The organism is Streptococcus sp. 27098_8_186, assembly GCF_041432055.1.
Lineage (GTDB): Bacteria > Bacillota > Bacilli > Lactobacillales > Streptococcaceae > Streptococcus > Streptococcus dentalis.
The window spans coordinates 1-57,119 of record NZ_JAPVYV010000006.1; the positions used below are offsets into that span (position 1 = coordinate 1).

General features: G+C 43.6%; 56 protein-coding genes, 15 tRNA genes and 1 pseudogene (1 of these 72 running past the window's edge). 69 read left to right on the forward strand and 3 right to left on the reverse strand.

Annotated features, from left to right (window positions below; all coding sequences use genetic code 11):
• Positions 1 to 35 precede the first annotated feature (35 nt).
• The 32 genes from O3602_RS06375 (at position 36) to purH (ending at position 20,208) form a co-directional block, all read left to right on the forward strand.
• Positions 36 to 117 (forward strand) — tRNA-Leu (locus tag O3602_RS06375).
• Positions 118 to 134: 17 nt separating this feature from the next.
• Positions 135 to 207: transfer RNA gene (locus tag O3602_RS06380), tRNA-Thr, on the forward strand.
• Between the two features lie 23 nt (positions 208 to 230).
• A tRNA-Gly gene (locus O3602_RS06385) sits at positions 231 to 302 on the forward strand.
• Positions 303 to 309: 7 nt separating this feature from the next.
• A tRNA-Leu gene (locus O3602_RS06390) sits at positions 310 to 395 on the forward strand.
• A gap of 19 nt (positions 396 to 414) precedes the next feature.
• Positions 415 to 488 (forward strand) — tRNA-Arg (locus tag O3602_RS06395).
• Between the two features lie 36 nt (positions 489 to 524).
• Positions 525 to 598, forward strand: a tRNA-Arg gene (locus O3602_RS06400).
• A 19-nt stretch (positions 599 to 617) separates the two neighbouring features.
• Positions 618 to 691: transfer RNA gene (locus O3602_RS06405), tRNA-Pro, on the forward strand.
• Positions 692 to 697: 6 nt separating this feature from the next.
• Positions 698 to 771 (forward strand) — tRNA-Met (locus O3602_RS06410).
• 16 nt (positions 772 to 787) lie between these two features.
• Positions 788 to 861 (forward strand) — tRNA-Ile (locus O3602_RS06415).
• A gap of 10 nt (positions 862 to 871) precedes the next feature.
• Positions 872 to 961: transfer RNA gene (locus O3602_RS06420), tRNA-Ser, on the forward strand.
• A 9-nt stretch (positions 962 to 970) separates the two neighbouring features.
• Positions 971 to 1,044 (forward strand) — tRNA-Met (locus O3602_RS06425).
• Positions 1,045 to 1,047: 3 nt separating this feature from the next.
• A tRNA-Phe gene (locus O3602_RS06430) sits at positions 1,048 to 1,120 on the forward strand.
• A gap of 16 nt (positions 1,121 to 1,136) precedes the next feature.
• Positions 1,137 to 1,207 (forward strand) — tRNA-Gly (locus tag O3602_RS06435).
• A gap of 33 nt (positions 1,208 to 1,240) precedes the next feature.
• Positions 1,241 to 1,314, forward strand: a tRNA-Ile gene (locus O3602_RS06440).
• A 4-nt stretch (positions 1,315 to 1,318) separates the two neighbouring features.
• A tRNA-Ser gene (locus tag O3602_RS06445) sits at positions 1,319 to 1,406 on the forward strand.
• Positions 1,407 to 1,468: 62 nt separating this feature from the next.
• The gene (mreC, locus tag O3602_RS06450; protein ID WP_371611384.1) at positions 1,469 to 2,287 is read left to right on the forward strand and encodes a rod shape-determining protein MreC; all 819 of its coding nucleotides are present in this window, start codon (positions 1,469 to 1,471) and stop codon (positions 2,285 to 2,287) included.
• 1 nt (position 2,288) lies between these two features.
• Positions 2,289 to 2,789 carry a rod shape-determining protein MreD gene (mreD, locus tag O3602_RS06455; protein ID WP_371605746.1) on the forward strand — a complete coding sequence of 167 codons (501 nt, stop codon included), beginning with the start codon at positions 2,289 to 2,291 and terminating at the stop codon, positions 2,787 to 2,789.
• A gap of 93 nt (positions 2,790 to 2,882) precedes the next feature.
• The gene (gene pcsB / locus O3602_RS06460) at positions 2,883 to 4,124 is read left to right on the forward strand and encodes a peptidoglycan hydrolase PcsB (protein ID WP_151379341.1); all 1,242 of its coding nucleotides are present in this window, start codon (positions 2,883 to 2,885) and stop codon (positions 4,122 to 4,124) included.
• Positions 4,125 to 4,382: 258 nt separating this feature from the next.
• Positions 4,383 to 5,357, forward strand: coding sequence for a ribose-phosphate diphosphokinase (locus O3602_RS06465; RefSeq protein ID WP_369087950.1), 975 nt, complete (start codon positions 4,383 to 4,385; stop codon positions 5,355 to 5,357).
• A 48-nt stretch (positions 5,358 to 5,405) separates the two neighbouring features.
• Complete coding sequence (locus tag O3602_RS06470; RefSeq protein WP_371611385.1) at positions 5,406 to 5,546, forward strand: hypothetical protein; 141 nt, start codon at positions 5,406 to 5,408, stop codon at positions 5,544 to 5,546.
• 255 nt (positions 5,547 to 5,801) lie between these two features.
• Entirely contained in the window at positions 5,802 to 6,449 is a 648-nt protein-coding gene (locus O3602_RS06475) for an LPKTxAVK-anchored surface protein (protein WP_320911045.1), read from the forward strand.
• 89 nt (positions 6,450 to 6,538) lie between these two features.
• On the forward strand, positions 6,539 to 7,390 hold the full coding sequence (gene srtB / locus O3602_RS06480) for a class B sortase, LPKTxAVK-specific (RefSeq protein ID WP_155127698.1): 852 nt from the start codon (positions 6,539 to 6,541) through the stop codon (positions 7,388 to 7,390).
• A gap of 155 nt (positions 7,391 to 7,545) precedes the next feature.
• The gene (locus O3602_RS06485; protein ID WP_320911044.1) at positions 7,546 to 8,727 is read left to right on the forward strand and encodes a pyridoxal phosphate-dependent aminotransferase; all 1,182 of its coding nucleotides are present in this window, start codon (positions 7,546 to 7,548) and stop codon (positions 8,725 to 8,727) included.
• Positions 8,711 to 9,490, forward strand: coding sequence for a DNA repair protein RecO (gene recO, locus O3602_RS06490; protein WP_371611386.1), 780 nt, complete (start codon positions 8,711 to 8,713; stop codon positions 9,488 to 9,490). Before O3602_RS06485 ends, recO begins: the two co-directional genes overlap by 17 nt.
• Entirely contained in the window at positions 9,487 to 10,482 is a 996-nt protein-coding gene (gene plsX, locus O3602_RS06495) for a phosphate acyltransferase PlsX (protein WP_003009280.1), read from the forward strand. Before recO ends, plsX begins: the two co-directional genes overlap by 4 nt.
• 3 nt (positions 10,483 to 10,485) lie before the next feature.
• The gene (locus O3602_RS06500; protein WP_003013975.1) at positions 10,486 to 10,734 is read left to right on the forward strand and encodes a phosphopantetheine-binding protein; all 249 of its coding nucleotides are present in this window, start codon (positions 10,486 to 10,488) and stop codon (positions 10,732 to 10,734) included.
• 150 nt (positions 10,735 to 10,884) lie between these two features.
• Positions 10,885 to 11,592: a phosphoribosylaminoimidazolesuccinocarboxamide synthase gene (gene purC / locus O3602_RS06505; protein ID WP_003013934.1), complete on the forward strand. Its 708-nt coding sequence runs from the start codon at positions 10,885 to 10,887 to the stop codon at positions 11,590 to 11,592.
• A 208-nt stretch (positions 11,593 to 11,800) separates the two neighbouring features.
• Positions 11,801 to 15,526 (forward strand): phosphoribosylformylglycinamidine synthase, encoded by a 3,726-nt coding sequence (locus O3602_RS06510; RefSeq protein ID WP_371611387.1) that lies wholly within the window; start codon positions 11,801 to 11,803, stop codon positions 15,524 to 15,526.
• Positions 15,527 to 15,538: 12 nt separating this feature from the next.
• Positions 15,539 to 16,978: an amidophosphoribosyltransferase gene (purF, locus tag O3602_RS06515; protein WP_371611388.1), complete on the forward strand. Its 1,440-nt coding sequence runs from the start codon at positions 15,539 to 15,541 to the stop codon at positions 16,976 to 16,978.
• Between the two features lie 30 nt (positions 16,979 to 17,008).
• Complete coding sequence (purM, locus tag O3602_RS06520; RefSeq protein WP_371611389.1) at positions 17,009 to 18,031, forward strand: phosphoribosylformylglycinamidine cyclo-ligase; 1,023 nt, start codon at positions 17,009 to 17,011, stop codon at positions 18,029 to 18,031.
• The gene (purN, locus tag O3602_RS06525; protein ID WP_371611390.1) at positions 18,031 to 18,585 is read left to right on the forward strand and encodes a phosphoribosylglycinamide formyltransferase; all 555 of its coding nucleotides are present in this window, start codon (positions 18,031 to 18,033) and stop codon (positions 18,583 to 18,585) included. The genes purM and purN overlap by 1 nt, the downstream gene beginning before the upstream one ends.
• Before the next feature lie 75 nt (positions 18,586 to 18,660).
• The gene (purH, locus tag O3602_RS06530; RefSeq protein WP_371611391.1) at positions 18,661 to 20,208 is read left to right on the forward strand and encodes a bifunctional phosphoribosylaminoimidazolecarboxamide formyltransferase/IMP cyclohydrolase; all 1,548 of its coding nucleotides are present in this window, start codon (positions 18,661 to 18,663) and stop codon (positions 20,206 to 20,208) included.
• A 197-nt stretch (positions 20,209 to 20,405) separates the two neighbouring features.
• Here purH and O3602_RS06535 read toward each other — a convergent pair whose 3' ends face one another.
• The gene (locus tag O3602_RS06535) at positions 20,406 to 21,425 is read right to left on the reverse strand and encodes a GBS Bsp-like repeat-containing protein (RefSeq protein ID WP_371611392.1); all 1,020 of its coding nucleotides are present in this window, start codon (positions 21,423 to 21,425) and stop codon (positions 20,406 to 20,408) included.
• A gap of 182 nt (positions 21,426 to 21,607) precedes the next feature.
• Between O3602_RS06535 and purD the strand changes: the two genes are divergently transcribed.
• From purD to purB, 7 genes are all read left to right on the forward strand, one after another.
• Positions 21,608 to 22,873, forward strand: a complete 1,266-nt coding sequence (gene purD / locus O3602_RS06540) for a phosphoribosylamine--glycine ligase (protein ID WP_371611393.1) — start codon at positions 21,608 to 21,610, stop codon at positions 22,871 to 22,873.
• A 234-nt stretch (positions 22,874 to 23,107) separates the two neighbouring features.
• Positions 23,108 to 23,596 carry a 5-(carboxyamino)imidazole ribonucleotide mutase gene (gene purE, locus O3602_RS06545; RefSeq protein ID WP_371611394.1) on the forward strand — a complete coding sequence of 163 codons (489 nt, stop codon included), beginning with the start codon at positions 23,108 to 23,110 and terminating at the stop codon, positions 23,594 to 23,596.
• Positions 23,583 to 24,674 (forward strand): 5-(carboxyamino)imidazole ribonucleotide synthase, encoded by a 1,092-nt coding sequence (purK, locus tag O3602_RS06550; RefSeq protein ID WP_371611395.1) that lies wholly within the window; start codon positions 23,583 to 23,585, stop codon positions 24,672 to 24,674. The genes purE and purK overlap by 14 nt, the downstream gene beginning before the upstream one ends.
• Before the next feature lies 1 nt (position 24,675).
• On the forward strand, positions 24,676 to 24,933 hold the full coding sequence (locus tag O3602_RS06555) for a hypothetical protein (RefSeq protein WP_371611396.1): 258 nt from the start codon (positions 24,676 to 24,678) through the stop codon (positions 24,931 to 24,933).
• A gap of 102 nt (positions 24,934 to 25,035) precedes the next feature.
• Positions 25,036 to 25,986: a ketopantoate reductase family protein gene (locus tag O3602_RS06560; protein WP_003013883.1), complete on the forward strand. Its 951-nt coding sequence runs from the start codon at positions 25,036 to 25,038 to the stop codon at positions 25,984 to 25,986.
• 8 nt (positions 25,987 to 25,994) lie between these two features.
• A complete protein-coding gene (locus O3602_RS06565) occupies positions 25,995 to 26,222 on the forward strand; it encodes a hypothetical protein (protein WP_003013964.1) in 228 nt (75 codons plus the stop codon).
• Between the two features lie 55 nt (positions 26,223 to 26,277).
• Positions 26,278 to 27,576, forward strand: coding sequence for an adenylosuccinate lyase (gene purB, locus O3602_RS06570; protein WP_003013885.1), 1,299 nt, complete (start codon positions 26,278 to 26,280; stop codon positions 27,574 to 27,576).
• A 184-nt stretch (positions 27,577 to 27,760) separates the two neighbouring features.
• On the opposite strand, the gene O3602_RS06575 is transcribed toward purB, so the two are convergent.
• Positions 27,761 to 28,477: a GntR family transcriptional regulator gene (locus tag O3602_RS06575; protein WP_003013995.1), complete on the reverse strand. Its 717-nt coding sequence runs from the start codon at positions 28,475 to 28,477 to the stop codon at positions 27,761 to 27,763.
• A 132-nt stretch (positions 28,478 to 28,609) separates the two neighbouring features.
• Between O3602_RS06575 and O3602_RS06580 the strand changes: the two genes are divergently transcribed.
• The 26 genes and pseudogenes from O3602_RS06580 (at position 28,610) to O3602_RS06705 (ending at position 52,977) form a co-directional block, all read left to right on the forward strand.
• On the forward strand, positions 28,610 to 30,397 hold the full coding sequence (locus O3602_RS06580; RefSeq protein ID WP_371611397.1) for a beta-galactosidase family protein: 1,788 nt from the start codon (positions 28,610 to 28,612) through the stop codon (positions 30,395 to 30,397).
• Positions 30,394 to 30,870 (forward strand): PTS system mannose/fructose/N-acetylgalactosamine-transporter subunit IIB, encoded by a 477-nt coding sequence (locus tag O3602_RS06585; protein ID WP_003009322.1) that lies wholly within the window; start codon positions 30,394 to 30,396, stop codon positions 30,868 to 30,870. Before O3602_RS06580 ends, O3602_RS06585 begins: the two co-directional genes overlap by 4 nt.
• A 26-nt stretch (positions 30,871 to 30,896) precedes the next feature.
• Positions 30,897 to 31,811, forward strand: coding sequence for a PTS mannose/fructose/sorbose/N-acetylgalactosamine transporter subunit IIC (locus O3602_RS06590; RefSeq protein WP_003013827.1), 915 nt, complete (start codon positions 30,897 to 30,899; stop codon positions 31,809 to 31,811).
• On the forward strand, positions 31,798 to 32,619 hold the full coding sequence (locus O3602_RS06595; RefSeq protein WP_003002374.1) for a PTS system mannose/fructose/sorbose family transporter subunit IID: 822 nt from the start codon (positions 31,798 to 31,800) through the stop codon (positions 32,617 to 32,619). Before O3602_RS06590 ends, O3602_RS06595 begins: the two co-directional genes overlap by 14 nt.
• Before the next feature lie 11 nt (positions 32,620 to 32,630).
• Complete coding sequence (locus O3602_RS06600; RefSeq protein WP_003002366.1) at positions 32,631 to 33,035, forward strand: PTS sugar transporter subunit IIA; 405 nt, start codon at positions 32,631 to 32,633, stop codon at positions 33,033 to 33,035.
• Positions 33,036 to 33,118: 83 nt separating this feature from the next.
• Positions 33,119 to 34,288, forward strand: coding sequence for an SIS domain-containing protein (locus tag O3602_RS06605; RefSeq protein WP_371611398.1), 1,170 nt, complete (start codon positions 33,119 to 33,121; stop codon positions 34,286 to 34,288).
• A gap of 81 nt (positions 34,289 to 34,369) precedes the next feature.
• Positions 34,370 to 35,410 (forward strand): aldose epimerase family protein, encoded by a 1,041-nt coding sequence (locus O3602_RS06610; RefSeq protein ID WP_371611399.1) that lies wholly within the window; start codon positions 34,370 to 34,372, stop codon positions 35,408 to 35,410.
• Between the two features lie 348 nt (positions 35,411 to 35,758).
• Positions 35,759 to 36,757, forward strand: a complete 999-nt coding sequence (ruvB, locus tag O3602_RS06615) for a Holliday junction branch migration DNA helicase RuvB (RefSeq protein ID WP_371611400.1) — start codon at positions 35,759 to 35,761, stop codon at positions 36,755 to 36,757.
• Positions 36,758 to 36,763: 6 nt separating this feature from the next.
• Positions 36,764 to 37,330, forward strand: a complete 567-nt coding sequence (locus O3602_RS06620; protein WP_003013998.1) for a nucleotidyltransferase family protein — start codon at positions 36,764 to 36,766, stop codon at positions 37,328 to 37,330.
• Between the two features lie 172 nt (positions 37,331 to 37,502).
• Positions 37,503 to 37,928 carry a low molecular weight protein-tyrosine-phosphatase gene (locus tag O3602_RS06625; RefSeq protein ID WP_003013849.1) on the forward strand — a complete coding sequence of 142 codons (426 nt, stop codon included), beginning with the start codon at positions 37,503 to 37,505 and terminating at the stop codon, positions 37,926 to 37,928.
• A gap of 28 nt (positions 37,929 to 37,956) precedes the next feature.
• Entirely contained in the window at positions 37,957 to 38,361 is a 405-nt protein-coding gene (locus O3602_RS06630) for a hypothetical protein (RefSeq protein WP_003013850.1), read from the forward strand.
• A complete protein-coding gene (locus O3602_RS06635; protein ID WP_270300011.1) occupies positions 38,351 to 40,153 on the forward strand; it encodes an acyltransferase family protein in 1,803 nt (600 codons plus the stop codon). Before O3602_RS06630 ends, O3602_RS06635 begins: the two co-directional genes overlap by 11 nt.
• A gap of 402 nt (positions 40,154 to 40,555) precedes the next feature.
• Positions 40,556 to 43,207, forward strand: a complete 2,652-nt coding sequence (adhE, locus tag O3602_RS06640; RefSeq protein WP_003002310.1) for a bifunctional acetaldehyde-CoA/alcohol dehydrogenase — start codon at positions 40,556 to 40,558, stop codon at positions 43,205 to 43,207.
• Positions 43,208 to 43,460: 253 nt separating this feature from the next.
• A complete protein-coding gene (locus O3602_RS06645) occupies positions 43,461 to 44,018 on the forward strand; it encodes a hypothetical protein (RefSeq protein WP_003013884.1) in 558 nt (185 codons plus the stop codon).
• 13 nt (positions 44,019 to 44,031) lie between these two features.
• Entirely contained in the window at positions 44,032 to 44,337 is a 306-nt protein-coding gene (locus tag O3602_RS06650; RefSeq protein WP_003002376.1) for a hypothetical protein, read from the forward strand.
• On the forward strand, positions 44,337 to 44,660 hold the full coding sequence (locus O3602_RS06655) for a hypothetical protein (protein WP_003013922.1): 324 nt from the start codon (positions 44,337 to 44,339) through the stop codon (positions 44,658 to 44,660). Before O3602_RS06650 ends, O3602_RS06655 begins: the two co-directional genes overlap by 1 nt.
• Positions 44,661 to 44,870: 210 nt before the next feature.
• Positions 44,871 to 44,987: pseudogene (locus O3602_RS06660) on the forward strand (alcohol dehydrogenase); the annotation flags it as partial.
• A 312-nt stretch (positions 44,988 to 45,299) separates the two neighbouring features.
• Positions 45,300 to 45,686 (forward strand): hypothetical protein, encoded by a 387-nt coding sequence (locus tag O3602_RS06665; RefSeq protein WP_037607317.1) that lies wholly within the window; start codon positions 45,300 to 45,302, stop codon positions 45,684 to 45,686.
• A 170-nt stretch (positions 45,687 to 45,856) separates the two neighbouring features.
• Positions 45,857 to 46,555, forward strand: a complete 699-nt coding sequence (locus O3602_RS06670; RefSeq protein ID WP_003014058.1) for an N-acetylmannosamine-6-phosphate 2-epimerase — start codon at positions 45,857 to 45,859, stop codon at positions 46,553 to 46,555.
• A gap of 132 nt (positions 46,556 to 46,687) precedes the next feature.
• Entirely contained in the window at positions 46,688 to 48,004 is a 1,317-nt protein-coding gene (locus tag O3602_RS06675) for an extracellular solute-binding protein (RefSeq protein WP_003013896.1), read from the forward strand.
• 182 nt (positions 48,005 to 48,186) lie between these two features.
• Positions 48,187 to 49,074, forward strand: a complete 888-nt coding sequence (locus tag O3602_RS06680; RefSeq protein ID WP_003014045.1) for a carbohydrate ABC transporter permease — start codon at positions 48,187 to 48,189, stop codon at positions 49,072 to 49,074.
• A gap of 15 nt (positions 49,075 to 49,089) precedes the next feature.
• A complete protein-coding gene (locus O3602_RS06685; RefSeq protein ID WP_003002334.1) occupies positions 49,090 to 49,929 on the forward strand; it encodes a carbohydrate ABC transporter permease in 840 nt (279 codons plus the stop codon).
• A 74-nt stretch (positions 49,930 to 50,003) separates the two neighbouring features.
• Positions 50,004 to 50,456, forward strand: a complete 453-nt coding sequence (locus tag O3602_RS06690; RefSeq protein ID WP_003013966.1) for a YhcH/YjgK/YiaL family protein — start codon at positions 50,004 to 50,006, stop codon at positions 50,454 to 50,456.
• 21 nt (positions 50,457 to 50,477) lie between these two features.
• Complete coding sequence (locus O3602_RS06695) at positions 50,478 to 51,125, forward strand: YesL family protein (RefSeq protein ID WP_003009419.1); 648 nt, start codon at positions 50,478 to 50,480, stop codon at positions 51,123 to 51,125.
• A 31-nt stretch (positions 51,126 to 51,156) separates the two neighbouring features.
• Positions 51,157 to 52,074, forward strand: a complete 918-nt coding sequence (locus O3602_RS06700; protein ID WP_037608222.1) for a dihydrodipicolinate synthase family protein — start codon at positions 51,157 to 51,159, stop codon at positions 52,072 to 52,074.
• Between the two features lie 15 nt (positions 52,075 to 52,089).
• Entirely contained in the window at positions 52,090 to 52,977 is an 888-nt protein-coding gene (locus O3602_RS06705; protein ID WP_151379332.1) for an ROK family protein, read from the forward strand.
• Positions 52,978 to 53,074: 97 nt separating this feature from the next.
• On the opposite strand, the gene O3602_RS06710 is transcribed toward O3602_RS06705, so the two are convergent.
• The gene (locus O3602_RS06710; RefSeq protein ID WP_371611401.1) at positions 53,075 to 53,914 is read right to left on the reverse strand and encodes a MurR/RpiR family transcriptional regulator; all 840 of its coding nucleotides are present in this window, start codon (positions 53,912 to 53,914) and stop codon (positions 53,075 to 53,077) included.
• 293 nt (positions 53,915 to 54,207) lie between these two features.
• On the opposite strand from O3602_RS06710, the gene O3602_RS06715 reads away from it, so the two are divergent.
• The 4 genes from O3602_RS06715 to O3602_RS06730 all read left to right on the forward strand — a co-directional run.
• Positions 54,208 to 54,531, forward strand: coding sequence for a hypothetical protein (locus tag O3602_RS06715; protein WP_371611402.1), 324 nt, complete (start codon positions 54,208 to 54,210; stop codon positions 54,529 to 54,531).
• Positions 54,521 to 56,482 (forward strand): V-type ATP synthase subunit I, encoded by a 1,962-nt coding sequence (locus tag O3602_RS06720; protein WP_371611403.1) that lies wholly within the window; start codon positions 54,521 to 54,523, stop codon positions 56,480 to 56,482. Before O3602_RS06715 ends, O3602_RS06720 begins: the two co-directional genes overlap by 11 nt.
• Positions 56,483 to 56,512: 30 nt before the next feature.
• Entirely contained in the window at positions 56,513 to 56,992 is a 480-nt protein-coding gene (locus O3602_RS06725; protein ID WP_003009435.1) for a V-type ATP synthase subunit K, read from the forward strand.
• 70 nt (positions 56,993 to 57,062) lie between these two features.
• Positions 57,063 to 57,119 carry the start of a hypothetical protein gene (locus O3602_RS06730; RefSeq protein WP_004219592.1) on the forward strand. Its footprint extends 534 nt past the window's final position, so 57 of the gene's 591 nt are visible here — the first part of the coding sequence; the start codon lies at positions 57,063 to 57,065; the stop codon falls past the right edge of the window.

Genomic DNA, 57,119 nt, shown 5'->3' on the forward strand with positions numbered 1-57,119 from the left:
GGTCACTGGTTCGAGCCCAGTACGGGTCATATTTTGCGGGTTTGGCGGAATTGGCAGACGCACCAGATTTAGGATCTGGCGCTTTACGGCGTGGGGGTTCAAGTCCCTTAACCCGCATAAGAGAATAATAATGAGCCGGCTTAGCTCAGTTGGTAGAGCATCTGATTTGTAATCAGAGGGTCGCGTGTTCAAGTCATGTAGCCGGCATTTTTTTATATAAAGAAAGCAATGCGAACGTAGTTCAGTGGTAGAACACCACCTTGCCAAGGTGGGGGTCGCGGGTTCGAATCCCGTCGTTCGCTTGAGGAGGCCGGGGTGGCGGAACTGGCAGACGCACAGGACTTAAAATCCTGCGATTGGTAACGATCGTACCGGTTCGATTCCGGTCCTCGGCATAGACAAAGGTTGAAAGAAGCACCCTTAGCTCAACTGGATAGAGTACCTGACTACGAATCAGGCGGTTAGAGGTTCGACTCCTCTAGGGTGCATGGTCGGAAGGCTATGAAATAATTGAATAGGAATGAGCACCCTTAGCTCAACTGGATAGAGTACCTGACTACGAATCAGGCGGTTAGAGGTTCGACTCCTCTAGGGTGCATAAAGCGGTAGCTTTAGATCGGGAAGTAGCTCAGCTTGGTAGAGTACTTGGTTTGGGACCAAGGTGTCGCAGGTTCGAATCCTGTCTTCCCGATATTATGGCGGTGTAGCTCAGCTGGCTAGAGCGTCCGGTTCATACCCGGGAGGTCGGGGGTTCGATCCCCTTCGCCGCTATATTGTTGATCTTGTTGGACCTTTAGCTCAGCTGGTTAGAGCTCTCGGCTCATAACCGAGTGGTCGTAGGTTCAAGTCCTACAAGGTCCATTGTTATCTTGGAGGATTACCCAAGTCCGGCTGAAGGGAACGGTCTTGAAAACCGTCAGGCGTGTAAAAGCGTGCGTGGGTTCGAATCCCACATCCTCCTTAATATTAACGCGGGATGGAGCAGCTCGGTAGCTCGTCGGGCTCATAACCCGAAGGTCGTAGGTTCAAATCCTGCTCCCGCAATTTGGCTCGGTAGCTCAGTTGGTAGAGCAATGGATTGAAGCTCCATGTGTCGGCGGTTCGATTCCGTCTCGCGCCATTTCTTTTAATAATAAGCGGGTGTAGTTTAGTGGTAAAACTACAGCCTTCCAAGCTGTTGTCGCGAGTTCGATTCTCGTCACCCGCTTTGAACATTTGTTCATTACCAAGTTTTTAACTTGGGCGCGTAGCTCAGGTGGTTAGAGCGCACGCCTGATAAGCGTGAGGTCGGTGGTTCGAGTCCACTCGTGCCCATTTTGGAGAATTACTCAAGAGGCTGAAGAGGACGGTTTGCTAAATCGTTAGGTCGGGTAACTGGCGCGGGGGTTCGAATCCCCCATTCTCCGTATAATTTTGAAGTTTGAGATGTCATCTCAAACTATTTTTTATATTTTTGAAGGTTTCGTCTATGTTATTGAATCGTTTCTTTAAAATTTTTAGTTTTGTGTTTGTTTTAACTGTTTCAGGAATTCTATTTCTTTTTCCATCTGTTAGAACTTCGATTGTTTTAAAATCTTCTGATCTATTATCTATAGTTGATAAGGCCGTATCGGTACCATTTGTTGTTGTGGAATCTAAGGCAAAAGATTTAAAGAATTTATCTGAATTAAATGATGAAAACCGTTCGTTAAAATCACGTCTTTATCAAAAGGATATTGACCAGTCAAAACTTAGCCGTTTGGAATCAGAAAATATAGAATTAAAGGACTTGATGTCAATCAAGAATTCTGTATCGGGTTCTAAACAAGTCGTTAGTGAGATTATTGACCGTAATTATGGTTCGTGGGATCAGGAATTTGTTATTGATAAAGGTAGTTCAGATGGAATTTCTGATTCTATGTTTGTTCTTTCATCTGGTGGCGTCATTGGTGTGGTAGAAAGTATAGAGAAAAATTCTAGTAAAGTGAAATTATTAGTCGAAGATACTATTTCTTCACAACACCTGACGTTTAAAATTGAGAGTCAAGGACAATCTATTTTTGCTTTATTATATGGTTATGATGAGAAGACAGGTGAGTTTCGGTTGTTGCAAATTGGAGATCCAGTTGAAATTAAAAAAGGATCACTCGTTTCAACAAGTGGTTTAGGAAAATATAAGAGTAGTGACTTACCTCTTGGTACTGTGACTTCTACTCAAAAGGCATCTGATCAATTGGGGCAAGAAATTCGTGTGAAACCAAAGGCTAATTTAGATGTCAATCGTTATGTACTATTGATCGGAGAGTAGTGTGAAAGTCATACGTAAGTACTATTTTTTACCTTTAATCTTATTCTTATCTTTATTTGTTGATGGGCAAATCTCTTTTCTTGTTTCTCGTTTTAGTTTAAACTCCCTTGAACCCACTTCGTTTTTATTTCTATATGGTTTTATGTTATTGAGCCTCTATTTCTCTGAGATAGCTTGTATTTGGTGGGGAATCCTTTTTGGTTTTTGTTTTGATGTGTATTTTTTACACACTATAGGAATTGCCTTCTTAATTTTCCCTTTATTACAGGTGATTTTTTATCGGTGTAATCAGATTATTTTGGTCAATCGATTGACTCGTTTTTTTACATTTTTATTAACGATTCTATTATTTCAGATTTTAACCAATCTTCTTTTGATTCTTTTTATCGGTATAAAATTTAACTGGATTACACTAATTATTTACCAAATTGTCCCAAGTTTAATTTTGAATATGCTTCTCTTAATAGTATTACAGCCGTTACTTGAAAAGATTTATTTATAAACTCGCAATAAAAATGTAACAATAGCGTAATATAAAATTTAAAAAAATTTGTTATACTAGTTAGTGTCTTATTAGAAAGGGAAAATTTATCTAATGAAGAAAAAATTATTTGCCACAATCTTATTGAGTACAGTTGCTTTATCACAAGGTGCTGTCGTAGCTGGTGTATCAGCTGACTCAACAGATGATAAGATTGCTGCTCAAGATAACAAAATCAATAGTATTAATCAACAACAACAAAGTGCACAAGCTCAGGTAGATCAAATTCAAGGACAAGTATCTGAAATTAAAAAACAACAAGAAAATCTTCAAGCTGAAAATGATCGTTTAAATGAAGAATCTGAACGATTGTCAGCTGAGATCGATGAGTTGTCAAAAAATATTGTTGCTCGTCAAGAATCACTTGCAAATCAAGCACGTAGTGCTCAAACAACTGGTACTGCAACAAGCTATATTAATGCGATTGTTAGCTCTGGATCTTTGACAGAAGCTATCTCACGTATTTCTGCTATGAATGAAATTGCAGATGCTAACAACAAAATGTTGCAAGAGCAAAAACGTGATAAAGAAGATATTGCACAAAAACAAAAAGAAAACAACGACGCTATCAATACTGTTATTGCAAACAAACAGCAATTAGAAGATGATGCGCAAGCTTTGTCAACAAAAGAAGCTGAGTTGAAAGTCGCACAATTAAACTTGGCTGCCGAAAAATCAACTGCTGAAAACGAAAAGAATGCTTTGTTGCAACAAAAAGCTGAAGCTGAAAAAGCAGCAGCAGCAGCGGCAGCAGCTGAAGCAGCTTATCGTGCAAAACAAAAAGAACAACAAGCAGCTGTAAAGGCTTCTGCTAATACAACTCTTCAAGCACAAGTTCAGGTAGCAGCTCAAACACCAGCTGCAACACCAGCGGCTGCACAAACTCAAGCAGCAGCTCAACCTGCTGTTCAAACACAAGCAGCGGCTGCACCAGTAGCAACTACTTCTCGTCCAACTTATAGTTCATCTGCATCATCTTATCCAGTTGGTGAATGTACATGGGGTGCGAAGATATTGGCTCCATGGGCAGGTGATTACTGGGGTAATGGTGGACAATGGGCGGCAAGTGCAGCAGCAGCAGGATTCCGTACAGGATCTCAACCACAAGTTGGTGCCATTGCATGTTGGAATGATGGTGGATATGGACACGTAGCAGTTGTTACAGCCGTTCAATCTACAACAAGCATCCAAGTCTCTGAGTCTAACTATAATGGTATCCGTAGTATTGGTAACTACCGTGGTTGGTTTAACCCAACAACAGCCCAAGGTACTGTTACTTATATCTATCCAAACTAAGATTATACTGAAGCAGAACATTTGTTCTGCTTCTTTTTATGTGACTTTCAGTCCGTCTCGCTCCGTTAGGTGCGAGACAAAAAAACTACCCGCTATGCGGGTGCGTATCGAAGGTTATTTGAGAGAATTTAGGTAGGGATAGATTTTGTAATTTCCATAAATTAATATTTGAATATTTGCTTAAAAAGCGATAAAATGATTACAGGAGAAATTTGTGCTGACTGTACAATATGGTTTTAGATTTTACTGGAGGAAATCATGTCATTTTCTGATTTAATGCTCTTTGCTTTGTCGTCAAATCAAGAATTGGCTCAACGTGTGTCTCGCGAAATGGGATTACCGCTTGGAAAGTCAACGGTTCGTCAATTTTCTGATGGAGAAATTCAGGTTAATATTGAAGAATCAATCCGTGGGAAAGATGTTTATATTTTGCAATCCACTAGCTCACCGGTTAATGATAATCTTATGGAAATTTTGATTATGGTAGATGCCTTGAAACGGGCTAGTGCACAATCTATTAATGTGGTGATGCCGTATTACGGCTATGCTCGTCAAGACCGGAAAGCTCGGGCTCGTGAACCAATCACTTCTAAGTTGGTAGCTAATATGCTTGAGGTTGCTGGAGTTGATCGTCTGTTGACAATTGATTTGCACGCTGCTCAAATTCAAGGTTTCTTTGATATTCCTGTTGACCACTTGATGGGTGCGCCTTTGATCGCAGACTATTTCGAACGTCGCGGGATGATTGGAAAAGACTATGTGGTTGTCAGTCCAGACCATGGTGGTGTGACTCGTGCTCGGAAATTAGCTGAATTTTTGAAGACTCCGATTGCGATTATTGATAAACGCCGGAGTGTCGATAAGATGAATACGAGTGAAGTCATGAACATCATTGGAAATGTTGAAGGCAAAACGTGTATCTTGATTGATGATATGATTGATACAGCTGGTACAATCTGTCATGCGGCGGATGCCCTTGCTGAAGCAGGAGCTGTAGAGGTTTATGCAAGCTGTACGCACCCAGTTTTATCAGGCCCAGCGATGGACAACATTCAAAAATCAGCCATTAAGAGGTTGGTGGTATTGGATACGATTTATCTACCGGAAGATCGCTTGATTGATAAGATTGAGCAAATTTCGATTGCGAAACTTCTTGCTGAAGCCATTGTTCGTATTCATGAAAATCGTCCTCTTTCCCCTCTATTTGAAATCGGAAATGCCAAAAAATGTTAACAATAAGGAGGCTGGAAAACAGCTTCTTTTGTTTAGGAGAAAATGCAAATGGAAATCAGAAAATGGTGGAAAGATCTAAAAAAAGAAAAGGAACGGAAAAAACTAGTTCAAGCAGCTAAAGAACTAGAAGCAAAGGCGGATCCTCGTTTGCCCAAGAAACGATTGCCTAAAAATGGAGTAGTAAAATAAAGTAATAGAAAAATGATGATTCAAAATAAATAAGATGACTTGCAATGACTAGTCATTAAGTTAAATAACGATGCCTCTAACAATCATCCTAGAGTTAAAAATATAACTAAACCGTGATTTTAGATACTAAATTTTAAAAAACTTAAAAAATTTTTAAAAAAAAACAGAAAAACTCTTGACAGAGGCAGAATATCCTAGTATACTTATCATAGTTACGAAGTAACGAATATTTTAAATTATAAAAGGGGTAAAACAATGAAAAAAGTTTTATTATCATCAGTAGCAGCTCTTGCAGTATTTGCAGCAGCAGCTCCAGCATTCGCCGCAGATAAGGTTGAAAAAAACACACAACCTAATGGAACAATTGCAGGTCTTACAGCTGATCCTTCAGCTACACCAGCTGCAACAGCTCCAGCATCTGCAGCTACAGAAAAACACCCAGGTGCTACTAAAGTAGATCCTAAAGTTGGTAAAGGTGAACTTATCGAGAAAAAAGGTGACGTTTCATCTGTAGAATATGATGGTGCAAAAAATGCAGATACTTCTAAAGAGTTGACTATGATTCCAGGTGCTGAATGGTTCACTCAAGGTCTTGACCTTTGGAACGGTAGCCAACATGTTACATTGAAAACTAAAGCTGGTGTTCAAACTGTTGAAGTTACAAACCCACATGATGGAACTAAATGGTTGGTAGACGTTAAGGTTGAAGCTGGTGCTGATACTCCTAGCGGATTCTACGCAACTGCAGTAAGTGGTTCATTGCGTCCTGCATCTGCAGATGCTAAAGCAGCAGCTAAAGCAGCTGAAGAAAAAGCAGCAGCAGCTAAAGCTGGTAAAGATGGTATGGCTTCATCTGCAAAAGCTGGTGAAAAATCACTTCCAAAAACTAGCGCAGTTAAATAATTTCTAATTAATTAGCTCATAAAAATATCACTGAGTCCTTGGGCTCAGTGTTATTTTTTAGAAAAAATCATTTTGAGGAGATCAATTGAATGAAAAGAGCTGTAGAAAAAAAATCAAATAAATTAGGTGTCATAATTGCTGCCCTTGTGGCAGTCGTTGTGGTCGTAGTTGGCTTCCTATTCTTCAATCCATTTGGTGGAAAGGCCTCTCATACAGCTAAGAAGGCTGGAACTTCTGGAAGTAGTTCTTCTACACAAGCTGTGAAATATGAACCTAGTCAAGAAGAAAAAGATTATTTAAAGAATCGTTTTGCTCAGTTAACTGCTGTTAACCCTGAGGCGATTGCTTATGTCTACGCACCGGGGACTGAGTTGGATGAGCCTGTTGTTCAAACTGGAGATAACGCAACTTACTTGGACAAGACTTTTGATGGTGGAAATGAACCATACATGGGTACTGTCTTTATGGATACGGATAATAAGAAAGATTTTAGTGATCGTTTGACTTGGCTGTTTGGTCATGCTCGTGGTAGTAAGGTTGGTGATCATCGTATGTTTAACGATGTCAACTACTATGACAAGCAAGAATACTTTGATCAACATCCGTATGTTGTCATTGAGACGCCTGAGCGCAAGTATTATTATGAAGCGATGTGCTTGGTGATTGTCCCTGAAACAACTGCTTTCTATCGTACTAGCTTTGAAGACGACAAAGACTTTACGACTCAGTTGAAGAAGGTCTATGAAGATGGTCAAACCAAGAACCCGAATATTAAGATCAAGGCATCTGATAAATACTTGGTCTTGTCAACTTGTCGTGAAGAGGATGAAACCATTCGTTCTAACCTCTACCTTCGTCAAATTCCTGATTCAGAAATGAAGGATTTTGTGGCGAAACATGCTGATCAATTGACATATGTGGCAACACGTGGTCAACAATAATGTCTTGAAAGACTTAGCATTGCTAAGTCTTTTTTGTATGTAAGGATTGTTGCAATGTCCTTTGATGTTGAGCAAAAGATGGGGATCTGGCTTGTTCTTTTGCGATGGGGTCCTATTTATAGTATAATGAATATAAGTGTTTTTGGAGGTGTTCTATGGATTTAACGAAACGTTTTAATAAAAATCTGAATCGGATTGAAGTTTCTTTGATTCGTCAGTTCGATCAATCAATTTCTTCCATTCCTGGTGTCTTGCGTTTGACGTTGGGGGAACCGGATTTTACAACTCCTGAACATGTAAAAGACGCAGGAAAGGCTGCCATTGATGCGAATTTTAGCCATTACACTGGGATGAGTGGTTTGCTGGCTTTGCGTGAGGCTGCGAGTCAGTTTGTGGCTGATAAGTATGGTATTCACTATCGTCCTGAGGATGAGATATTGGTGACGATCGGTGCGACTGAAGCCCTGTCTGCAACCTTGACAGCGATCTTGGAACCTGGAGATGTAGTGCTGCTCCCAGCGCCAGCTTATCCTGGTTATGAACCCATTGTGAATTTGGTTGGGGCTGAGATTGTCGAAATTGATACGACAGCAGATCGTTTTGTCTTGACTCCTGAAAAGTTGGGAAAGGCGATTCTAGAGCAGGGTGAAAAATTGAAGGCTGTTATTCTCAATTATCCAGCTAATCCAACGGGAGTTACTTATTCACGCGAACAGATGGCGGAATTGGCTGCTGTCTTAAAAAAATATGAAGTCTTTGTGATTTGTGATGAAGTCTATTCAGAGTTAACTTATACTGGAGAAGCGCATGTCTCTATGGCATCCTTCATTCCTGAACAGACCATTGTTATTAATGGCTTATCTAAGTCTCATGCCATGACAGGCTGGCGGCTTGGCTTTATCTTTGCGCCTGCTGCATTGACAGCCCAACTCATCAAGAGTCATCAGTATTTGGTAACAGCTGCTGGAACCATGAACCAGTATGCTGCGATCGAAGCTTTGACGGAAGGTCGGGATGATGCGGAGCCAATGAAGAAGGAATATGTGAAGCGTCGGGATTATATTATCGAAAAGATGTCTGCGCTTGGGTTTGAGATGATTAAGCCTGATGGTGCCTTTTATATTTTTGCTAAAATCCCAGCTGGTTATAATCAGGATTCCTTTGCTTTCTTGCAGGATTTTGCGCGTGAAAAAGCGGTTGCTTTTATTCCTGGTGCTGCTTTTGGTCAATATGGTGAAGGCTATGTGCGTTTGTCGTATGCAGCCAGCATGGAGGTTATCAAGGAAGCTATGAAACGCTTGAAGGAGTATATGGAAGAACATGCTGGAGTCAATTGAGACCCGGGGAATTGTCCTGTATAATCGGGAGTTTCGTGAGGATGACAAGCTGGTCAAAATCTTCACGGAGAAGTCAGGAAAGCGGATGTTTTTTGTCAAACATGCGGGAAAATCACGGTTGAATCCCATGTTGCAACCATTAGTAACGGCAGATATGTTGTTGAAAATCAATGATGATGGCTTGAGTTATATTGATGATTTTCAAGAAGTGCAGGTTTATAAGAAAATCAATGCAGATCTTTTTGCCCTTTCTTATGCGACCTATGTTCTGGCGCTTGCGGATGCAAGTATTCAGGATAATCAGGTGGATCCAGCCCTGTTTGCTTTTTTGGAAAAGACCTTGTCTTTGATGGAAGAGGGACTGGATTATGAGGTTTTGACCAATATTTTTGAGATTCAGATTCTATCACGATTTGGGGTTGTCTTAAATCTGCATGAATGTTGTTTCTGTCATCGGGTTGGACTTCCTTTTGATTACTCTTTTCGATATAGTGGGGTCCTTTGTCCGGATCATTATGATCAGGATGAGAGACGTGCCCACTGGCATCCGAATGTTCTCTATTTATTGGATCAGTTTCAAGCAGTACGATTCAGTGAGTTAGAGACGATTTCTCTACAAGCGGAGATGAAAACAGCTCTGCGTCAGGCAATTGATCAGTTGTATGAGGAGTATGTAGGGATCCACTTAAAAGCTAAAAAGTTTATCGATTCCTTGAGTGATTGGGGAGCGATTATGAAAGATTCATCTGGAGGTGAAACATGAAAAAAATTGCAGTAGATGCAATGGGGGGCGATAATGCACCTCAAGCCTTGGTAGAAGGCGTGAATCAAGCCATTCGTGATTTTGATGATATTGAGATTGTCTTGTATGGTGATGAGGCAAAAATCAAAGATTATTTAACCGCAACAGAACGTGTATCGATTGTGCATACGGAAGAAAAAATAGATTCAGATGATGAGCCAACGCGGGCCATTCGTCGGAAAAAACAGGCTTCTATGGTCTTAGCTGCCAAGGATGTGAAGGCTGGTGAGGTCGATGCCATGCTATCTGCGGGAAATACAGGTGCGCTATTGGCAGCTGGTTTCTTTATCGTTGGCCGGATCAAGGGGGTGGAACGTCCAGGTTTGATGTCAACGCTTCCGACTGTTGATGGTCGTGGCTATGATATGCTAGACTTGGGTGCCAATGCGGAAAATACACCAGAGCACTTGCATCAGTATGCTGTGATGGGATCCTATTATGCTGAAAATGTTCGTGGGATTCAAAAACCACGCGTGGGTCTATTGAACAATGGGACAGAAGCTAGTAAGGGAGATCCTTTGCGCAAGGAAACTTACCAATTGTTATCTGAGGATGAGTCGATTCATTTTGTTGGAAACGTGGAAGCGCGTGACTTGATGGATGGCGTTGCTGATGTTGTTGTGGCGGATGGGTTCACGGGAAATGCTGTATTGAAAACCATGGAAGGAACAGCTTTTGGGATCTTGAAGCAGCTGAAACAAGCAATTGCTACTGGAAACTGGAAGGCAAAATTAGGGGCTTTTCTGCTCAAGGACCGTTTGAAATCATTGAAGCAAACCTTAGATTTCTCAGATGTTGGAGGAGCGGTCTTGTTTGGCCTTCAAGCACCTGTTGTTAAAACGCATGGTTCGAGCGATGCAAAAGCAGTCTATAGCACGATTCGTCAGATTCGGACCATGTTAGAGACAGATGTTGTTGGAAAATCAGTGAAGGAATTGTCGAAGGAAGGGTAATGTATGAGTAAACAAAACGAAATTTTAGCTACAATTGAGAAATTTCTTAAAGACCGCAAGGGACCAGATTTTCAAGTATCTTCGGAATCTGACTTACGTAAGGATTTGCAGGCGGATTCTGTTGAATTGATGGAATTTATTATCAATCTTGAGGATGAATACCAAATTGAGATTCCAGACAAGGCTATTGATGACTTTAACACAGTAGGGGATGTTGCCGACTATATCGAGAAACGAACTACTGGTCACTAATGAAAAAGGGATCGTTCAGAGATTATTCTGGATGGTCTTTTTTTCTGTCCTTTTTATTCGGAATCTGCTTATATTGTACGGATTTTTATTGAAAATACACTTTTTATATGATAGAATGAAGGTGATAAAATACGAAAGGCGAACAAAATCATGACCAATCAACTGATTTATACTGGAAAAGCTAAGGATATCTATACTACTGAGGACGAACATGTGATTAAGTCGGTCTATAAGGACCAGGCAACCATGCTAAATGGGGCTCGTAAGGAGACTATTAAAGGAAAAGGTGTGCTAAATAATCAGATTTCGTCTCTTATTTTTGAAAAATTGAATGCTGCGGGTGTAGCAACGCACTTTATCGAACGTATTTCTGACACCGAACAACTCAACAAGAAAGTAAAAATTATTCCTTTGGAAGTTGTTCTTCGTAATGTGACTGCGGGTTCTTTCTCAAAACGGTTTGGCGTGGAAGAAGGTTTGAACTTGGAAACTCCAATCGTTGAATTTTACTACAAGAACGATGAGTTGGATGATCCATTCATCAATGATGAGCATGTAAAGTTCTTGGATATTGCCAATGATGAACAAATTGCCTATATCAAGGAAGAAACACGTCGCATCAATGAATTGTTGAAAGATTGGTTTGCACAAATTGGTCTTCGCTTGATTGACTTCAAATTGGAATTTGGTTTTGATAAGGATGGCAAGATTATCTTGGCAGATGAATTTTCTCCAGATAATTGCCGCCTTTGGGATGCTGAAGGGCACCATATGGATAAGGATGTTTTCCGTAGAGATTTGGGCAGTTTAACGGATGTATATCAGGTTGTGTTGGAGAAATTACAGGGCTTGAAGTAATTTTTTTGAAACGGGAAACCTTCGTCTTTCAAGTAAAAGGACTCAGGCTGAAAAGGTCTACTAGACCTTTTCACTCCGTCGTGATCTTGGCAGCTTGACAGATGTTTATGAAGTTGTATTGGAAAAATTGCAAGGTTTGAAGTAATCTTTTTGAAACGGAAAACCTTCGTCTTCGATAACATGTTTGAATAGAAATAAAGGAACTAAAATGGATAAACGTATTTTCGTTGAGAAAAAAGCTGATTTTCGTGTAAAATCGGACTCTTTAGTAAAAGAATTACAGCATAATCTTCAGTTGAAAACGTTGAATGATCTTCGGATTGTTCAGGTTTACGATGTCTTTAATTTGGCAGAGGATTTGTTTGCGCGTGCGGAAAAACATATCTTCTCTGAGCAAGTGACCGATACTGTTTTGGATGAAGCTACGGTTCAGGCTGATCTTGAGAAATATGCTTTCTTTGCGATCGAAAGTTTGCCTGGTCAATTTGACCAACGGGCGGCATCTTCACAAGAAGCTTTGCTGTTACTTGGTAGTTCAAATGATGTAACAGTGAACACAGCGCAATTGTACTTGGTTAACAAGGATATTGATGCGAAAGAGTTGGAAGCTGTCAAAAACTACCTTTTGAACCCAGTGGATTCTCGTTTCAAAGATATCACTGTTGGCATTGCGAAACAGGATTTCTCTGAGTCTGACAAGACCATTCCAAGCTTGGATTTCTTTGAAACTTATACGGCAGAAGATTTTGCACAGTATAAGGCTGAGCAAGGATTGGCAATGGAAGTGGATGACCTTCTCTTCATTCAAGATTACTTCAAATCTATTGGACGTGTACCAACTGAGACTGAGCTGAAGGTGTTGGATACTTACTGGTCTGACCACTGCCGTCACACAACTTTCGAAACTGAGTTGAAAACCATCGACTTCTCAGCTTCTAAATTTGAAAAACAATTGCAAGTGACTTATGACAAGTATATTGCCATGCGTGATGAGTTGGGACGTACAGAAAAACCTCAAACTTTGATGGATATGGCAACTATTTTTGGCCGTTATGAGCGTGCTAATGGTCGTTTGGATGACATGGAAGTGTCTGATGAAATCAACGCCTGCTCAGTTGAAATTGAAGTGGATGTCAATGGGGTGAAAGAGCCATGGCTTCTCATGTTCAAGAACGAGACTCACAACCACCCAACTGAAATCGAACCATTTGGTGGAGCGGCTACTTGTATCGGTGGTGCCATTCGTGACCCATTGTCAGGTCGTTCCTACGTTTACCAAGCCATGCGTATCTCAGGTGCTGGTGATATCACGGCTCCAATTGCCGAAACTCGCGCTGGTAAATTGCCACAACAAGTGATTTCTAAAACAGCGGCTCACGGTTATTCTTCATACGGTAACCAAATTGGTTTGGCAACAACTTATGTTCGTGAATACTTCCACCCAGGTTTCGTTGCTAAACGTATGGAGCTAGGTGCAGTTGTCGGTGCGGCTCCTAAGGAAAATGTGGTCCGTGAAAAACCTGAAGCAGGTGATGTGATTATCTTGCTTGGTGGTAAGACTGGACGTGATGGTGTCGGTGGTGCGACAGGTTCTTCTAAAGTTCAAACGGTTGAATCTGTTGAGACAGCTGGTGCTGAGGTTCAAAAAGGGAATGCCATCGAAGAACGGAAGATTCAACGTCTTTTCCGTAATGGGGAAGTGACCCGTCTGATCAAGAAATCAAATGACTTTGGTGCTGGTGGTGTCTGTGTGGCTATTGGTGAATTGGCAGATGGTCTTGAAATTGATCTAGACAAAGTGCCATTGAAATACCAAGGTTTGAATGGTACAGAAATTGCCATCTCTGAATCTCAAGAACGGATGGCTGTAGTGGTTCGTCCAGAAGATGTAGATGCCTTCGTTGCAGCATGTAATAAAGAAAATATTGATGCTGTTGTCGTTGCGACAGTGACGGAGAAACCAAATCTTGTCATGCACTGGAATGGTGAAACAATCGTTGATTTGGAACGTCGTTTCCTTGATACAAACGGTGTACGTGTGGTTGTAGATGCTAAGGTGGTTGACAAGGATGTCAAGCTTCCAGAAGAACGTCAAACATCTGCTGAAACCCTTGAAGCGGATACTCTTGAAGTCTTGGCTGACCTGAACCATGCCAGTCAAAAAGGTTTACAAACCATCTTTGATAGCTCAGTTGGTCGTTCAACAGTTAATCACCCACTCGGTGGTCGCTACCAAATCACACCAACGGAAGCTTCTGTACAGAAATTGCCAGTCCAACATGGCGTGACTCATACGGCTTCTGTTATGGCGCAAGGATTCAACCCTTATGTAGCAGAATGGTCCCCATATCATGGTGCTGCCTATGCAGTCATCGAAGCAACCGCTCGTTTGGTTGCTGCTGGAGCAAACTGGTCTAAGGCTCGTTTCTCTTACCAAGAATACTTCGAGCGTATGGATAAACAAGCAGAGCGTTTTGGTCAACCAGTAGCAGCTCTTCTTGGATCCATCGAAGCTCAGATTCAACTTGGTTTGCCATCTATCGGTGGGAAAGACTCGATGTCTGGTACCTTTGAAGAATTGACAGTACCACCAACCTTGGTTGCTTTTGGTGTTACAACTGCAGATAGCCGTAAGGTCCTTTCTCCAGAATTTAAAGCTGCTGGTGAAAATATATACTACATCCCAGGTCAAGCATTGGCACAAGAAATTGACTTTGATCTTATTAAATCTAACTTTGCTCAATTTGCAGCTATCCAAGCTGACCACAAAGTCACAGCTGCATCAGCTGTCAAATATGGTGGTGTGGTTGAAGCTCTTGCCCTTGCAACATTTGGTAACCATATCGGTGCCAACGTTGAATTAGCTGACCTTGACACTAGCTTGACAGCTCAATTGGGTGGATTCGTCTTCACATCGCCTGAAGAAATTGCAGGTGTTGCCAAGATTGGACAAACAGCAGCTGACTTTACACTTACTGTCAATGGTGTAACGATTGATGGATACAAACTTGACAGTTCCTTCCAAGGTAAATTGGAAGAGGTTTACCCAACGGAATTTGCACAAGCAACTGAGTTGGAAGAAGTACCTGCTGTAGCAACAGATGCTGTGATTAAAGCTAAAGAAACAGTTGAGACACCAGTGGTTTACATCCCAGTATTTCCAGGTACTAACTCAGAATATGACTCCGCTAAGGCCTTCGAAAAAGAAGGTGCCAAAGTTAACCTGGTACCATTTGTCACACTGAATGAAGAAGCAATTGTCAAGTCTGTTGACACCATGGTTGACAACATTGGAAAAGCCAACATTATCTTCTTTGCAGGTGGCTTCTCAGCAGCGGATGAACCAGATGGATCAGCTAAATTTATCGTGAACATCTTGCTCAATGAAAAAGTGCGTGCAGCTATCGATCACTTCATCGAACGAGGTGGTTTGATCATCGGTATCTGTAACGGATTCCAAGCCCTTGTCAAATCAGGTCTTCTTCCATATGGTAACTTTGAAGATGCAAGTAGCACGAGTCCAACCCTCTTCTACAATGATGCCAACCAACACGTGGCTAAGATGGTGGAAACGCGGATTGCCAACACAAACTCACCATGGCTTGCCGGCGTGAAAGTTGGTGACATTCATGCCATCCCAGTATCACACGGTGAAGGTAAATTTGTCGTGACAGCTGAGGAATTTGCAGAGCTTCGTGACAATGGTCAAATCTTTACCCAATATGTTGACTTCGAAGGTAAACCAAGCATGGATTCTAAATATAATCCTAACGGATCTGTAAATGCGATCGAAGGTATCACAAGTAAGAACGGTCAAATTATTGGGAAGATGGGTCACTCAGAACGTTTCGAAGATGGTCTCTTCCAAAATATTCCAGGAAATAAAGACCAACATCTCTTTGCATCAGCGGTTAAATACTTTACTGAAAAATAAAAGGTATACAAAATGACATACGAAGTTAAATCTCTTAATGAAGAATGTGGTATTTTTGGGATCTGGGGACACCCAGATGCTGCAAAACTGACTTATTTCGGATTACACAGTCTTCAACACCGTGGTCAAGAAGGGGCGGGGATCCTTTCCAATGATGCGGGTCAACTAAAACGGTATCGTGACACGGGTCTTCTCTCAGAAGTATTTCGAAATCCTGATAACTTGGATAAGTTAACAGGGACGGGAGCGATTGGACATGTTCGCTATGCGACAGCTGGGGAAGCTTCGGTGGATAACATCCAGCCCTTCCTCTTTCGCTTTCATGATACCCAGTTTGGGCTGGCCCACAACGGGAATTTGACCAATGCCAAGTCCCTCAAACGGGAGTTGGAAAATAACGGAGCGATCTTTAGCTCAACTTCTGATTCGGAAATCTTGGCCCACTTGATTCGTCGGAGCCACAACCCTTCTTTCATGGGTAAGGTGAAAGAAGCCTTGAATACGGTGAAAGGTGGATTTGCTTACCTTCTCATGCTGGAAGATAAGCTGATTGCGGCCTTGGATCCAAATGGTTTCCGTCCTCTTTCGATTGGGAGAATGGCCAATGGCGCTATCGTGGTTTCATCTGAAACCTGTGCCTTTGAAGTGGTTGGAGCAGAGTGGATCCGCGATGTAAATCCAGGTGAAGTTGTGATTATCGATGATAATGGCATCACTTACGATACTTATACCACAGATACCCAATTGGCTGTTTGTTCGATGGAGTATATCTACTTTGCTCGCCCAGACTCCAATATTCAAGGGGTCAATGTCCATACAGCACGTAAACGTATGGGGGCTCAATTGGCACGTGAATTCAAACATGAAGCAGATATTGTGGTCGGTGTACCTAACTCTTCACTTAGTGCGGCCATGGGATTTGCGGAAGAATCTGGCCTACCAAATGAAATGGGTTTGATTAAAAACCAATACACCCAACGGACCTTTATTCAACCAACACAAGAACTACGGGAGCAAGGGGTTCGGATGAAGCTCTCTGCCGTATCCGGTGTTGTGAAAGGCAAACGGGTTGTCATGATTGATGATTCTATCGTACGTGGGACAACATCACGTCGGATTGTGAAGTTATTGAAAGAAGCAGGGGCTACAGAAGTCCATGTGGCAATCGCAAGCCCAGCTCTGGCTTATCCATGTTTCTACGGGATCGATATTCAAACACGTAAGGAATTGATTGCTGCCAATCATACAGTAGAGGAAACACGCGATATCATTGGTGCAGATAGCTTGACGTATTTGTCAATCGATGGCTTGATTGATTCTATTGGAATTGATACAGATGCCCCTAATGGCGGTCTTTGTGTGGCTTACTTTGATGGAAAATATCCAACGCCTTTGTATGACTACGAAGAACGCTATGTGGAAAGTTTGAAAGAACATACTTCTTTCTATTAAGAGCAGTGCAAAAGAAAAGGAATGAAACAAATGACAAATAAAAATGCGTATGCACAGTCTGGTGTGGATGTTGAAGCAGGTTATGAAGTTGTTGAACGGATCAAAAAACACGTTGCTCGTACGGAACGTGCGGGTGTCATGGGAGCTCTTGGTGGTTTTGGTGGCATGTTTGACCTTTCAAAAACAGGTGTCAAAGAGCCTGTTTTGATCTCAGGTACAGATGGTGTTGGTACCAAACTCATGCTGGCTATTAAGTACGACAAACACGATACCATCGGTCAAGATTGTGTCGCTATGTGTGTTAACGATATCATCGCCGCAGGAGCAGAGCCCCTTTACTTCCTTGACTATATTGCAACTGGTAAAAATGAACCTGCTAAATTAGAGCAAGTCGTTGCTGGTGTTGCAGAAGGTTGTGTGCAGGCTGGTGCAGCCCTTATCGGTGGCGAAACAGCTGAAATGCCAGGTATGTATGGTGAAGATGACTATGATTTGGCTGGGTTTGCTGTCGGTGTTGCAGAAAAATCTCAAATTATCGACGGTTCAAAAGTAGCTGAAGGCGATGTGATTCTTGGACTTGCTTCAAGCGGTATCCACTCAAATGGTTACTCACTCGTGCGTCGTGTTTTTGCAGATTACACAGGGGAAGAAGTTCTCCCAGAATTGGAAGGCAAAAAACTTAAAGACGTTCTTTTGGAACCAACTCGTATCTACGTCAAAGCAGCTTTGCCACTCATCAAAGAAGAATTGGTGAATGGGATTGCCCACATCACAGGTGGTGGTTTCATCGAAAATGTACCACGTATGTTCTCAGATGACTTGGCTGCTGAAATTGACGAAAGCAAAGTCCCAGTTCTTCCAATTTTCAAAGCCCTTGAAAAATATGGCCAAATCAAACATGAAGAAATGTTTGAAATCTTCAACATGGGAATTGGCCTCATGCTTGCAGTGAAACCAGAAAATGTGGAACATGTCAAAGAACTTCTTGACGAACCTGTTTATGAAATCGGTCGGATTGCGAAGAAAGATGGCGCAAGTGTGGTGATTAAATAATGGCTAAAAAAATTGCTGTTTTTGCCTCTGGCAACGGCTCAAACTTTCAAGTGATTGCAGAACAATTCCCGGTAGAATTTGTTTTTTCAGATCACCGTGATGCCTATGTCTTAGAACGTGCCAAGAACCTTGGTGTGGTGAGCTATGCCTTTGAACTCAAGGAATTTGACAATAAAGCAGCTTATGAAGAAGCGATTGTTCACCTCTTGGATGAACACCAGATAGATTTGGTTTGTTTGGCAGGTTATATGAAAATCGTTGGGCCAACCTTGCTAGCAGCTTATGAAGGCCGTATTATCAATATTCACCCGGCTTATCTCCCTGAATTCCCAGGTGCTCATGGTATTGAGGATGCTTGGAATGCAGGTGTTGCTGAGAGCGGTGTGACCATTCACTGGGTGGATTCGGGTGTGGACACCGGTAAGGTCATCAAACAAGTCCGTGTCCCACGCCTTGAAGGGGATACCCTTGATACTTTCGAGACGCGCATCCATGAAACAGAGTACAAGCTCTATCCAGAAGTGTTAGAACGTTTGGGAGTAGCACGAAAATAAGGAAACCATTGATCGGAAAGAACATTTTCGACTGTAGCAGATAAAGAACTTTTTTAAAAAAGGAAAAGAAAGAAAATGACTAAACGCGCACTAATTAGTGTTTCAGACAAAACGGGCATCGTTGAATATGCCCAAGAACTCAAAAAACTCGGTTGGGACATCATCTCAACAGGTGGTACTAAAGTTGCCCTTGACAATGCTGGGGTGGATACTATCGCCATTGATGATGTGACTGGTTTCCCAGAAATGATGGATGGTCGTGTGAAGACTCTTCATCCAAATATCCACGGTGGTCTTCTTGCTCGTCGTGATCTCGATAGTCACCTAGAGGCTGCTAAGGACAACAAGATTGAATTGATCGACCTTGTGGTGGTCAACCTTTACCCATTCAAGGAAACCATCCTTAAGCCAGACGTGACTTACGCGGATGCGGTAGAAAACATCGATATTGGCGGGCCATCTATGCTTCGTTCGGCAGCTAAGAACCACGCTAGCGTCACAGTTGTGGTAGATCCTGCTGACTATACTGTGGTTCTGGACGAATTGGCAGCCAACGGCGAAACAAGTTACGAAACTCGCCAACGTTTGGCAGCTAAAGTATTCCGCCATACGGCAGCCTATGATGCTTTGATCGCAGAATACTTCACTGCTCAAGTAGGTGAAGAAAAGCCTGAAAAACTCACTTTGACGTATGACCTTAAGCAACCAATGCGTTACGGTGAAAATCCTCAACAAGACGCAGATTTCTACCAAAAAGCTCTGCCAACGGATTACTCCATCGCTTCAGCGAAACAGTTGAACGGGAAAGAATTGTCCTTTAACAATATCCGTGACGCTGATGCGGCTATCCGGATCATCCGTGATTTCAAAGACCGTCCAACTGTTGTGGCTCTTAAACACATGAACCCATGTGGGATTGGTCAAGCTGACGACATCGAAACTGCTTGGGACTACGCTTATGAGTCTGATCCAGTATCCATCTTCGGTGGGATCGTGGTTCTCAACCGTGAGGTAGATGCTGCGACAGCTAAGAAGATGCATGGTGTTTTCCTTGAAATCATCATTGCACCAAGCTACACAGACGAAGCGCTTGAAATCTTGACAACCAAGAAGAAAAACTTGCGGATCCTTGAGCTACCATTTGATGCTCAAGATGCTAGTGAAGTGGAAGCAGAATACACTGGTGTTGTTGGTGGTCTCCTCGTTCAAAACCAAGACGTTGTGAAAGAAAGCCCAGCTGACTGGCAAGTGGTGACGAAACGCCAACCAACTGAGACAGAAGCGACAGCTCTTGAGTTTGCTTGGAAAGCGATCAAGTATGTCAAATCAAATGGGATCATCGTAACTAATGACCACATGACACTTGGTGTTGGCCCAGGTCAAACCAACCGTGTGGCATCTGTCCGTATCGCTATTGATCAGGCTAAAGACCGTCTTGACGGCGCTGTTCTTGCTTCAGATGCCTTCTTCCCATTTGCAGATAACGTGGAAGAAATCGCCAAAGCAGGGATTAAAGCGATCATCCAACCAGGTGGATCAGTACGTGACCAAGAGTCAATCGAAGCTGCTGATAAATATGGTTTGACCATGATCTTTACAGGCGTCAGACATTTTAGACATTAATCAAATAAGGCTGGGCAAAAAATGTCCAGCCTTTGATGTTTGATAGGAATAACTGCAAGACGCAGTGGTTGATTGGTATCTTTTTTCGCTTTTTAAGCTCCAAAGATAACCTAATCAACTGTGCGGGGGTGGGAAGACGAACTCCTTTTAAATAGTCTGAGTTCTTTCCCACTCCCTTTCTGCTGGTTATGAAGACCTTAATCTGGGTAGATGTAGGTGACGGTTCCCCAGATGGGATTGGTCGGATCGAACCAACCACGGAAGTTGTCGATATAGCGATGGCCGTTGTAGTTAGCCTCTTGGATCTGAATTTTTTGGTCATGTTCGACATCCGTAACCAAGGCGACGTGCCCATATCCCCCATTGTCCCAACAGGCGATAGCGCCGATCTCTGGAGTGTCTCCTGTCCGGAATCCCGCAGCGCGTGCACTAGCTGCCCACATGCCACCGTTTCCCCACCAGTTGTGGGCCCAAGGGGCTAATTCTTTGACTCCCCAGGTGCACTCACCAATGGGGTAGGTGTTTCCTGGATGTGTCGCGAGTGGAGTGAGCTTTGGCTTTGCCTTTTCTACTTGAAAGGTAGTGGGGAATAGCCCTTTTAGTTGTCCTTGGCTTTTCTGATAGACATGTAGGTGAAATAGCCCATTTCCCTTGTGTTTTTGAGTCTGAAAGCGCAGTTGGAAATGTCCAGGTGCAATCTTCTTTGCGGGATACCAGACCAGATCATCCTGCCCGTTTTCTTCTGACCAGATGGGGAATACAATCTCGTCAACGTCTTCGAACAACTTTAGGTCTACCTCAAATTCTTGTGAGGAGTTGGGTGTGATCGTGATTTTGGGATGGGAGGAGGCGAGGTCTTTTTGCTGGACGCTGGTCGAGAGAGGGTAAAGGCCGGTTAGCTGTTCATTTGCCTCCACTCCATAGACATGGACATGATAAAGTCCGGCTTGATCAGAATGGTTGGTCAATGGCACTTGTAGGTCAAATCCCTTGTCACTGCGTTCTACAGGATACCAAATCAGGTCATCTTGGCCATTTTGGTCAGACCAGACGGGAACTTGGATCTTTTGATACTTATCCGGGACGTTTCCAAGATGAATCATCAGCTGCCCTTTTTCGGCATAGATAGCATTGGTCGTTTGATCTGCATGGGCAATAGAGGTTTGCATCCCCCATGTCGCACAAGTCAGTACTATAAATTTTTTGATCGTTTGCATAATACTCCTTTTCGTCAATTAGTAGGTCTCACCTATACTATTCGGAAAAAAATGAGAAATCGGAGAAAATAGCAAAAAATGTTTGGATTCTACTGAAAACAGAAGACTTTTGCTGAAATCATTAGAATAAAACGAACGATTATGATATAATTTAATAAAATAATTCGCAAAAGAGGTTCGAGATGAAACTTTTGGTTGTTGGATCTGGCGGTCGTGAGCATGCGATTGCCAAGAAATTGTTGGAGTCTACAAACGTTGAGCAGGTTTTTGTGGCTCCTGGTAATGACGGGATGCGATTAGATGGTCTGGATTTGATCAATATCGGAATTTCCGAACATTCTAAGCTGATTGACTTCGCAAAAGTCAACGATATTGCTTGGACTTTTATCGGTCCAGATGATGCCCTTGCAGCTGGAATCGTGGATGATTTCAATGCAGCTGGTCTCAAGGCTTTTGGTCCGACCAAGGCTGCAGCTGAGCTGGAGTGGTCTAAGGATTTTGCTAAGGAAATCATGGTCAAATACGACGTTCCTACAGCAGCCTATGGAACCTTTTCAGATTTCGAGGAAGCCAAGGCTTATATCGAGGAGAAAGGCGCTCCAATCGTCGTCAAGGCAGACGGATTGGCCCTTGGGAAAGGTGTCGTCGTTGCGGAGACAGTTGAGCAAGCCATCGAAGCTGCTCATGAGATGCTTTTGGACAATAAATTCGGTGATTCAGGTGCGCGTGTGGTCATCGAGGAATTCCTTGATGGGGAAGAGTTTTCTCTCTTTGCCTTTGTCAATGGGGACAAGTTCTACATCATGCCAACAGCGCAGGACCACAAACGTGCCTACGATGGTGACAAGGGTCCTAACACTGGTGGGATGGGTGCCTATGCGCCAGTTCCTCACTTGTCACAGAGCGTGGTTGACACAGCGGTTGACACTATTGTCAAGCCAGTTCTTGAAGGCATGATTAAAGAAGGACGTCCGTACCTAGGTGTCCTTTACGCGGGTCTTATCTTGACAGCTGATGGCCCTAAAGTCATCGAGTTCAACTCACGCTTTGGAGACCCTGAAACGCAAATTATCTTGCCTCGTTTGACATCTGACTTTGCGCAAAACATCACCGACATTTTGGATGGTAAAGAGCCGGCCATCACTTGGACGGACAAGGGTGTGACACTAGGTGTGGTTGTAGCATCAAACGGCTACCCACTCGCTTATGAGAAGGGTGTCAAACTTCCAGCCAAGACAGAGGGCGACATCATCACTTACTATGCCGGTGCTAAATTCGCTGAAAATGGCCAAGATCTCCTCTCAAACGGCGGACGCGTCTACATGCTGGTTACCACAGCAGACACCGTCAAAGACGGCCAAAACATCATCTATAACGAACTCAATAAACAAAACACAGAAGGCTTGTTCTACCGAAACGATATCGGTAGCAAGGCGATAAAAGATTAACAGATACTAATTTTGTCATGGCGAGCGAAAGCGAGCCAAACTAAGATAATGGTCGTTTGATTTGCAAGCGTTAGCGAGCTAGTATAGGCTAATCGTCGCAGTAGTGGAACTCCTAGTAGCAGAGCTACTAGGAGCGGAAAACTGGAGACTCAGGCTCCAGTTTTAGTAATGGAACGCTACAGGCGGTCGCTTACGTCCGCACTACAATAGACGATTATCGAAAAAGGAGAAAAAATGAAACCAGTAATTTCCATTATTATGGGCTCAAAATCCGACTGGGCAACCATGCAAAAAGCCGCTGAAGTCCTCGGCAACTTCGGTGTCGCTTACGAAAAGAAAGTTGTTTCCGCACATCGGACGCCGGACCTCATGTTCAAACATGCCGAAGAAGCACGTAGCCGTGGCATCAAGGTCATCATCGCAGGTGCAGGTGGCGCAGCTCACTTGCCAGGGATGGTCGCAGCTAAAACGACCCTTCCGGTTATCGGCGTACCTGTCAAATCACGTGCCCTTAGCGGTGTGGATTCACTTTATTCTATCGTTCAGATGCCAGGTGGGGTGCCTGTCGCAACCATGGCGATCGGTGAAGCAGGTGCGATTAACGCGGCCCTCTTTGCCCTCCGTCTTCTTTCAGTAGAGGACCAGGCTATTGCGACAGCGTTAGCGGATTTCGCTGAAGAACAAGGAAAAATTGCAGAGGAGTCTACAAATGAGCTCAACTAAAACCATTGGCATCATTGGTGGTGGCCAGCTGGGGCAGATGATGGCGATCTCAGCTATCTACATGGGACACAAGGTTATCGCCTTGGATCCAGCAGCGGATTGTCCAGCCTCCCGTGTGGCGGAAATCATCGTGGCCCCTTACGACGACGTAGATGCTCTTCGTCAGTTGGCAGATCGCTGTGATGTTCTCACTTATGAATTTGAAAATGTGGATGCTGACGGTTTGGATGCTGTTGTCAAAGAAGGACAGCTTCCACAAGGGACCGACCTACTTCGCATCTCCCAAAACAGGATTTTTGAAAAGGATTTTCTCTCTAACAAGGCTCAAGTAACGGTGGCTCCTTACAAGGTTGTGACCTCAAGACAAGATTTGACAGATATCGATCTGTCGAAAAACTATGTCCTCAAGACAGCAACCGGTGGTTACGATGGCCATGGTCAAAAGGTTATTCGTTCAGAAGCAGACTTGGAAGAAGCATACACTTTAGCGGACTCAGCAGACTGCGTCTTAGAAGAGTTTGTCAACTTTGACCTTGAGATTTCGGTCATCGTGTCTGGTAATGGTAAGGACGTGACAGTCTTCCCTGTTCAGGAAAATATCCACCGTAACAACATTCTTTCAAAAACCATTGTGCCTGCTCGCATTTCAGAAAGTCTAGCTGAAAAAGCCAAGGCTATGGCGGTGCGAATCGCTGAACAACTGAACCTCTCTGGAACGCTATGTGTGGAAATGTTTGCGACAGCAGATGACATCATTGTCAACGAAATTGCGCCACGTCCACACAATTCAGGACACTACTCAATTGAAGCCTGCGACTTTTCACAGTTTGACATGCACATCTTGGGTGTTCTCGGAGCACCACTTCCAGCGATCCAACTCTATGCGCCAGCTGTCATGCTCAACGTTCTCGGCCAACACGTCGAGGCTGCTGAAACATATGTGACAGAAAATCCAAGCGCTCACCTCCACTTATATGGTAAACTAGAAGCAAAGCACAACCGCAAAATGGGACATGTGACTTTGTTTAGTGATGTGCCAGATGAGGTTGAAGAGTTTGGGAAAGGGATTGATTTTTAAGATGGTAGAAGAATTCGATGATGTATTCGAAGATGATATTACTACTCTAACATTTACTTATGCGGACGATGTAGAGATTCCAGAAATTCCTGATGCAGAAGGGATTCATGTTGTAGAGATAACAAATAATCGACTAGTTATAAAGCATATCCTCGATGATGATGAGGTCTATGATTATATAAAGAGTTGTGGATTAACAAGTCGCCCTATAAAACTTTCGATTGAATTTTGTGTTTACGAAGATTCTGAGGAAGAATAGTATTTAAATTGAATGGGGAGAATATATGATTCAACTCATCGTAGACGCGCTTGTTAACCAAGAGAAGCAGATAACTACTGCTGGAAAGGGATTGATTTTTAAGTGAAAATAGCGATTCTAGGACTTGGAGTCATCGGGACCGCTTATGCCTACGCCTTTCAAAAAGCAGGCCATCAAGTGGAACACGTACTGAGAGATAGTAAGAAAAGCACAGCTCCGAAGGAGTTGTCGGTTGATTTGCTAGATGGTCGCTATCAATCCAAGGGTGAAAATAAACACGACACCTATGAGGTTCGTGTGGCGGAAGCTGATTCGGAATATGATTTTATTTTTCTGAGTGTGCGTCATGGGCTTGTCCAAGAAGCTGTGGAAACCTTGCGAAAAAATAATATCAAAGGTACCCTTGTTTTCTTCTGTAATTTCTGGGATACTCGAAAAGAGGTCCAAAAGTGGGCAACAGATTACGACTATATTCTGGCCTTTCCGACAGCGGGTGGACACATGCAGGAGAACCATTTGGATGGTGTCTTGTTTGACCATTTAATGCTAGAAGGTGAGCAAAAAGCACACATTTCTAACTATGGTGATCTGACGACTTTACTGACTTCTGCAGATTTGAAGTGGGAAGTGCCTCATGATATGGTCGAGTGGATTTGGATTCACATGGCAATTAATGCAGGTGTCACTTCGACAGCTGCGCGTTCGGGAAATCTGGAAAAACCAGAAGAACTGGCTTTGAACTTGATGAATAGTTCTTCGGAATTATCATTAGCCATCAAGGCCATTCGAGAAGCCTTGAAAGTTGTAGAAGCGCGTGGAGTGAATTTGAAGCTTTACAAAGCAGAACTCTTACCTTATAAAATCCCGGCTTGGATAGCAGGAAAAGCCATGAAAGTCATGTTTGCGAAAAATGAGCTGACCCGAAAAATCATGACCTTACACAATGATAAACAGGACATCTTCTATTGTTGTCAAAGTGTTTATCTGACTGGTCAAGAATTAGGTGTGAAGATGCCTATTCTGAAAGCAAATATGAAGGGCATTTCGCTTTAGGAGGTTTTATGATTCAAATTATTGTCAACGCATTTGTCGAAAAAGAGAAGACAGGAGCAGTCGTCGAAGTCTTGTATGCTAGTAGCGATCACGAAAAAGTGAAAGCTAAGTATGAAGAGCTGACTGCTCAATATCCTGCAAACTATTTAGCCATCTATGATCTGCCGATGGATACGGATTTGAATACACTCGATCACTATCCATCTGTGTGGATTGGAAAAGAAGAATTTGAATAAAACGACTGTTGGTTGCTAACTGATGTAAAACATCAAAAGAAAGGAAAATAAAAACATGATCGAACGTTACTCTCGCCCTGAAATGGCGAACATTTGGACTGAAGAAAATAAATACCGTGCTTGGCTTGAGGTGGAAATCTTGGCTGACGAAGCATGGGCTGAATTGGGAGAAATCCCTAAGGAAGATGTGGCTTTGATCCGTGAAAAGGCGGACTTTGACATCGACCGTATTTTGGAAATCGAGCAGCAAACTCGTCACGATGTGGTGGCCTTCACACGTGCGGTTTCTGAAACGCTTGGTGAAGAGCGCAAGTGGGTTCACTATGGGTTGACTTCTACTGACGTGGTCGATACTGCCTATGGTTACCTCTACAAACAAGCCAACGACATCATCCGCAAGGACCTTGAAAACTTCCTTAACATCATCGCTGACAAGGCGAAAGAACACAAGTTTACTATCATGATGGGGCGTACCCACGGTGTGCACGCTGAACCGACAACTTTTGGTTTGAAATTGGCCACTTGGTACAGCGAAATGAAACGGAACATCGAGCGTTTTGAGCATGCAGCTGCTGGCGTGGAAGCTGGTAAGATTTCTGGGGCGGTTGGTAACTTTGCCAACATCCCACCATTCGTTGAAAAATACGTCTGTGACAAATTGGGTATCCGTGCTCAAGAAATCTCTACACAGGTCCTTCCTCGTGACCTTCATGCTGAGTATTTTGCAGTTCTTGCGAGCATCGCAACTTCTATCGAGCGGATGGCAACTGAAATCCGTGGTCTTCAAAAATCAGAACAACGTGAAGTGGAAGAGTTCTTTGCTAAAGGTCAAAAAGGATCTTCAGCAATGCCTCACAAACGTAACCCAATCGGTTCTGAAAACATGACAGGTCTTGCGCGTGTGATCCGTGGTCACATGGTCACAGCCTATGAAAACGTAGCCCTTTGGCATGAACGTGACATCTCTCACTCATCAGCTGAGCGCATCATTGCACCAGATACAACCATCTTGATTGACTACATGCTCAACCGTTTCGGAAACATCGTTAAGAACTTGACAGTCTTCCCAGAAAACATGATCCGCAACATGAACTCTACATTTGGTTTGATCTTCAGCCAACGTGCTATGTTGACTTTGATTGAAAAAGGCATGACGCGTGAGCAAGCTTACGACCTTGTTCAACCAAAGACTGCCCAATCATGGGATAACCAAGTAGACTTCAAGCCACTTCTTGAAGCAGATCCAGAAGTAACATCACGCCTCACTCAAGAAGAAATCGACGAAATCTTTAACCCAACTTACTACACCAAACGGGTGGATGAAATCTTCGAACGCATCGGTTTGGGTGACTAATCGCAAGAAAAACGGGAATTTGAAAAATAGACGAAAAGAAGCAGAGAAATCTGCTTCTTTTTAAACTTTTTATAGCTAAATTATCACTAATTATATATATTTTTAAAGAGGTCTTTAGAAATCGTTTTCAACATGCTATAATGGAGTTATAAAAAAGACCGAGATGTCTCAGTCTTTTTGGTTCTTAGTGATCGCGGTCACAGGAGATGAACTTGATCTTGTAGTAGTCACCGCGTTTATAGGTTTCCGTGTATTCAAGGATTTGGCCAGTCGCTTCTAGCTTGGTCGTCTTCACTTGTTTGACTGTTGGGAAATTTTCGTCGATCTTCAATACTTTAGCAATCTTGCTAGGTGTAGGAAAGACGATTTCGTTGACTTCTTCGAAGTGCTCGTCATTCATATGAATGTGGTAGTCTTCTTTGAAGCGATCATAGATAGAGCTGTAGTATTCCAAATTTGGATAGTTTGGATTGATGTATTGTTCGGGAACATAGGTTTGGTGGAAGATATAGGTATCATCCCCTGTATGGCGAGTCCGTTCGATTTTATAATAGAATTGCGTTGGGTTGAGGCCTAGTTTGTCTAGGATGCTCAAGGTATTTCCACGTTTAATAGAGAGAACTTTGACTTTGGCCTTTTGGATTGGGAAGGTTTCAACATCTGAAAATTCTACCAGTTTGTGTTTTCGAGCACGAGAAACAAAGGTTCCCTTTCCTTGCTGACGGACAATGTAGCCATCGGCGGCGAGGTCGTTCAAAGCACGGACAACGGTGATAGAGCTGACATCATAAATTTTGATGAGTTCAGCTTCCGTATAAAATTTATCTCCATTTTCAAATTTTCCTGAGATAATTTGCTGCTTCAAATCATCTTTGATGTGTTGGTACTTTGGAATTGCCATAGTGCTACCTCTCTTTAGATTTCTCTTATTTAACCCTATTTTAACATATTTTTTATAAAAGTGTTGACATTTTTCAAATAATTTATTATATTAATAAATGAAAAGGGTTACATATAAGAAAGGGGGGCGTTTATGGGAGTTTTTGAGATTCGCGATGCTTTCTATTTAAAAGGTCAACCCTTTAAGATTTTGTCCGGAGCAATCCATTATTTCCGTATTGACCCAGCAGACTGGTATCATTCCTTGTATAATCTAAAAGCTTTGGGTTTTAACACGGTTGAGACCTATGTTCCTTGGAATGCGCATGAACCCCGCAAAGGGCAGTTTGACTTTAGTGGCCGATTGGATCTAGAGCGTTTCATTCAAACAGCCCAGTCCCTAGGACTTTACATGATTGTAAGGCCGTCGCCCTTTATCTGTGCAGAGTGGGAATTTGGTGGATTGCCAGCTTGGCTCTTAGAAGAAGACCTGCGAATCCGCTCATCAGACCCAGCCTTTATCGAAGCGGTGGATCGTTATTATGATCGCTTGCTTGGGTTGTTGACACCCTACCAAGTGGATCGGGGTGGTCCAATCCTTATGATGCAGGTGGAAAATGAGTACGGCTCTTATGGAGAAGATAAGGATTATCTTCGTGCCATTCGGGATTTGATGAAGGAAAAAGGCGTGACCTGTCCTCTCTTTACATCAGATGGTCCATGGCGAGCAACGCTAAGAGCAGGAACCTTGATCGAAGAAGACCTCTTCGTGACAGGAAACTTCGGTTCCAAAGCAGCCTATAACTTTGGTCAAATGAAAGAATTCTTTGACGAATACGGCAAGAGATGGCCCTTGATGTGTATGGAATTCTGGGATGGCTGGTTTACCCGCTGGAAAGAACCTGTGATTCAAAGGGACCCAGAGGAGTTGGCTGAAGCTGTCCATGAGGTCTTGGAGCTTGGATCCATTAATCTCTACATGTTTCATGGCGGAACCAATTTTGGCTTCATGAATGGTTGTTCAGCTCGGGGGACGCTTGATTTGCCACAGGTAACATCCTATGACTATGGGGCTTTGCTCAATGAGCAGGGCAATCCGACGGAGAAGTATTATGCCATTCAAAAGATGATGGCGACCTATTATCCGGAATACCCACAGCAAGAACCACTTATCAAAGAGTGTTTACCAGAACAAACCTTGCAATTGGCAGCCAAGACTAGTCTTTTTGGGAATCTGTATAATTTGGCTCAAGTCGAGACCAGCCTTTATCCCGAAAAGATGGAAGAGTTGGGGCAAACCACAGGTTATCTCCTATATGAGACAGACCTTGAGTTGGATGCGGAAGAAGAAAAACTGCGCATCATTGATGGTCGGGATCGGGTACAAATTTACCTGGATGATCAACATGTAGCAACACAATACCAAACAGAGATCGGTGAAGATCTTTTTATCAAAGGAAAAAAGAAAGCGGTTACGAATTTAAAAATCTTGCTTGAGAATATGGGACGTGTCAACTATGGGCACAAGCTCTTGGCTGATAGCCAGCACAAGGGCATTCGCACAGGTGTCTGTGTGGATTTGCATTTCCACCTGCATTGGAAGCAGTACCCACTGGATTTACAAGATCTCAGTCAGCTCGATTTTTCAAAGGAATGGCAGGCAGGTGCTCCAGCATTTTACCGATATGATTTTCAGCTGGACCACACCCTTGACACTTATCTGGATATGACAGGATTTGGGAAAGGGGTCGTCTTTGTCAACGGCCACAATCTTGGTCGCTTCTGGGAGGTCGGACCGACCACTTCACTTTACGTGCCTCATGGTTTCCTCAAAGAAGGAGCCAATAGCCTGATCGTCTTTGAGACAGAAGGGTGCTACCAAGAGACACTTCAACTTGTTCAACAACCTACATTCAAAGAAGTAAAGGGGGAAAACTTATGACTATTGTAGGATGCCGTATCGATGGACGTTTGATCCACGGGCAGGTAGCCAATCTTTGGACTACCAAACTAAATGTTTCACGTATCATGGTGATCGATGATGAAGTCGCTCAAAATGATATCGAAAAAAGTGGCTTGAAACTAGCGACACCACCTGGTGTTAAGCTTAGTATCTTGCCAGTCGCAAAGGCTGCGGAAAATATCTTGGCTGGAAAATATGATAGCCAACGACTCTTTATCGTAGCTCGCAAACCAGATCGTTTCCTTCGTTTGATCGAAGCAGGCGTCCAGCTTGAAACGCTGAATGTCGGCAATATGTCTCAATCTGATGAGACACGTGCGATTACCCGCTCGATCAATGTGGTGGACGCGGACGTGGAAGACTTCAACAAGATCCACGAAAAAGGTGTGAAAATTACGTCTCAGATGGTGCCAAACGACACAGCAGAAGACTTTATGAAGTTATTAAAGTAAAAGAAAATTTTTAGGAGGAAATTGTCATGATACAATGGTGGCAAATTTTACTACTTACTTTGTACTCAGCTTATCAAATCTGTGATGAGTTGACGATTGTTTCATCAGCAGGCTCACCAGTCTTTGCTGGTTTCATTACAGGACTTGTTATGGGGGATTTAGGAACAGGTCTCTTTATCGGAGCTTCTCTTCAATTGACAGTGCTCGGTGTAGGTACTTTCGGTGGAGCTTCTCGTATTGACGCAACATCTGGTGCCGTTCTTGCAACTGCCTTTTCAGTAGCGCAAGGTATTAAACCAGAAATTGCGATTTCAACTATTGCTGTTCCCGTAGCTGCTCTCTTAACCTATGCAGATATCCTTGGCCGTATGAGTACTACAGCCTTTGCACACCGTATTGATGCGGCGATCGAACGCTTTGATTATAAAGGAATTGAACGCAACTACCTTCTTGGTGCTGTTCCTTGGGCTCTCTCTCGTGCCCTTCCAGTCTTCTTGGCTCTTGCTTTTGGTGGTGCTTTTGTCCAATCTGTTGTTGACTTTGTTGCAAAATATCAATGGTTCGCAAACGGCTTGACTCTTGCAGGACGTATGCTTCCTGGTCTTGGATTTGCGATCTTGCTTCACTACTTGCCTGTGAAACGTCACCTTCACTATCTTGCCCTTGGTTTTGGCTTGACAGCGATGTTGACAGTGCTTTACAGCAATGTTCAAAGTGTTGGTGCTGCAATTTCTGCTATGCTTGGAACAGATGCGTTTGCAAAACTTCCAAAAGAACAAATGGTTGCCTTCACAAACAACTTCAAATCTGTATCTATGATCGGGGTTGCCATCATCGGTATCTTCCTTGCAGTGCAACACTTTAAAAACAGCCAACGTACAGTTGTAGCTGCTCCAGCAAGCAATGTAGAAAGCGGGGAAATTGAAGATGACGAATTCTAATAACTACAAACTCACTAAAGAGGATTTTAAACAAATCAACAAACGTAGCCTCTTCACCTTCCAATTAGGTTGGAACTACGAACGGATGCAGGCTTCTGGTTACCTTTACATGCTTCTTCCACAATTGCGGAAAATGTATGGAGATGGCACACCTGAATTGAAAGAAATGATGAAATTGCATACGCAATTCTTCAATACTTCTCCATTCTTCCACACCATTATCACTGGTTTTGATTTGGCTTTGGAAGAAAAAGATGGTGTCAACTCTAAAGATGCGGTTAACGGGATCAAGACAGGTCTCATGGGACCATTTGCCCCTCTTGGAGACTCTATCTTTGGATCTTTGGTTCCAGCTATTATGGGATCTATTGCAGCAACCATCGCGTCACAAGGTCAACCATGGGGTATCTTCCTTTGGATTGCTGTAGCAGTTGCTTATGATATCTTCCGTTGGAAACAGTTGGAATTCGCTTATAAAGAAGGTACCAACTTAATCAACAACATGCAAAGTACCTTGACAGCTTTGATCGAAGCAGCTTCTGTACTTGGTATCTTCATGGTCGGTGCCTTGATTGCAACGATGATCAATGTGGATGTAACCTGGATGCCACACATCGGGGACAAAGCCATCGATATCCAAGACATGCTCAATTTGATCTTCCCACGCTTGGTTCCAGCTATTATCACAGGTGTGATTTACTGGTTGCTTGGACGTAAAGGAATGAACTCAACTAAAGCTATCTTGTTGATTATCGTCGCAGCGATTGCCTTCTCAGCCTTTGGTCATTTCTGCTTCGGCATGCAGTAATGGAGTGGGGTATGGCAAAAGAGTTAGTACTGGTCAGCCATGGTCGCTTTTGTGAAGAGCTTAAAGCTAGCACAGAGATGATTATGGGGCCACAAGAATCCATCCATACGGTTGCACTCTTACCAGAAGAAGGGCCAGAAGACTTTACCGCTAAATTTGAAGCAACAGTCCAAGGTCTAGAAGACTATATTGTATTTGCCGATCTCTTGGGAGGAACTCCTTGCAACACTGTGAGTCGCTTGATCCTTGAAGGACGTGCGATTGACTTATACGCAGGGATGAATCTTCCGATGGTCATCGAATTCATCAATAGTAGCCTGACTGGTAATGAAGGGGACTACCCTGAACGTGCAAAAGAAAGTATTGTCAAGGTCAATGACCTCTTGTCAAACCTTGATGATGATGAAGATGAGTAGGTTGGTATGGGAGTCTGGGAGCATCATCTCAGGCTCCTTTCCCATTTATCAACGTTAGATTGTAGAAAGGAACAACAGTTTCTATGTTAGACTATACAAAAGAAGACTTGCAGGAGCTAGGAGCAGAGATCACAACATGTGAGATCTACCAACAACCAAGGGTTTGGAAAGAAACGGCTCGCTTGTACCAAGAAAGAAAAGCGGAAATAAAAGCTTTCTTAGAAAAAATTGGGAAAGAGCATGACTATATCAAGGTCATCTTGACAGGGGCAGGGACCTCGGCCTATGTGGGCGATACCTTGGTTCCTTACTTGCAGGAGGTGCACGATGAACGCCACTGGAATTTCCAATCCATTGCGACGACGGATATCGTAGCACATCCTCAAACCTATTTGAAAAAAGAGGTTCCGACGGTTTTAGTATCCTTTGCCCGGAGTGGCAATTCGCCAGAAAGTGTTGCAACTGTGCAGTTGGCCCAAGATCTGGTTGATGAACTCTATCAGATCACCATTACCTGTGCCGAAGAAGGAAAACTGGCCCAGCAAGCCCACGGAGATGAGCGCAACCTTTTGCTTCTCCAACCTAAAGAAACCAATGATGCCGGCTTTGCGATGACCTCTAGCTTTACCTCCATGCTCTTGACAGCTCTCTTGGTCTTTGATCCAAGCGAGGAAGAGATCAAGGAAAAACGAGTAGAAGAGCTGATTCATCTATCTGAGCAAATCTTGGAGAAGGACCGTGAGGTCAAAGAAGTGGTCGATCTAGACTTTGAGCGCGTGATCTATCTGGGGGCAGGACCTTTCTTTGGTCTAGCTCATGAAGCCCAGCTCAAGATTTTGGAATTAACAGCAGGCAAAATCGCAACCATGTATGAGAGTCCTGTCGGATTCCGTCACGGTCCAAAATCCCTCATTAATGACCAAACTATCGTCTTGGTCTTTGAATCCATTGATCCTTATACCCGTCAGTATGATCTGGACTTAGTTCGCGAAGTTGCAGGGGATCAGATTGCCCGTCAGGTCGTCCTCTTGACGGATCAAGCTGCAGGCATTGAGCATGTACGAGAAGTGTTGGTAGACGCTTCTGCAGACTCCCTAGATATCTACCGTGCCTTCCCATACATTATCTACGGTCAATTGATTTCTCTCTTGACTTCGCTCAAGGTGCAAAATCGCCCAGACACACCTTCACCGACTGGTACCGTCAATCGGGTTGTGCAAGGGGTGATCATTCATCCATTTCATAAAGAATAGCCACTAATTTTCTATAAAAAGTGGAGTGTTTCTTCTTGTGAAACTGATACAATGGAGAAAAACAGTGAGAGGAGAAGGTTTGTGAAACAGTATCAAGAAAGCGTGTTTGGAGAATGGCAGAATAAAGAGGTTCGGGCTTATCGCTTTGAAAATGACCTAGGTTACCAATTATCTGTCATGACCTATGGGGCGACGATCTTAGAATATGTGACGCCTGATAAAGAAGACCAGTTTACGAATATTATTCTAGGCTTTGATCGCTTTGAGGACTATGTGGGCAATAGCCCTAAATATGGGGCTAGTATTGGCCCGGTAGCGGGACGGATCGCAGGATCCAGCTTTGAGCTCAATGGTCAAAGCTATCACTTGGAAGCCAATAATGGTACCAACTGCAACCACAGTGGACCAACGGGTTGGGATAGCGCTTTGTTTAGCGTGGAGTCGGTAACGGATCAGGAAATTACCCTGTACACAGAGCGTGCAGATGGTACCGGCGGTTTCCCTGGAAATCTCAAGATCTGGGTAACCTATGGTTTGACGGAAGATGGTGAACTTGAGATTGCCTATCGGGTAGAAACGGATCAAGATACCTTGGTCAACCAGACCAACCACAGTTATTTCAACCTATCTGGGAACTTCACCCAACCGATCAATGACCATGTCTTTCAGATCAACCATCAAGGGCTTTATCCTATCCATCCCGATGGCGTCCCTCTCCAGACCGTGGATAGAGAAAGTCCGGTTGTTCAGCATCTCTATCAAGCTATGCTCTTGGAGGATCTTTTTAAGGACTCTGATCCGCAAATTCGCCTGGTAGAAGGATTAGACCATCCATTTGCTCTGCCAGAAGGGCATGAAAATGCTGGCTTTCTTTACCATCAGCCATCTGGACGTTTTTTGACCTTTAAGTCAGAAGCCCCAGCCTTGGTAGTGTATTCAGCCAATTTCGTAGATGAAACCGTTCGTCTACAAGGCCAACCAATGGTCCAGCACAATGGCTTGGCTCTAGAATTCCAAACAGTGCCAGATGCCATTCACAGCGACCAAGCTGAAAAGGTCATCTTGAGAGCAGGTCAAGTCTTCACCAGCAAGACTAGCTACCATGCCATCGCTAAAAAATAAGGAGGAAAGGGGAGTGGTCAAACAAGGATGTGAAATTCTTGCTTGAGACCTCCTCTTTTTCTCGAAAAAAATTTCTAGAAAAACTATAAGGAAAGTTTAAGCTTCCTATTGTATACTAATACCATCATCAAAAACCTCCTAACTTTGAATGATAAAACTCCTAAAACTTTTTCATAATAATCTCCCTATAAGAGCCACCAAAACCGGTGGCTTTTTCTACGTACCTTAGCAAACGTTAGTGAGCTTAGGTACGTTGACGCAGTTCGAACGCTAGTGAGAACAAGGATCTTTAAAAAACACATTCTATTTATGGTACCGAAGGTATCATTTTTTGCTATAATAGACTGTATGAGTAGAATTTTAGACAATGAAATCATGGGTGATGAAGAGGCTGTTGAACGGACGCTGCGCCCGCAATATTTACATGAATATATTGGTCAAGATAAGGTCAAGGACCAGCTGAAAATCTTTATTGAGGCGGCTAAGCTTCGTGATGAAGCGCTGGATCATGTTCTTCTTTTTGGCCCTCCGGGACTTGGGAAAACCACCATGGCTTTTGTCATTGCCAATGAGCTGGGCGTCAATCTCAAGCAGACTTCCGGTCCTGTCATTGAAAAGGCCGGTGATTTGGTAGCGATTCTTAATGATCTAGAGCCGGGCGATGTCCTCTTTATCGATGAGATCCACCGTCTGCCTATGTCAGTCGAAGAAGTGCTTTACAGCGCCATGGAAGATTTTTACATCGACATCATGATTGGCGCTGGGGAGAGCAGCCGGAGTGTCCATCTGGATCTCCCTCCTTTCACTTTGATTGGGGCAACGACCCGAGCTGGTATGCTGTCCAATCCCTTGCGCGCTCGCTTTGGGATTACGGGGCACATGGAATATTATGAGCAAGATGATCTGACAGAGATTGTCGAGCGGACTGCCGAGATCTTTGAGATGGAGATTACCCACGAGGCTGCCGAAGAGCTTTCTCTTCGTAGTCGTGGGACTCCTCGGATTGCCAACCGTTTGCTGAAGCGGGTGCGCGATTTTGCCCAGATTATGGGGGATGGCTTGATTGATGATACCATTACCGACAAGGCTCTCACCATGCTAGATGTGGACCATGAAGGGCTGGACTATGTCGATCAAAAGATCCTGCGCACCATGATTGAAATGTACGGCGGTGGCCCTGTCGGGCTTGGGACTCTATCGGTCAACATTGCCGAAGAGCGTGAGACCGTAGAAGATATGTATGAGCCTTACTTGATTCAAAAAGGCTTTATCATGCGGACTCGGACAGGGCGCGTGGCGACCCGCAAGGCCTATGAACACCTGGGTTATCCCTACAATGGAGACTAGAAGAAGATGCTGACGGAAGAAGCGATAGTAGAACAGATCCAAGCGGATCCAGAGATGATGAAAGTCTTGACTATTATTCGAGATCTGGACTTGGTAGATGCTTGGTTAGCAGCAGGAGCGGTGCGAAATTTCATCTGGAACCAGCTCTCTGGCAGACCTGGGTTTGACGCAACAACTGATATGGATCTGGTCTTTTATGACCCTGAGATCAGCTATGAGGAGACTCTGCAGATTGAGCAGGAATTAAAGAAGAATCATCCCCAGTACGCTTGGGAAGTGAAAAATCAAGTCTACATGCACCAGCATAGCCCGGGAACGGTCCCTTATCGCAGTGCCTGTGATGCGGTTTCCAAATACCCTGAGCAGTGTACGGCTCTTGCGGTTCGCTTAAGGAAAGATGGTCAGCTAGAGCTCTTTCTCCCTTATGGGACAAAGGATATCGAAGACTTCATCGTTCAGCCGACTCCACATTTTTTAATCAGTCCAGAGCGTTTAGCGGTTTATACGGAGCGGATGAAAAAGAAGGATTGGCAGAGTAAATGGCCTCCATTAGAGGTTCGTTTTCCAAAATAGAGAAACAGATCAGATTTGAAAAAGGAATCTGATTTTTCTTTAAAATGATGGAGTCCCTTTGTCATTTTTCTGTCACATTTTTGTTATAATAGTAATAGTATGCTGGTTTTCCATAGTGGAAGCAAAGTGCTCAGCTAGGTTGGGCAGTCCGAATAAGGAGTTAGGTGGAATCATGAAAAAAATCGTCTTTGTCTGCTTAGGAAATATTTGTCGGAGCCCCATGGCAGAGTTTGTCATGAAGGATTTGACGGATCAGTATGAGATTGAAAGTCGGGCTACTTCTAGCTGGGAACATGGCAATCCTATCCATCGGGGAACCCAGAAAATCTTTCAAGAACACCAGGTCCCGTATGATCCAGCTAAGACTTCCTTACAGATCAAGGAAGAAGATTTTTACAACTTTGATTTGATCCTAGGGATGGACGAAAACAATGTAGCAGATCTGAAGCGAATGGCTCCTGCAGGGACAGAGCACAAGATTCATCTTTTTGCTGCTGAAAGCGTGCCAGATCCGTGGTATACTGGTGATTTTGAGGAGACCTATTCCAGAGTCCTGACTGGCTGTAAGGCTTGGTTAGATCAGTTAGCAACTTCTTAAGAGTTTGATATGTGAGAGAATACAGAATATGAAAGAATTTTATGAGACTTATAAGGTCTATCTGACACGAAAAAATTTAGAAATAGCAGCATTAGTAGTGATTATTCTATCTGCTTTGCTGGTTTTCTTTTCAGCCATTCCAGGTCAGGGTGTCTTGACCTTGGATAAGGGGGCGATCCATTACGACGGAAGTTTGGTCCGTGGTAAGATGAATGGCAAGGGAACCGTCACCTTTAAAAATGGGGATACCTATACAGGGAACCTCGTCAACGGCTCTTTTAGTGGTTATGGCAAGTTCAAGTCCAAGGATGGTTGGACTTATGAAGGACAGTTTGTCAATGGTCAGCCGGAGGGCAAAGGAACCTTAACGACAGAAGCTAACGTCGTATACAAAGGAACATTCAAGCAGGGGATTTATCAAAATGCGCATTAAATGGTTTTCGCTAGTCCGCGTCACAGGACTCTTATTGGTATTGCTCTACCATTTCTTCCAGAAGTCCTTTCCTGGAGGTTTCATTGGAGTAGATATTTTCTTCACCTTCTCAGGATTCTTGATTACAGCGCTCTTGATTGATGAATTTGCGCGTAAGCAAGGAATCGACTACCTGGCTTTCTTGAAGCGACGTTTTTATAGGATTGTACCGCCACTTGTCTTTATGGTTTTGATCGTGATGCCCTTTACCTTTATGGTCCAACGTGACTATGTGGCTGGTATTGGGACCCAGATTGCGGCGGTCTTTGGTTTTGTGACTAATTTCTTTGAGATGGCAACGGGTGGTAGTTACGAAAGTAACTTCATTCCGCATCTCTTCCTTCATACGTGGAGCTTGGCCCTAGAAGTGCATTATTATGTGCTCTGGGCACTTTTGGCGTGGTTCTTAGCTAAGCGGGCTAAGACGGTTGGACAATACCGAGGTATGCTCTTTTTCGCATCCAGCGGGCTCTTTCTCTTTACCTTCTTGTCTATGTTCATCCGCGCCTTTCTGACAGCTAATTTCTCTACCATCTATTTCTCTAGTTTCACTCACATCTTCCCCTTCTTTGCGGGATCGTGTCTAGCAACGGTGACAGGGATTGCTGATGTCAGCCCGAACTTTACAAAGCTGGTGCAGTCGTGGAGCATGAAAAAGACCTTATCGGTCTTGGGGGGAAGCTTTGCCTTCTTATTTGTACTCAGCCTTTTCTTACCATTTGATAGCTTGTGGACCTATCTATTCGGCTTTCTAGCAGCGACAATCGCAGCTGGTGCCATGATTCTTTCGGCCCGCATTCTCCATGAGAAGACTCCGAATAAAAAAGAGCCGGTCATCCTCAATTTTCTTGCGGATACCAGTTATGGCGTTTATCTTTTCCACTGGCCTTTCTTTATCATCTTCTCTCAACATTTGGGAAATATGATGGCAGCATTTGTGACGACGATTGTTTCCTTGATTTTAACGGCTCTCTCCTTCTATATTTTGGAGCCAACCATTGCAGGTAAGGAGCCTCGTGTCTTTGGCATGAAGATGGATCTCAGCTTTTTGACCAAGCCGATCTTTTACCTCATGATTCCTCTGGCTCTCTTGATGATCGGGATCTCTGCCTTTGCACCAACCGTCGGAGCTTTTGATGAGAGTTTGGTAGTGAGTGGGCTCAATCAAGCAGATAGCAAAATGCAAGTCACACGGACGCAGGTGGAGAATGCTACTGCAACAGACTATAATGTCTCAAATGGTGTGACCATGATCGGTGATTCGGTTAACTTGCGAGCGCAGGACTACTTGACTAAAGCCATTCCTGGTATCCAGATCGATGCAGTGGTGAGCCGTCAGTTGGAAAATGGAATGAAGGTCTTTGAGACCGATATCTCCAATAAAGTTCTCCTAAAAAATGTGGTCATTGCCCTAGGAACCAATACCGTGAGCAACTACAAAGAGTTGCTGGATCAGTATGTTGAAAAACTTCCAAAAGGCCGTCGCTTGATCCTTGTGACACCATATGATGGTCGCTATGCCAACGATCAGTCCAGTGAATCGGTTCAAACTCGTCTTTATGAGTTGGAACTAGCCAAGAAATACGACTTCATCACGATTGCGGACTGGTACCAAGTAGCAATTGAAAATCCAAATATTTGGGTGGGAACAGACTCTGTTCACTTCAATATGGAAACCAATGGTGGAGAACTCTATGCTCAAACCGTCAAAGAAGCCCTTGATAAGGCTGAAAAAGGTCCAGTCAAGAAGTAAAAACGCTTCTCTGAAACTGAAACAAAACAAATTCTAACAAAATAAAACAAAAAGCAACTTTTTACTTGTAAAAAGCTGCTTTTTTTAGTAAGATTAAGAAAACGCTTACAAAAATAAATTGAAAACATCTTTTTGTGAAGAAAAAAATTTTTTAATTATTTTTTCACAATTTTGCTAGATAATTGCTTTCACAGCAATAGAATTGATGAAACTTTCACAAACTTCAAAAAATTCTTTGTGAAAGTTGCTTGGAAGTGTTTACAAAAATCTCAAAATAGAGTACAATTATATTGTGAAATAATTAACAAATAGAAATTTCTTACACTATTCTTGAAAATTTCCGAAAACATGAAAAAGTTCTAGAAAAGGATAAGGGTTTCAAACATTGGAGGAAAGCATCAAATGGCTGATAAAAAAACTCTCTCACCTGAAGAAAAGAAACTCGCTGCTGAAAAACACGTAGACGAGTTGGTGCAAAAAGCGCTAGTGGCGCTTGAAGAAATGCGCAAATTGAACCAGGAGCAAGTCGACTACATTGTAGCGAAAGCATCTGTAGCTGCTCTTGACGCACACGGTGAGCTCGCTCTTCATGCTTATGAAGAAACTGGTCGTGGAGTCTTTGAAGACAAGGCGACGAAGAACTTGTTCGCTTGTGAACACGTTGTAAACAACATGCGTCACACCAAGACAGTTGGTGTCATTTCAGAAGATGACGTCACTGGTTTGACCCTGATTGCGGAGCCAGTCGGAGTTGTCTGTGGGATCACTCCTACAACCAACCCTACTTCAACAGCAATCTTTAAAGCATTGATTTCCTTGAAGACACGGAACCCTATCGTCTTTGCCTTCCACCCATCTGCTCAAGAATCATCTGCTCATGCGGCACGAATCGTACGCGATGCAGCAATTGCAGCTGGAGCACCTGAGAACTGTGTGCAATGGATTACCCAACCTTCTATGGAAGCAACCAGTGCCCTTATGAACCATGAAGGGGTTGCTACGATCCTTGCGACCGGTGGTAACGCCATGGTAAAAGCTGCTTATTCTTGTGGAAAACCAGCTCTTGGGGTTGGTGCCGGAAACGTTCCTGCTTACGTTGAAAAATCAGCCAATATCCGCCAAGCAGCACACGATATCGTCATGTCTAAATCATTTGACAACGGTATGGTCTGTGCATCTGAACAAGCGGTTATCATCGATAAAGAAATCTACGATGAGTTTGTTGAAGAATTCAAATCTTACCACACTTACTTTGTCAACAAAAAAGAAAAAGCCCTTCTTGAAGAGTTCTGCTTCGGTGTAAAAGCCAACAGCAAGAACTGTGCGGGTGCGAAATTGAATGCGGACATCGTTGGGAAACCAGCAACATGGATCGCTGAACAAGCTGGTTTCTCTGTTCCAGAAGGAACCAATATCCTTGCGGCAGAATGTAAAGAAGTTGGCGAAAAAGAACCGTTGACTCGTGAAAAATTGTCACCAGTCATCGCTGTTTTGAAATCTGAAAGCCGTGAAGACGGAATTAACAAAGCTCGCCAAATGGTTGAATTCAACGGTCTTGGTCACTCAGCAGCCATCCATACTGCTGATGAAGAATTGACCAAAGAATTTGGTAAAGCAGTTAAAGCCATTCGTGTGATCTGCAACTCTCCTTCGACTTTCGGTGGTATCGGGGATGTTTACAATGCCTTCTTGCCATCATTGACACTTGGATGTGGTTCTTACGGACGTAACTCTGTTGGGGACAACGTTAGTGCTATCAACCTCTTGAATATCAAAAAAGTCGGACGCCGGAGAAATAACATGCAATGGATGAAACTTCCTTCAAAAACATACTTTGAACGTGATTCAATTGAATACCTACAAAAATGTCGTGACGTTGAACGTGTCATGATCGTTACAGACCACGCTATGGTAGAGCTTGGTTTCCTTGATCGTATCATCGAACAGCTTGACCTTCGTCGCAACAAGGTGGTTTACCAAATCTTTGCAGACGTAGAACCAGATCCAGATATCACAACTGTTGAACGTGGTACAGAGATCATGCGTGCTTTCAAACCAGATACCATCATTGCTCTCGGTGGTGGATCACCAATGGATGCGGCCAAAGTTATGTGGCTCTTCTACGAACAACCAGAAGTGGACTTCCGTGACTTGGTTCAAAAATTCATGGATATCCGTAAACGTGCCTTCAAGTTCCCATTGCTTGGTAAGAAGACCAAATTTATTGCGATCCCAACAACATCTGGTACAGGATCTGAAGTAACACCATTTGCCGTTATCTCTGATAAAGCCAACAACCGTAAATACCCAATCGCAGACTACTCATTGACTCCAACAGTTGCCATCGTAGACCCTGCCTTGGTATTGACAGTTCCTGGATCTGTTGCAGCAGACACTGGTATGGACGTCTTGACGCACGCGACAGAAGCTTACGTATCACAAATGGCTAGCGACTTCACAGATGGTCTTGCTCTTCAAGCTATTAAACTTGTCTTTGAAAACTTGGAAAGCTCAGTCAAGAATGCGGACTTCCATTCACGCGAAAAGATGCACAATGCGTCAACGATCGCAGGTATGGCCTTCGCCAATGCCTTCCTCGGTATTTCTCACTCAATGGCCCACAAGATCGGTGCGCAATTCCACACCATCCACGGACGGACCAATGCGATCTTGCTTCCATACGTTATCCGCTACAACGGTACACGCCCAGCCAAGACAGCTACATGGCCTAAGTACAACTACTACCGTGCAGATGAAAAATACCAAGATATCGCTCGTATGCTAGGACTTCCATGCTCTACTCCAGAAGAAGCCGTTGAAGCTTACGCAAAAGCTGTATACGAACTCGGTGAACGCTGTGGTATCGAAATGAACTTCAAAGCACAAGGAATCGATGAAAAAGAATGGAAGAAACATTCTCGTGAATTGGCCTTCCTTGCTTACGAAGATCAATGTTCACCAGCTAACCCACGTCTTCCAATGGTAGACCATATGCAAGAAATCATCGAAGATGCATACTATGGTTACAAGGAACGTCCAGGACGTCGTAAATAAGACGCCAACGAACAACTGATGTTTATCAGCTATCCCTCGCTCGAAAGAGTGGGGGATTTTTGCTATTTGGGTCCAAAACTCGTTTTTTTCATAAAAAATTAGACTTTTTTTCAGAAATTGTGTTATTTTTATAGCATTCCGAGCTATTTTATGTTACCCTATAGTGTATGAATCTGCCTGTAGCTGAAGGGTTATGATCCTTTTTCAGTTATAGGAAATGAAAAAACAAATCCAAGAAAGGAGGCCATCTCAAATGGAGTTAGAAGGTGACGTGCAAGGAAGACAAGATCAGGCACAGAAAATTATTGAAATGCCCCAACGAGATCGGGAAACTTCCACTTCAGAAAATCAGCCATCATCTGCTTCGGTGGTCTCCATGTATGGGCAGGAAAGGCCAAGCATTTCTAGCCTCCATCAGCAACTGGCAGGCGCGTCTGGAACCCAGACTATTCAATTGCGGGAGGAATTGGTGCTGGCGGTAGCGCAGAATGCTTCAGCGCAAGCAACTGTCTTTGAGACAGAAGTCAAGGATAAGCTGGAAGAGGCTAAGGAGACGGTTTTCCATAAGGTTGCTGAGGTGTCTCAAATGGCCCACAGCATGGCCCAATTTTTAACAGACGCAGAAGTGGAGCAACTATTAGGAGAGTTCTCCATGGATACTTGTTGGGACCAAGCGGTAGAGGCGGAGAACCTTGCCCAAGCAAAGGCTTATTCCACTCGCTTGTCAGACTTGGCAGGTCAGCTGGAGGCTGCATCAGCCCAATTGGTGGACTTGGACAAGGGACAAGCGACGGCCTTTGATTTTTCATAAGTAGGAGAAAAAGATGTTAGAGATCCTGGGAGAGGACAGAGAACGAATTGAGGAGCTCCATCGAGAGATTAAAAAGGAGCAAGAGCGGATTGCGATCAGAAGTTTGATTGCAACGCAGAAAGCCTTGATGATGTTGGAAGGGATGAGTTTGCAGGTAACCTTGGGCGGTCAATCCGAAAAGATGCGCTCTTTTGCTACAACGACCCTAGTTAGTGATTTGAAAGACGGATTTACAGGAGGAGCAGCGGACGCGGTAGAAACAGCACTGAAATCAGTGAAGAAGCCGATTTTATTGAGTCCGATTAAGGGAGGTATGTGATGTACCATTCAGGAAATAGTGAATTAGAACAACTAGAAGATCGACATCACCGCTTCAATCAAAAGCTTAGCGAGCTGGAGTGGGATTATGCGGATATGCGTATGGATGTCCGCCAACATACAGAAAATTTAGTGGACTGGCTAAGTGCCCTGCATTTTCAAGCCCCAAGTGCGGAGACTCAAAGTGGCTTGGAGCGTTTATTTGCTTTGCAAGAAGAGTTTGAGGCAGAACTCAAGCGCTATGAAGAGCGTTTAGAAGAAGAGCGTGAGCGCGAACAGCAAGATTACTATAAGCAGCGTCAACAATTAGAAAAAGGTGATTGAAACATTCCTCTGGTAGAGATAAGAGGAATGTTTTTGTTTGCTCAAAAAACTTTTAAAAATGTGCTCATAAATTCTTGCAAGCGCTTACTTACTATGTTATAATATTCACAAAGAGACAAAAAATAAAATGGTTTTATCAAACCAACAAAAAAGAGTCGCTTATGAAAGCTGCAACTTATGTATCTGCAGGCAATCTGCAACTGCTGGATCAAGCTCACCACCCACCACTTCAAACTCTCAGAAGTTGAAAAAGCCTATGATGTCTTTAAACACGCAGGTGAAAACCATGCACTCAAGGTCATTATCGAAAATGATATCAGTGAATGAAGTGGAAACTAATATTTGTTCATAGTTTTTTTAGACGAGGCTGGGACAAAAGTCCTAGGCTCTCAATTATTTTTGGATTGTCGAGCCAGACGCAGTGGTTGAGTGGGCTCTACTACACTGATTTCATCAGCTTTTACAGCCCTACTCAACTGTGCGGAGGTGGGACGACGAAATCGAATTCTAACGAATTACCGATTTCTGTCCCACTCTCTATTTTCAACCACAAATAGCCCATGATTCCTTGCAAAATAAATTTGTTGTCTTATAATATAAGTATAGAAAACGATTACATAAAGAGAAAGGTGTGATCTTATGAAACGGTTCTGTTTTCATCGTGAATTCTGGATGGACTTCCATTTCTGGATCTTGGTCTTGCTTTTAGCGGCTGTAGCGTTGACGATGCAGGCTCCGCTTTCGGTAGTTAGCCTAGCTTATCTTGCTTTTGTTGGGGTTTTGATCCTTCTTCAGGTCTTTCAACCGCCTGTATCGACACGTCAGTACCTAGAAGGTAGCTACCATTTCAATTGGACCTTCTATCGCGATACTAGACTGTATATCGATCTCTTTTTACTAGCAGGTCTCTTGGCAGGCCCAATTGCCTCATCGGATATGGTTTATTGGATCTTGCTTGGAGCCGTCGTCGGCTCTATTGGTTTTGTATTTGTCGTAAAGGAAAAAGCGACTCAAAAGATAGCTTAGGAAATCGCCATGTGTTAGATCTCTGAAACTAGTTTCAGAGATCTTTTTATTTTTCCTTAAAATGTGAAACTATAATCCGATTGCAAGAACAATATTGTAAGCGCTTTAAAAATAGATTATAATCAATTTACAAGTACTCGAGTTGCCTTATTATCAAAGGAGAAGGAGTTATGTCAAAGATTACAAAAGATGAACTGATTGAACAAATCAAAGACGGCATCATTGTTTCTTGTCAAGCTCTCCCTCATGAACCGCTCTATACAGAAGCAGGAGGAGTCATTCCTCTCTTAGTCAAAGCGGCTGAGCAGGGTGGAGCCGTAGGAATCCGAGCCAATAGTGTCCGGGATATCAAGGAAATCAAGGAAGTGACCAAGTTACCGATCATTGGGATTATCAAACGCGATTACCCACCCGAAGAACCCTTTATCACGGCTACTATGAAAGAAGTCGATGAGTTGGCAGTTTTGGATATCGCGGTCATTGCTCTTGATTGTACCAAACGGCCGCGTCATGATGGGCTTTCGATTAGTGACTTTATCCATCAAGTCAAAGAGAAATATCCAGACCAACTCTTGATGGCTGATATTTCGACTCTGGAAGAAGGATTGACTGCTGTCGAAGCAGGAGTGGACTTTGTCGGAACAACCCTTTCGGGCTATACGGACTACAGTCCAAAGGTTGATGGTCCAGATTTTGAACTGATCCATCGCCTCTGCCAAGCAGGAGTGGATGTCATCGCAGAAGGTAAGATCCACTATCCGGATCAGGCCAAGAAAATCCATGATCTCGGGGTTCGCGGCATCGTTGTAGGTGGTGCCATTACTCGACCAAAAGAGATTACAGAGCGCTTTGTCGCAGCCTTAAAATGAGAAAACAAAACAGTAGATTGAAGGAGGAGGAGACCGAATAGAGAGTAGTCGAATCTGAAACAAGAATAGGCGTCCTCATTGAGGATAACCCCCTGTAAGAGTAATCTTACCGCAATTGTGAGGAGAAATCACATGAAAATGAAAAAAGTATTGTGCTCGTTGGCAGCTGGTGCAGCTCTTCTAGCACTCGCAGCTTGTGGCTCTGGCGGAGGATCAAAATCAGAATCTTCTGGAGGAAATTCTGGTAAAACAGAAATTACCTGGTGGGCATTCCCAGTCTTTACTCAAGAAAAAGCAGAAGATGGTGTCGGAACCTACGAAAAATCTATTATCGAAGCCTTTGAAAAAGCAAATCCAGATATTAAAGTGAAGTTGGAAACCATTGACTTCAAATCTGGTCCTGAAAAAATCACGACAGCAATCGAAGCTGGAACTGCTCCAGATGTGCTCTTTGATGCACCAGGGCGGATCATCCAATACGGTAAAAATGGAAAGTTGGCAGACTTGAACGATTTGTTCACTGATGATTTCGTAAAAGATGTCAACAACGACAATATCATCCAAGCTAGTAAAGCTGGAGACACTGCTTACATGTATCCAATCAGTTCTGCACCATTCTACATGGCCATGAACAAGAAAATGTTGGAAGATGCTGGGGTTCTAGACCTTGTCAAAGAAGGCTGGACAACTGATGATTTTGAAAAAGTCTTGAAAGCCTTAAAAGATAAAGGTTACACACCAGGATCCCTCTTCAGTAATGGTCAAGGTGGAGACCAAGGAACTCGTGCTTTCATTGCCAACCTTTACGGTGGTTCTGTTACAGATGAAAAAGTAACTAAATATACAACAGATGATCCTAAATTCGTCAAAGGTTTGGACAAGGCGTCTAAATGGATTAAAGACGGTTTGATGATGAACGGCTCTCAATTCGATGGTTCGGCAGACATCCAAAACTTTGCGAATGGTCAAACTTCTTACACTATCTTGTGGGCACCAGGTCAAAAGGGTATTCAAGCTAAATTATTGGATGCAAGCAAGGTTGAAGTAGTAGAAGTGCCATTCCCATCTGACTCAGGCAAGCCAAAATTGGAATACCTTGTCAATGGATTTGCAGTCTTCAATAATAAAGATGAAAAGAAAATTGCTGCTGCTAAGAAATTTGTACAGTTCATCGCAGACGACAAAGAATGGGGTCCAAAAGATGTTGTGCGTACAGGAGCCTTCCCAGTTCGTAGTTCATTTGGTAAGTTGTACGATGACAAACGGATGGAAACCATCAGCACATGGACAAAATACTACTCACCATACTACAACACGATCGACGGTTTTGCAGAAATGCGGACCCTATGGTTCCCAATGTTGCAATCTGTTTCAAACGGGGATGAAAAAGCAGAACCAGCTTTGAAGACCTTTACTGAAAAAGCAAACGAAACGATCAAGAAAAAATAATCAGTCTATGAAGCAAATCTAAGTCTTTCATAGAAATGAGAATATGCAGGCCCCTTCGAATCCGTAGCTCTCTATTTGGAATGGAACGAAGGGGTCTTCATTCTTTCTGAATCTTCTTTTCTTAAATCGTAAGATATGTTTAGAAAAGAAAATAGAAAAAGAACACTAGGAGGTGCCTTGCTGTGAAGGTAAACAAAATCCGAATGAGGGAGACACTCGTTTCCTACGCATTCCTAGCACCCATTTTAATCTTCTTTACGGTCTTTGTCCTAGCACCCATGATTATGGGCTTTGTGACAAGTTTCTTCAACTATTCTATGACATCCTTTAAGTTTGTCGGTTTAGAAAATTATTCCCGCATGTTTGCGGATAAGGTCTTTATCAAGTCCTTGATCAATACCGTCATCATCGTTATTGGATCCGTTCCAATCGTCGTATTGTTCTCCTTATTTGTGGCTTCTCAGACCTATCATCAAAATGCGATTGCGCGTTCCTTCTACCGTTTCGTTTTCTTCCTTCCAGTTGTTACAGGGAGTGTAGCGGTAACGGTTGTGTGGAAATGGATCTATGATCCACTATCAGGGATTTTGAACTTTGTATTGAAATCTGGACATGTCATCAACCAAAACATTTCTTGGTTGGGGGACAAACACTGGGCTTTGATGGCCATCATCATTATTTTGTTGACCACTTCAGTTGGTCAACCGATCATCCTCTACATCGCTGCTATGGGAAATATTGATAATTCACTTGTAGAAGCCGCGCGTGTGGATGGTGCAACAGAACTGCAAGTTTTCTGGAAAATCAAATGGCCAAGCCTATTGCCAACAACCTTGTACATTGCGATCATTACGACCATTAACTCTTTCCAATGTTTCGCCTTGATCCAATTGTTGACATCAGGAGGTCCTAACTACTCAACGAGTACCCTCATGTACTACCTCTATGAAAAAGCCTTTAAACTCTCTGAATACGGTTATGCCAACACCATGGGTGTCTTCCTTGCGGTGATGATTGCCATTATCAGCTTTGCGCAATTCAAGATCCTTGGAAACGACGTAGAATACTAAAGAAAGGAGCCTCAGATGAAACCAACACAAAAGAAACCCATCACTGCCTTTACAGTGATTTCAACGATCATTTTGCTCCTTTTAACAGTCTTGTTCATTTTCCCATTTTATTGGATTTTGACAGGGGCATTTAAATCTCAGCCAGACACCATTATGATCCCACCTCAATGGTGGCCAAAGACACCAACCATGGAAAACTTCCAGCAGTTGATGGTACAAAACCCAGCCCTACAATGGTTGTGGAATAGTGTCTTCATCTCCCTTGCAACCATGCTTTTGGTGTGTATGACCTCTTCCTTGGCAGGTTATGTCTTGGCTAAGAAACGCTTCTATGGGCAACGAATTCTCTTTGCCATCTTCATTGCAGCTATGGCCCTTCCGAAACAAGTTGTCTTAGTTCCATTGGTACGGATTATTAACTTTATGGGGATTCATGATACCCTTGCAGCGGTTATTCTACCATTGGTTGGATGGCCATTCGGGGTCTTCTTGATGAAGCAATTTAGTGAAAACATCCCAACAGAACTCTTAGAATCTGCTAAGATCGATGGTTGTGGAGAGTTACGAACTTTCTGGAGCGTTGCCTTCCCAATTGTCAAGCCGGGATTTGCAGCCCTTGCCATCTTTACCTTTATCAACACCTGGAACGACTACTTTATGCAATTGGTAATGCTGACTTCTCGTCAAAACCTGACCATTTCCTTAGGGGTAGCAACCATGCAGGCCGAAATGGCCACCAACTATGGCTTGATCATGGCTGGGGCAGCCCTAGCTGCAGTGCCAATCGTTACGGTCTTCCTGGTCTTCCAAAAATCCTTCACACAAGGGATTACCATGGGAGCGGTCAAAGGATAAGCCGTCTGCTTGGACAAACGATAGTTGTGTACAGATCGGTTTGCTAGGCTGAGACGTATCGAAAGGATGAGAATATGATATTTGATGATTTAAAAAACATCACCTTTTACAAAGGAATCCACCCCAATCTGGATCAGGCCATTGACTTTCTCTATGAGCATCGGAAGGATTCTTTTGAATTGGGGAGATACGATATTGATGGGGATAAGGTCTTCCTCGTCGTTCAAGAAAATACCCTCAACAAAGCAGAAAATGATCGCTTTGAACACCACAAAAGATATGCCGATTTGCATTTATTGATAGAAGGGCATGAGTTTTCGAGTTATGGATCTCGTGTGACAGGTGAGGCGCTCGCATTTGACGAAGCATCGGACATCGGTTTTGTCCATTGCCAGGAGTCTTATCCGCTTCATCTAGGCTATCATAATTTTGCGATTTTCTTTCCAGGGGAGCCTCACCAACCCAATGGCTATGCAGGGCAAGAAGATATCGTGAAAAAATATCTATTTAAAATTGCGATCGATTAATCACGTTAGAAAGGAGTGCCTATGTCATCTAAGGGGGCAGGATTGATCAAAACCGTTTTTAACACGGACAATGTAGTGATGCGTATCAGTGAGAAGGTTCTCGACTTGGTAACCGTTAATCTTTTATTTGTGCTAAGTTGTTTACCAGTTCTCACGATTGGAATTGCGAAAATTAGTTTGTATCAGACCTTATTTGCCATTAAGCACCAGCGTCGAGTTCCGGTGATTCGTAGTTATGCGAAGGCTTTTCGGGACAATTGGAAAATAGGCTTGCAACTAGGAAGTTTAGAACTGATTGTTGCAGGTATTTGTCTCTTTGATTTATTCTTATTTTGGGGGCAAACTTCCCTAGCTTTCCAAGCTTTGAAAACCATTTGTTTAGGCCTCTTTCTCTTTCTTGTGTTGATCTTATTGGCTGCTTATCCGATTGCGGCTCGCTACCAATTGGATTGGAAAGAGTGTTTGCAAAAAGCCATGATTGTGACAGGCTTACATTTTCCTTGGTTCTTTGTCATGGGAAGTGCTCTCTTGCTTCTATGTATGGCTCTTGCAAGCTCAGTTTTAGCTTTCCTATTGGGGCTCATGATCTTTTTCTTGTTCGGCTTTTCAAGCTTGGCTTTTGCACAAGTTGGATTAATGGAAAAGATTTTCGCCCAGTACCAAGAATAAAATGAATTTATTAGTGACAAAAGGAGAAAAAATGTCAGATTTAAAAAAATATGAAGGAGTCATCCCCGCTTTTTATGCCTGCTATGATGACCAAGGAGAAATTAGCCCGGAGCGGGTACGTGCGCTGGTAGAATATTTTATCGCGAAAGGTGTGCAGGGCTTGTATGTCAACGGATCCTCTGGCGAATGTATCTACCAGAGCGTGGCCGATCGCAAGCTGATCTTGGAAGAAGTGATGGCAGTAGCTAAAGGGAAATTGACCATCATTGCTCACGTAGCCTGCAACAACACCAAGGATAGCGTGGAATTGGCACGACATGCAGAAGAACTAGGGGTGGATGCCATTGCGGCCATTCCGCCGATCTATTTCCGCTTGCCAGAATACAGTGTAGCCCACTACTGGAATGAAATCAGTGCAGCCGCACCCAATACAGACTTTGTCATCTACAATATCCCGCAATTGGCAGGGGTCGCTTTGACACCGAGTCTTTACAAGGAAATGTTGAAAAATCCACGGGTGATTGGGGTCAAGAATTCTTCGATGCCTGTTCAGGACATTCAAACCTTTGCTTCTTTAGGAGGCGACGACCATATCGTCTTTAATGGCCCAGATGAACAATTCTTAGGTGGCCGTCTCATGGGAGCGCATGCTGGGATCGGTGGCACCTATGGTGCGATGCCAGAGCTCTTCTTGAAGCTCAATCAGCTGATTGCTGAGAAAGATTTAGAGACTGCGCGTGCCTTGCAGTTTGCTATTAATGACATTATCGGAGTCTTGACGTCTGCTCATGGCAATATGTATGCGGTCATCAAAGCGGTTTTGCGCATCAATGAAGGTTTGGACTTGGGATCTGTTCGCTCCCCTTTGACGCCAGTAGTAGAAGCGGATCAAGAAGTGATTCAACGTGCTGCTCAACTCATTCAGGACACAAAAGCCAGATTCCTTTGATCAAAGGAGGTCTAGATGAATCCATATGTTGTAATTGATATCGGAGGGACCAGTATCAAGTATGGTCTAGCCGATGCAAAAGGGCAACTCTTAGAGACCCATGAAATGCCAACGGAGGCCCAAAAAGGAGGACCTCACATTCTTAACACAACAAAGGAAATCGTAGCCCGTTATTTGAAGAAGCATCCTTTGGCAGGGGTTGCGATTTCTTCGGCTGGAATGGTTGATCCTGATAAGGGAGAAATCTTTTATGCTGGCCCACAAATTCCCAACTATGCAGGCACCCAATTCAAAAAGGAAATCGAAGAGACCTTTCAGATCCCTTGCGAGATTGAAAATGATGTCAACTGTGCCGGTCTCGCAGAGGTCACTACAGGTCATGCAAAAGGATCGAACAATGCTGTTTGCCTGACGATTGGGACAGGGATTGGCGGTTGCCTCTTGCTTGATGGTCAGGTCTTTCATGGTTTTAGCAATTCAGCTTGTGAGGTTGGCTATCTTCATTTGCCAGACGGTGCCTTTCAGGATTTAGCTTCGACGACGGCTTTGGTCGAGTATGTGGCAGAACATCATGGTGATCCTGTGGAACAGTGGAATGGTCGCCGGATCTTCAAGCAGGCAACGGAAGGAGATAAAATCTGTATGGCTGGAATTGATCGGATGGTGACCTACCTTGGAAAAGGACTGGCCAATATCGCCTATGTGGTCAATCCAGAGGTCATCGTTCTTGGAGGGGGGATTATGGCCCAGGAAGCGATCCTGAAACCTAAAATCTATCAAACGCTGTGTGCCGAACTGGTTCCTAGCCTAGCAGATAAGATCCGTTTGGAATTTGCCCACCACCAAAACGCTGCGGGTATGTTGGGGGCCTACTACCACTTTAGACAAAAACATGGAACATAAAACAAGTCGCGCTGGCGACTTGTTTTTGATTCATCAAAAAAAGCATGAAAGATGAAGAAAACCTGATCTTTTATGCTTTTTAAATAGGGAGACCATATTAAGATTTTCGAGAACGTTGAGCAGAAAGCTTTTTGTTTTCCCAGTAGCTATTAAAGACAATTTCCTTTTGTTCTCGGCTTTTATTAAGGAAATGAGCATAGATCAAATCGACCACAATGAGGAGTGGTAAAATAGCGGAGATTCGATCGATATAGGTATTACTAGGAAGAGGTGCGGCCGGTAACACTTCTGTGAATCCTTGGTGGATGGCAGCCGGGTTAGCGGTCACAAGAACCGTTTTAGCCCCTTTTGCTTTGGCGTCCAGGAGACTGTCTGTAATGGAGTTGGTGCCTCCTGACAATGAGAAACCGATGACTAAACAAGAGGAATCGAGAATACTGGTCGTCCAAGCAAAGCCATCTTGATCAGTCAGGGCTTCACAAACGACCCCCAGTCGCATAAAGCGCAATTTCATTTCTCGAGCGACTAAACCGGAACTACCGATCCCGAAGAAATAGACTCGGTCTACTTGATCGATTAGTTCAGCTACCCGATCTAATTGGGAATCTTTTACCAGACTTTCAGTGACGTTACTGATATGGTGGTAGCGTTGCAAGACGCTGAGAGTGAGTTCGTCATGCTCTTGCACCTGTTTTTGATTCTTTGTTTCCTCATTAAAATGATAGACAAACTCCCGATAGCCGGAAAAACCACATTTTTGAGAGAAACGCGTTAAAGCTGCCTTTGAGACATGGAGTAGCTCAGTTACACGAGAAGAGGACAGGGAGTGCTGTCGTGCTTCGGATGATAAAAAATATTGGGCAATGTCGCGTTCCATATCCGTTAACTCAGCTTCATGGCTGGCGATAATGGTGCGTAAATCTTGATCTTGTTTCACAGCAATCCTCCTTTCTCACAGGATGAAATAACAGAATGCTCCTATAATATATTACACATTATAACATGGGGACCCGCTTTATTCAAGTAAAAGCAAGTAAGAAATACTGAAACTAGGAACAGGATACAAGAAAAGAAGAGAACGCTACCAATCTTGACAGTAAGGGCTTGTTGGTTGTCCACAATTTTCTGAAAATTCCCGGTCAGGCCTGAACAAACGATATGAATTGTGGTATAATTTAAGATAATTGTACTGTTGTTGGAAGAACAATAGTTGAATAAGGAGGTGTGACGATGTCGAATGCAACACTCGAGATGATGCAAGAGATCGAGCAAGCTGCTCAGGGCGTGGTCGTAGGCTATGAAGCTCAAGTCGATCAAATCCGAACGGATTCGCGCGATCGCCTTGCAACAGTGGCACAGCATTACGATGAGGAAACCAAGCAATTGGTCACAGAGGCAGAAAAAAACGCCCAAGAAAGACTCGTCCGTTTAACGAAAGATCTGGAAGAAACAGTTGCGCGCAATGTTGCCAAGGTACAACAGGCGATGACCGATAAGCGAACTGGGTTAGTTGAAGCCATTGTAGAAAAGGTGGTAGCAAGCTATGGCCGTTAGTCAGATGCAAAAACTGTCCCTCATCTTGCCCAAAGATGACTTGGACAGTCTCCTACTAGCGCTACAGTCTGAGGCGAAAATCCAGATTTATGACCTAAGTGAACAGGAAGAGTGGCAGGCTGCCTTTGAGGCAAATACCTTGTCTCAACCCTTGACAGAGGACAATCATCAAGCCCTGGTAGAGCTGCAAAAACGTCAAGAACAAGTTGAAAAAATGATTCAGACTCTGGAGCCTTACATGCCTGAGAAGAAGGCCCTGCAAGCTCTAAAGGAAGAACCCTTAAGCTTGTCTTTTGATGACTTGCAGGCCCACGGGATGATTCGAGATGAGGATCTTCTATTGACCAAGTTGAAACGCCAATTGCGCGTGTTAGACAAGGCTCGTCAGAAGATTGCGGATGCAAAGGCAGAGATAGAGCGCTTAGAAAAATGGCGACCGTTAGAGGTGACGCCAGCTGCCCTCGCTAATTTTCACTATGTGCATGGCTTGATTGGGACTATCCCAAATAGCGATACAGACGCTGTTCGTTCTTCCTTAAAAGCTCATCCTGAGCTGGAGCTAGAAGAAGTCTTTACGTCTGAAACCGAACACGGCTATGTCATCTTGTATCGCTCGGGAGATCGTGTAGCTGTTCAGGAGCTTCTAGAAGACCATGGGTTCAAAGAATTGGACTATGAAGAAGAGCAGGTCCCGGCCGCCTACTTGGATCGCCTAGAAGGGGAAATCAAAGAGCAAGAAGCTGTAGTTGCAGCAACCCTAGCAGAGTTGCAAAACTCCCAGAAGGAGCTGGACCAGCTCAAGTACCAGATGGATTACTTGCTGAGTTTGGGAGCTCGTGAGGAAGCCAAGTCGCTTCTTGCCAGCACGCAAAGTTTGGTAGCCCTAGAGGGTTGGATTGAAACATCCCAAGTGGCCTCATTGCGAGACTTCTTGCAAGAAGGTTTTGGTTCTCGGGTCTTACTAGAGACGCGCGATGTGACGGAAAAAGATTGGGATGACGTTCCAATCCAGTTGCGAAATAGTGCCTTGGTAGAGCCCTTTGAATTAGTCACAGAGATGTACGCCCTGCCTAAGTATTACGAGAAAGATCCGACACCGATCGTTTCTCTCTTCTACTTTGTTTTCTTTGGCATGATGGTCGCAGATATCGGTTATGGACTGTTGCTAACGGTAGCGACAGGCTTTGCCCTTAAAGCCTTTAAGCTCAAGCCTGGGACAGCAAAGAACCTGCGTTTCTTCAGTCTCCTCGGGATTTCAGTTGCCCTTTGGGGTGTGGTCTATGGCTCTTTCTTTGGATTTGAGATGCCTTTTGCCTTGATCAGTACGACCAGCAACGCCATGACCATCCTGATCCTCTCAGTGGTCTTTGGTTTTGTCACTGTCTTAGTGGGACTGTTCCTAGGGGGAATGAAAAATGTCCGCCTCAAAGACTACACGGAAGCCTATAATGCGGGCTTTGCTTGGGTCTTGATCCTACTTGGTTTAATGCTTCTAGCAGTAGGCAATATCTTGCCAGGGATGAGCATTTTAGTTCCGATTGGCAAGTGGTTAGCTATTTTGAATGCCATTGGGATCTTGATTGTTTCCATTGTCAGCGCCAAGAAGTTGTCCGGTTTAGCCTCTGGTCTCTTTAACCTCTACAATGTTAGTGGCTATGTCGGAGACTTGGTCAGCTTCACCCGTTTGATGGCCTTGGGCTTGTCTGGAGCTAGTATCGGTTCGGCCTTTAACCTTATTGTCAATCTCTTCCCACCGCTTGGACGGTTTACGGTAGGGCTTGTGCTCTTTATCGTCCTACATGCCATTAATATGTTCCTGTCCTTCTTGTCAGGATATGTGCATGGAGCCCGTTTGATCTTTGTGGAGTTCTTCGGTAAGTTCTACGAAGGAGGAGGCAAGCCATTTCGTCCTCTCAAACCTTCTGAACGCTATATTAAAACAAAAAAATAAGTATTATCTTTAATAAATAGGAGTATATTCATGGAATCTTTAGCATCATATTTTTCAGCCCATGGGGGCGCCTTCTTTGCAGCATTTGGTGTGGCGATCGCCGTTGCACTTAGTGGAATGGGATCTGCCCTTGGGGTTGGTAAAACGGGTCAAGCAGCAGCAGCACTCTTGAAAGAACAACCTGAAAAATTTGCCCAAGCCTTGATTTTGCAATTGTTGCCAGGTACACAAGGTTTGTACGGTTTCGTTATCGGGATCTTGATCTGGTTGCAAATTAAGCCAGATATGCCACTTGAAACAGGGGTTGCTTACTTCTTTACAGCTCTTCCAGTTGCGATCGTTGGTTATTTCTCAGCCAAACACCAAGGAAATGTTGCGACAGCAGGGATGCAAATCTTGGCCAAACGCCCTGAAGACATGATGAAAGGGGTTATCCTTGCGGCCATGGTTGAAACCTACGCCATCTTGGCCTTCGTTGTGTCCTTCCTATTGACCCTACGCGTCGGCTAAGAGTTAGCTTTGATGGATTCGCCTTACGAGGCGAAAAACACAAGACGCATGCAATAGGAGAAAAAACGATATGGATGAACAAACCCAATTAAAGGATTCGATCTTGGCCCAAGCCCACGAAAAAGGG

Excerpts from the sequence above, each read along its gene's own strand:
- mreC (WP_371611384.1), top strand. The coding sequence starts at position 1,469 with ATGTTATTGAATCGTTTCTTTAAAATTTTTAGTTTTGTGTTTGTTTTA.
- pcsB (WP_151379341.1), top strand. The coding sequence starts at position 2,883 with ATGAAGAAAAAATTATTTGCCACAATCTTATTGAGTACAGTTGCTTTA.
- O3602_RS06465 (WP_369087950.1), top strand. The coding sequence starts at position 4,383 with ATGTCATTTTCTGATTTAATGCTCTTTGCTTTGTCGTCAAATCAAGAA.
- O3602_RS06470 (WP_371611385.1), top strand. The coding sequence starts at position 5,406 with ATGGAAATCAGAAAATGGTGGAAAGATCTAAAAAAAGAAAAGGAACGG.
- O3602_RS06475 (WP_320911045.1), top strand. The coding sequence starts at position 5,802 with ATGAAAAAAGTTTTATTATCATCAGTAGCAGCTCTTGCAGTATTTGCA.
- srtB (WP_155127698.1), top strand. The coding sequence starts at position 6,539 with ATGAAAAGAGCTGTAGAAAAAAAATCAAATAAATTAGGTGTCATAATT.
- O3602_RS06485 (WP_320911044.1), top strand. The coding sequence starts at position 7,546 with ATGGATTTAACGAAACGTTTTAATAAAAATCTGAATCGGATTGAAGTT.
- recO (WP_371611386.1), top strand. The coding sequence starts at position 8,711 with ATGCTGGAGTCAATTGAGACCCGGGGAATTGTCCTGTATAATCGGGAG.
- plsX (WP_003009280.1), top strand. The coding sequence starts at position 9,487 with ATGAAAAAAATTGCAGTAGATGCAATGGGGGGCGATAATGCACCTCAA.
- O3602_RS06500 (WP_003013975.1), top strand. The coding sequence starts at position 10,486 with ATGAGTAAACAAAACGAAATTTTAGCTACAATTGAGAAATTTCTTAAA.
- purC (WP_003013934.1), top strand. The coding sequence starts at position 10,885 with ATGACCAATCAACTGATTTATACTGGAAAAGCTAAGGATATCTATACT.
- O3602_RS06510 (WP_371611387.1), top strand. The coding sequence starts at position 11,801 with ATGGATAAACGTATTTTCGTTGAGAAAAAAGCTGATTTTCGTGTAAAA.
- purF (WP_371611388.1), top strand. The coding sequence starts at position 15,539 with ATGACATACGAAGTTAAATCTCTTAATGAAGAATGTGGTATTTTTGGG.
- purM (WP_371611389.1), top strand. The coding sequence starts at position 17,009 with ATGACAAATAAAAATGCGTATGCACAGTCTGGTGTGGATGTTGAAGCA.
- purN (WP_371611390.1), top strand. The coding sequence starts at position 18,031 with ATGGCTAAAAAAATTGCTGTTTTTGCCTCTGGCAACGGCTCAAACTTT.
- purH (WP_371611391.1), top strand. The coding sequence starts at position 18,661 with ATGACTAAACGCGCACTAATTAGTGTTTCAGACAAAACGGGCATCGTT.
- O3602_RS06535 (WP_371611392.1), bottom strand. The coding sequence starts at position 21,425 with ATGCAAACGATCAAAAAATTTATAGTACTGACTTGTGCGACATGGGGG.
- purD (WP_371611393.1), top strand. The coding sequence starts at position 21,608 with ATGAAACTTTTGGTTGTTGGATCTGGCGGTCGTGAGCATGCGATTGCC.
- purE (WP_371611394.1), top strand. The coding sequence starts at position 23,108 with ATGAAACCAGTAATTTCCATTATTATGGGCTCAAAATCCGACTGGGCA.
- purK (WP_371611395.1), top strand. The coding sequence starts at position 23,583 with ATGAGCTCAACTAAAACCATTGGCATCATTGGTGGTGGCCAGCTGGGG.
- O3602_RS06555 (WP_371611396.1), top strand. The coding sequence starts at position 24,676 with ATGGTAGAAGAATTCGATGATGTATTCGAAGATGATATTACTACTCTA.
- O3602_RS06565 (WP_003013964.1), top strand. The coding sequence starts at position 25,995 with ATGATTCAAATTATTGTCAACGCATTTGTCGAAAAAGAGAAGACAGGA.
- purB (WP_003013885.1), top strand. The coding sequence starts at position 26,278 with ATGATCGAACGTTACTCTCGCCCTGAAATGGCGAACATTTGGACTGAA.
- O3602_RS06575 (WP_003013995.1), bottom strand. The coding sequence starts at position 28,477 with ATGGCAATTCCAAAGTACCAACACATCAAAGATGATTTGAAGCAGCAA.
- O3602_RS06580 (WP_371611397.1), top strand. The coding sequence starts at position 28,610 with ATGGGAGTTTTTGAGATTCGCGATGCTTTCTATTTAAAAGGTCAACCC.
- O3602_RS06585 (WP_003009322.1), top strand. The coding sequence starts at position 30,394 with ATGACTATTGTAGGATGCCGTATCGATGGACGTTTGATCCACGGGCAG.
- O3602_RS06590 (WP_003013827.1), top strand. The coding sequence starts at position 30,897 with ATGATACAATGGTGGCAAATTTTACTACTTACTTTGTACTCAGCTTAT.
- O3602_RS06595 (WP_003002374.1), top strand. The coding sequence starts at position 31,798 with ATGACGAATTCTAATAACTACAAACTCACTAAAGAGGATTTTAAACAA.
- O3602_RS06600 (WP_003002366.1), top strand. The coding sequence starts at position 32,631 with ATGGCAAAAGAGTTAGTACTGGTCAGCCATGGTCGCTTTTGTGAAGAG.
- O3602_RS06605 (WP_371611398.1), top strand. The coding sequence starts at position 33,119 with ATGTTAGACTATACAAAAGAAGACTTGCAGGAGCTAGGAGCAGAGATC.
- ruvB (WP_371611400.1), top strand. The coding sequence starts at position 35,759 with ATGAGTAGAATTTTAGACAATGAAATCATGGGTGATGAAGAGGCTGTT.
- O3602_RS06620 (WP_003013998.1), top strand. The coding sequence starts at position 36,764 with ATGCTGACGGAAGAAGCGATAGTAGAACAGATCCAAGCGGATCCAGAG.
- O3602_RS06625 (WP_003013849.1), top strand. The coding sequence starts at position 37,503 with ATGAAAAAAATCGTCTTTGTCTGCTTAGGAAATATTTGTCGGAGCCCC.
- O3602_RS06630 (WP_003013850.1), top strand. The coding sequence starts at position 37,957 with ATGAAAGAATTTTATGAGACTTATAAGGTCTATCTGACACGAAAAAAT.
- O3602_RS06635 (WP_270300011.1), top strand. The coding sequence starts at position 38,351 with ATGCGCATTAAATGGTTTTCGCTAGTCCGCGTCACAGGACTCTTATTG.
- adhE (WP_003002310.1), top strand. The coding sequence starts at position 40,556 with ATGGCTGATAAAAAAACTCTCTCACCTGAAGAAAAGAAACTCGCTGCT.
- O3602_RS06645 (WP_003013884.1), top strand. The coding sequence starts at position 43,461 with ATGGAGTTAGAAGGTGACGTGCAAGGAAGACAAGATCAGGCACAGAAA.
- O3602_RS06650 (WP_003002376.1), top strand. The coding sequence starts at position 44,032 with ATGTTAGAGATCCTGGGAGAGGACAGAGAACGAATTGAGGAGCTCCAT.
- O3602_RS06655 (WP_003013922.1), top strand. The coding sequence starts at position 44,337 with ATGTACCATTCAGGAAATAGTGAATTAGAACAACTAGAAGATCGACAT.
- O3602_RS06665 (WP_037607317.1), top strand. The coding sequence starts at position 45,300 with ATGAAACGGTTCTGTTTTCATCGTGAATTCTGGATGGACTTCCATTTC.
- O3602_RS06670 (WP_003014058.1), top strand. The coding sequence starts at position 45,857 with ATGTCAAAGATTACAAAAGATGAACTGATTGAACAAATCAAAGACGGC.
- O3602_RS06675 (WP_003013896.1), top strand. The coding sequence starts at position 46,688 with ATGAAAATGAAAAAAGTATTGTGCTCGTTGGCAGCTGGTGCAGCTCTT.
- O3602_RS06685 (WP_003002334.1), top strand. The coding sequence starts at position 49,090 with ATGAAACCAACACAAAAGAAACCCATCACTGCCTTTACAGTGATTTCA.
- O3602_RS06690 (WP_003013966.1), top strand. The coding sequence starts at position 50,004 with ATGATATTTGATGATTTAAAAAACATCACCTTTTACAAAGGAATCCAC.
- O3602_RS06695 (WP_003009419.1), top strand. The coding sequence starts at position 50,478 with ATGTCATCTAAGGGGGCAGGATTGATCAAAACCGTTTTTAACACGGAC.
- O3602_RS06700 (WP_037608222.1), top strand. The coding sequence starts at position 51,157 with ATGTCAGATTTAAAAAAATATGAAGGAGTCATCCCCGCTTTTTATGCC.
- O3602_RS06705 (WP_151379332.1), top strand. The coding sequence starts at position 52,090 with ATGAATCCATATGTTGTAATTGATATCGGAGGGACCAGTATCAAGTAT.
- O3602_RS06715 (WP_371611402.1), top strand. The coding sequence starts at position 54,208 with ATGTCGAATGCAACACTCGAGATGATGCAAGAGATCGAGCAAGCTGCT.
- O3602_RS06720 (WP_371611403.1), top strand. The coding sequence starts at position 54,521 with ATGGCCGTTAGTCAGATGCAAAAACTGTCCCTCATCTTGCCCAAAGAT.
- O3602_RS06725 (WP_003009435.1), top strand. The coding sequence starts at position 56,513 with ATGGAATCTTTAGCATCATATTTTTCAGCCCATGGGGGCGCCTTCTTT.